Source organism: Brachybacterium hainanense (genome assembly GCF_042434575.1).
In the GTDB taxonomy this organism is placed as follows: Bacteria; Actinomycetota; Actinomycetes; order Actinomycetales; family Dermabacteraceae; genus Brachybacterium; species Brachybacterium hainanense.
This window is the reverse complement of record NZ_JBHLSV010000004.1, coordinates 56823-114493: the sequence shown is the minus strand read 5'-3', so window position 1 is coordinate 114493 and position 57671 is coordinate 56823. Positions and strand designations below refer to the sequence as shown.

General features: G+C 70.7%; 44 protein-coding genes and 1 CRISPR repeat array (1 of these 45 only partly in view). Of the genes, 28 read left to right on the top strand and 16 right to left on the bottom strand.

The window, feature by feature from the left end:
* The 10 genes from ACFFF6_RS04475 to cas2e form a co-directional block, all read left to right on the top strand.
* Nucleotides 1-816 carry the 3' portion of an amidohydrolase family protein gene (locus tag ACFFF6_RS04475; RefSeq protein WP_376978594.1) on the top strand. 168 nt of this gene lie to the left of the window's left edge, so 816 of the gene's 984 nt are visible here — the last part of the coding sequence; its start codon lies beyond the left edge, outside the window; it ends in the stop codon at nt 814-816.
* 111 nt (nt 817-927) lie between these two features.
* Nucleotides 928-1764: a GNAT family N-acetyltransferase gene (locus ACFFF6_RS04470; RefSeq protein WP_376978592.1), complete on the top strand. Its 837-nt coding sequence runs from the start codon at nt 928-930 to the stop codon at nt 1762-1764.
* Between the two features lie 768 nt (nt 1765-2532).
* Nucleotides 2533-10202: a CRISPR direct-repeat array (repeat unit 27 nt; unit sequence GTCCGCCCTGCGCAGCAGGGATGAGCC).
* Between the two features lie 477 nt (nt 10203-10679).
* On the top strand, nt 10680-13535 hold the full coding sequence (gene cas3 / locus ACFFF6_RS04465) for a CRISPR-associated helicase Cas3' (RefSeq protein ID WP_376978590.1): 2856 nt from the start codon (nt 10680-10682) through the stop codon (nt 13533-13535).
* Between the two features lie 94 nt (nt 13536-13629).
* On the top strand, nt 13630-15300 hold the full coding sequence (gene casA, locus ACFFF6_RS04460; protein ID WP_376978588.1) for a type I-E CRISPR-associated protein Cse1/CasA: 1671 nt from the start codon (nt 13630-13632) through the stop codon (nt 15298-15300).
* Nucleotides 15293-15979, top strand: a complete 687-nt coding sequence (gene casB / locus ACFFF6_RS04455; RefSeq protein WP_376978587.1) for a type I-E CRISPR-associated protein Cse2/CasB — start codon at nt 15293-15295, stop codon at nt 15977-15979. Before casA ends, casB begins: the two co-directional genes overlap by 8 nt.
* A gap of 35 nt (nt 15980-16014) precedes the next feature.
* Nucleotides 16015-17157 carry a type I-E CRISPR-associated protein Cas7/Cse4/CasC gene (gene cas7e / locus ACFFF6_RS04450; RefSeq protein ID WP_376978585.1) on the top strand — a complete coding sequence of 381 codons (1143 nt, stop codon included), beginning with the start codon at nt 16015-16017 and terminating at the stop codon, nt 17155-17157.
* Entirely contained in the window at nt 17154-17870 is a 717-nt protein-coding gene (gene cas5e / locus ACFFF6_RS04445) for a type I-E CRISPR-associated protein Cas5/CasD (RefSeq protein WP_376978582.1), read from the top strand. The genes cas7e and cas5e overlap by 4 nt, the downstream gene beginning before the upstream one ends.
* Nucleotides 17867-18562: a type I-E CRISPR-associated protein Cas6/Cse3/CasE gene (gene cas6e, locus ACFFF6_RS04440; protein WP_376978580.1), complete on the top strand. Its 696-nt coding sequence runs from the start codon at nt 17867-17869 to the stop codon at nt 18560-18562. Before cas5e ends, cas6e begins: the two co-directional genes overlap by 4 nt.
* 1 nt (nt 18563) lies before the next feature.
* Complete coding sequence (gene cas1e, locus ACFFF6_RS04435) at nt 18564-19499, top strand: type I-E CRISPR-associated endonuclease Cas1e (RefSeq protein ID WP_376978578.1); 936 nt, start codon at nt 18564-18566, stop codon at nt 19497-19499.
* Entirely contained in the window at nt 19496-19840 is a 345-nt protein-coding gene (gene cas2e, locus ACFFF6_RS04430) for a type I-E CRISPR-associated endoribonuclease Cas2e (RefSeq protein WP_376978576.1), read from the top strand. The genes cas1e and cas2e overlap by 4 nt, the downstream gene beginning before the upstream one ends.
* A 15-nt stretch (nt 19841-19855) precedes the next feature.
* Here cas2e and ACFFF6_RS04425 read toward each other — a convergent pair whose 3' ends face one another.
* Both ACFFF6_RS04425 and ACFFF6_RS04420 read right to left on the bottom strand, forming a co-directional pair.
* Nucleotides 19856-20506 carry a GntR family transcriptional regulator gene (locus tag ACFFF6_RS04425; protein ID WP_376978574.1) on the bottom strand — a complete coding sequence of 217 codons (651 nt, stop codon included), beginning with the start codon at nt 20504-20506 and terminating at the stop codon, nt 19856-19858.
* The gene (locus ACFFF6_RS04420; protein WP_376978570.1) at nt 20503-21825 is read right to left on the bottom strand and encodes an amidohydrolase; all 1323 of its coding nucleotides are present in this window, start codon (nt 21823-21825) and stop codon (nt 20503-20505) included. Before ACFFF6_RS04420 ends, ACFFF6_RS04425 begins: the two co-directional genes overlap by 4 nt.
* Before the next feature lie 130 nt (nt 21826-21955).
* On the opposite strand from ACFFF6_RS04420, the gene ACFFF6_RS04415 reads away from it, so the two are divergent.
* The 13 genes from ACFFF6_RS04415 (at nt 21956) to ACFFF6_RS04355 (ending at nt 35610) form a co-directional block, all read left to right on the top strand.
* On the top strand, nt 21956-22945 hold the full coding sequence (locus ACFFF6_RS04415) for a nucleoside hydrolase (RefSeq protein ID WP_376978568.1): 990 nt from the start codon (nt 21956-21958) through the stop codon (nt 22943-22945).
* A gap of 28 nt (nt 22946-22973) precedes the next feature.
* Nucleotides 22974-23654, top strand: a complete 681-nt coding sequence (locus ACFFF6_RS04410; protein ID WP_376978566.1) for a hypothetical protein — start codon at nt 22974-22976, stop codon at nt 23652-23654.
* Entirely contained in the window at nt 23651-24445 is a 795-nt protein-coding gene (locus ACFFF6_RS04405; protein ID WP_376978564.1) for an energy-coupling factor transporter transmembrane component T, read from the top strand. Before ACFFF6_RS04410 ends, ACFFF6_RS04405 begins: the two co-directional genes overlap by 4 nt.
* Complete coding sequence (locus ACFFF6_RS04400) at nt 24442-25314, top strand: energy-coupling factor ABC transporter ATP-binding protein (protein WP_376978562.1); 873 nt, start codon at nt 24442-24444, stop codon at nt 25312-25314. Before ACFFF6_RS04405 ends, ACFFF6_RS04400 begins: the two co-directional genes overlap by 4 nt.
* Nucleotides 25295-26089, top strand: coding sequence for an energy-coupling factor ABC transporter ATP-binding protein (locus ACFFF6_RS04395; RefSeq protein WP_376978560.1), 795 nt, complete (start codon nt 25295-25297; stop codon nt 26087-26089). The genes ACFFF6_RS04400 and ACFFF6_RS04395 overlap by 20 nt, the downstream gene beginning before the upstream one ends.
* A 59-nt stretch (nt 26090-26148) precedes the next feature.
* On the top strand, nt 26149-27393 hold the full coding sequence (locus ACFFF6_RS04390) for an MFS transporter (protein ID WP_376978558.1): 1245 nt from the start codon (nt 26149-26151) through the stop codon (nt 27391-27393).
* Between the two features lie 96 nt (nt 27394-27489).
* Complete coding sequence (locus ACFFF6_RS04385; protein ID WP_376978556.1) at nt 27490-28449, top strand: ribokinase; 960 nt, start codon at nt 27490-27492, stop codon at nt 28447-28449.
* Between the two features lie 150 nt (nt 28450-28599).
* Nucleotides 28600-29970: an ABC transporter substrate-binding protein gene (locus tag ACFFF6_RS04380; protein ID WP_376978554.1), complete on the top strand. Its 1371-nt coding sequence runs from the start codon at nt 28600-28602 to the stop codon at nt 29968-29970.
* Nucleotide 29971: 1 nt separating this feature from the next.
* Nucleotides 29972-30925 carry a carbohydrate ABC transporter permease gene (locus ACFFF6_RS04375; RefSeq protein ID WP_376978552.1) on the top strand — a complete coding sequence of 318 codons (954 nt, stop codon included), beginning with the start codon at nt 29972-29974 and terminating at the stop codon, nt 30923-30925.
* Entirely contained in the window at nt 30918-31841 is a 924-nt protein-coding gene (locus tag ACFFF6_RS04370; protein ID WP_376978550.1) for a carbohydrate ABC transporter permease, read from the top strand. Before ACFFF6_RS04375 ends, ACFFF6_RS04370 begins: the two co-directional genes overlap by 8 nt.
* Nucleotides 31838-32716, top strand: a complete 879-nt coding sequence (locus ACFFF6_RS04365; RefSeq protein ID WP_376978548.1) for a MurR/RpiR family transcriptional regulator — start codon at nt 31838-31840, stop codon at nt 32714-32716. Before ACFFF6_RS04370 ends, ACFFF6_RS04365 begins: the two co-directional genes overlap by 4 nt.
* A gap of 106 nt (nt 32717-32822) precedes the next feature.
* Complete coding sequence (locus ACFFF6_RS04360; protein ID WP_376978546.1) at nt 32823-35051, top strand: FAD-dependent oxidoreductase; 2229 nt, start codon at nt 32823-32825, stop codon at nt 35049-35051.
* 184 nt (nt 35052-35235) lie between these two features.
* Nucleotides 35236-35610 (top strand): VOC family protein, encoded by a 375-nt coding sequence (locus ACFFF6_RS04355; RefSeq protein ID WP_376978545.1) that lies wholly within the window; start codon nt 35236-35238, stop codon nt 35608-35610.
* A gap of 138 nt (nt 35611-35748) precedes the next feature.
* On the opposite strand, the gene ACFFF6_RS04350 is transcribed toward ACFFF6_RS04355, so the two are convergent.
* The 3 genes from ACFFF6_RS04350 to ACFFF6_RS04340 form a co-directional block, all read right to left on the bottom strand.
* Entirely contained in the window at nt 35749-35979 is a 231-nt protein-coding gene (locus tag ACFFF6_RS04350; RefSeq protein ID WP_376978543.1) for a PIN domain-containing protein, read from the bottom strand.
* A 60-nt stretch (nt 35980-36039) separates the two neighbouring features.
* Entirely contained in the window at nt 36040-37275 is a 1236-nt protein-coding gene (locus tag ACFFF6_RS04345) for an ATP-binding protein (RefSeq protein ID WP_376978541.1), read from the bottom strand.
* A gap of 76 nt (nt 37276-37351) precedes the next feature.
* A complete protein-coding gene (locus tag ACFFF6_RS04340; protein WP_376978539.1) occupies nt 37352-37690 on the bottom strand; it encodes an ArsR/SmtB family transcription factor in 339 nt (112 codons plus the stop codon).
* 62 nt (nt 37691-37752) lie between these two features.
* On the opposite strand from ACFFF6_RS04340, the gene ACFFF6_RS04335 reads away from it, so the two are divergent.
* Nucleotides 37753-38955, top strand: coding sequence for an MFS transporter (locus ACFFF6_RS04335; protein WP_376978537.1), 1203 nt, complete (start codon nt 37753-37755; stop codon nt 38953-38955).
* On the opposite strand, the gene ACFFF6_RS04330 is transcribed toward ACFFF6_RS04335, so the two are convergent.
* The 9 genes from ACFFF6_RS04330 to ACFFF6_RS04290 form a co-directional block, all read right to left on the bottom strand.
* Nucleotides 38948-39754, bottom strand: coding sequence for an N-formylglutamate amidohydrolase (locus ACFFF6_RS04330; RefSeq protein ID WP_376978535.1), 807 nt, complete (start codon nt 39752-39754; stop codon nt 38948-38950). The genes ACFFF6_RS04335 and ACFFF6_RS04330 overlap by 8 nt on opposite strands.
* Before the next feature lie 110 nt (nt 39755-39864).
* Entirely contained in the window at nt 39865-41499 is a 1635-nt protein-coding gene (locus tag ACFFF6_RS04325) for an alpha-L-arabinofuranosidase family protein (RefSeq protein WP_376978533.1), read from the bottom strand.
* Nucleotides 41500-41547: 48 nt separating this feature from the next.
* Nucleotides 41548-42402: a carbohydrate ABC transporter permease gene (locus ACFFF6_RS04320; protein WP_376978531.1), complete on the bottom strand. Its 855-nt coding sequence runs from the start codon at nt 42400-42402 to the stop codon at nt 41548-41550.
* A 3-nt stretch (nt 42403-42405) separates the two neighbouring features.
* Nucleotides 42406-43368, bottom strand: coding sequence for a carbohydrate ABC transporter permease (locus ACFFF6_RS04315; protein WP_376978529.1), 963 nt, complete (start codon nt 43366-43368; stop codon nt 42406-42408).
* Between the two features lie 41 nt (nt 43369-43409).
* Nucleotides 43410-44777 carry an extracellular solute-binding protein gene (locus ACFFF6_RS04310; protein WP_376978527.1) on the bottom strand — a complete coding sequence of 456 codons (1368 nt, stop codon included), beginning with the start codon at nt 44775-44777 and terminating at the stop codon, nt 43410-43412.
* Nucleotides 44774-46261 (bottom strand): sulfatase family protein, encoded by a 1488-nt coding sequence (locus ACFFF6_RS04305; RefSeq protein ID WP_376978525.1) that lies wholly within the window; start codon nt 46259-46261, stop codon nt 44774-44776. Before ACFFF6_RS04305 ends, ACFFF6_RS04310 begins: the two co-directional genes overlap by 4 nt.
* On the bottom strand, nt 46258-47415 hold the full coding sequence (locus ACFFF6_RS04300) for an ROK family transcriptional regulator (RefSeq protein WP_376978523.1): 1158 nt from the start codon (nt 47413-47415) through the stop codon (nt 46258-46260). Before ACFFF6_RS04300 ends, ACFFF6_RS04305 begins: the two co-directional genes overlap by 4 nt.
* Before the next feature lie 192 nt (nt 47416-47607).
* The gene (locus ACFFF6_RS04295) at nt 47608-48444 is read right to left on the bottom strand and encodes a PKD domain-containing protein (protein WP_376978521.1); all 837 of its coding nucleotides are present in this window, start codon (nt 48442-48444) and stop codon (nt 47608-47610) included.
* Between the two features lie 263 nt (nt 48445-48707).
* On the bottom strand, nt 48708-49382 hold the full coding sequence (locus ACFFF6_RS04290) for a DUF6318 family protein (protein ID WP_376978519.1): 675 nt from the start codon (nt 49380-49382) through the stop codon (nt 48708-48710).
* A gap of 163 nt (nt 49383-49545) precedes the next feature.
* On the opposite strand from ACFFF6_RS04290, the gene ACFFF6_RS04285 reads away from it, so the two are divergent.
* Nucleotides 49546-50385, top strand: a complete 840-nt coding sequence (locus tag ACFFF6_RS04285; RefSeq protein WP_376978517.1) for an NAD-dependent epimerase/dehydratase family protein — start codon at nt 49546-49548, stop codon at nt 50383-50385.
* A gap of 36 nt (nt 50386-50421) precedes the next feature.
* On the opposite strand, the gene ACFFF6_RS04280 is transcribed toward ACFFF6_RS04285, so the two are convergent.
* Together ACFFF6_RS04280 and ACFFF6_RS04275 are read right to left on the bottom strand one after the other, a co-directional pair.
* Nucleotides 50422-52638, bottom strand: a complete 2217-nt coding sequence (locus ACFFF6_RS04280; RefSeq protein WP_376978516.1) for a hypothetical protein — start codon at nt 52636-52638, stop codon at nt 50422-50424.
* 41 nt (nt 52639-52679) lie between these two features.
* Nucleotides 52680-54440, bottom strand: coding sequence for an HSP90 family protein (locus ACFFF6_RS04275; RefSeq protein WP_376978514.1), 1761 nt, complete (start codon nt 54438-54440; stop codon nt 52680-52682).
* Nucleotides 54441-54937: 497 nt separating this feature from the next.
* On the opposite strand from ACFFF6_RS04275, the gene ACFFF6_RS04270 reads away from it, so the two are divergent.
* The 3 genes from ACFFF6_RS04270 to ACFFF6_RS04260 all read left to right on the top strand — a co-directional run bounded on the left by ACFFF6_RS04270 (nt 54938) and on the right by ACFFF6_RS04260 (nt 57635).
* Nucleotides 54938-55537 carry a BRCT domain-containing protein gene (locus ACFFF6_RS04270; RefSeq protein ID WP_376978512.1) on the top strand — a complete coding sequence of 200 codons (600 nt, stop codon included), beginning with the start codon at nt 54938-54940 and terminating at the stop codon, nt 55535-55537.
* Between the two features lie 351 nt (nt 55538-55888).
* Nucleotides 55889-57133 (top strand): hypothetical protein, encoded by a 1245-nt coding sequence (locus tag ACFFF6_RS04265; protein ID WP_376978510.1) that lies wholly within the window; start codon nt 55889-55891, stop codon nt 57131-57133.
* A gap of 52 nt (nt 57134-57185) precedes the next feature.
* Nucleotides 57186-57635 (top strand): (deoxy)nucleoside triphosphate pyrophosphohydrolase, encoded by a 450-nt coding sequence (locus ACFFF6_RS04260; protein ID WP_376978787.1) that lies wholly within the window; start codon nt 57186-57188, stop codon nt 57633-57635.
* Nucleotides 57636-57671: the final 36 nt, after the last annotated feature.

Below are 57671 nucleotides of genomic sequence, written 5' to 3'. Positions count from 1 at the left end.
GCCGCGATGCGCCGCACCTTCCTTCCCCGCGAGTACCGGGCGGCGACCACGGGCTGGAACGTCATCGGAACGGTCCACTGCGAGGCCGAGCGCAGCCGGGACGAGCAGCTCGCCGAGGACGAGTTCCTCGCGCAGCTGCACGAGGCCGATCCCGGGTTCCCGCTCGCGATCGTCGGGCATGTCGACTTCCTGCAGGATGACCTCGCGGAGATCCTCGCGGGGCATGCCCGTCACCCGCTCGTCCGCGGGATCCGCTCCAAGCCGCGGATCGCCGCGCGCCGCGGGGAATCGGTCCGCGGCGAGACCGGCACCCTGCAGGACCGCACCTGGCAGGACGGCCTGCGCCGGCTGGCGGACCTCGACCTCTCCTGGGACCTGCGGGTCCCGTACTACCACCTCTCCGAGGCGGCAGAGGTGATCTCCCAGGTGGCGGGGCTGCGCGTGATCATCAACCACTGCGGCCTGCCGCTGGACCGGGATCCCGAGTCCCTCGCGGTGTGGCGGCGCGGGATGCGCGAGCTCGCGGACCTGCCCGGCACCTCCGTGAAGGTCTCGGAGCTGGGGCTGTTCCCCAACCGCTGGGATCCGGCCTCCAATGCACAGGTGGTCCGGGAGCTGCTGGGGATCTTCGGCTTCGAGCGGTCGATGTTCGCCTCCAACCTGCCGGTCGCGACGCTCACCGCCCCGAGCTTCGACGCGGTCATGGAGTCGATCCTGGCGGGTGCCGCGGGGGCATCGGCCGAGCAGCTCGCGCAGCTGTTCGCGGGGACGGCGGCGCGGGAGTACCGGCTGAGGGACGTCCTGGACGGGAGCTGAGACCGAGCCTGCGGGGCCGCGCGCAGAGGATTCCCGCGCCGGAGCGCCGCGCCGCCTCCGGCTCCTGCCGATGCCGCATCATGGATCCACGGACCACGGGAAGGGCGGGCCATGACCGAGGACACAGGAGCACGCCGCGACGCGCTGCTCGCCGCCTATGACGCGGACCTGCGCACGGAGGCGGAGATGGAGCGGGCGCTCGAGGTCGCGCGGATCGGGCCGCTGTGGCTGGGCGTGTTCCCCGGCGGGCGCGGCTTCATCTCCTACCGCGACCTCGAGGGGGCCGATGCACCCGCACTGGTCGCGGCGGCGACGGCGTTCCTCGCGGAGCGCCCGCAGGTGCACGAGGCCGAATGGAAGACCCGTTCCCACGACCGCGCGCCGGGGCTGCACGAGGCGCTGCTCGCCCACGGCTTCACGCCCGGCGAGCGCGAGTCCGTCATGCTCGGCGCAGCCGCCGCCCTCGCCGTCGACCTCCCTCTTCCGGACGGCGTGGTCCTGCGCCGCGCCACGACGGAGGAGGACGTCCGGCGCATGTGTGCGATGCAGGACGCGGTCTTCGGCTCCCCGGGGCACGTCGAGGAGCTGCTGGCGAGCCTCGCGGCGGACCCCGCGATCGAATGCTGGATCGCCGAGAAGGACGGCGAGGTGCTCAGCGCCGGCCGCCTGCACCCTGTCGCGGGCACCGCGGTCGCGGGGATCTGGGGCGGGGCGACGCTGCCCGCATGGCGCGGCCGCGGCATCTACCGGGCCCTCACCGCCGCCCGAGCCCGCTCCGCCCTGCGCGGCGGACGCACCCTCATCCACAGCGACTCCACCGAGCACTCCCGCCCGATCCTCGAGCGGTACGGGTTCACGAAGGTCACGGAGACGACGCCGTACACATGGCGACGTCCGACGAGCCGCGACGACGATCCGGCGAGCAGGGACGACGATCCGGCGCCGTGAGAGATGCGGCGGCCGACCGGCCGCAGACGCCGCCTCCGCAGCGTGCGAAGTCGGCGCCCTGGCGCACGACGAGCGCCTCGAGCGTCTCCAGGAGCGCGTCCGTGTCCGGTTGCCGCAGGGCAGCGCGCATGGCGATGAGGTCGTGCTCGCGCAGCATCTCCATCGCATCGGATCCCGATGCGGCGCCGAGTACCCGGCACTGGCGACCATGACGATCAGTCCGGAGGACTGCAGCGCCCCGAAGGCAGCCTTCACCGGCCGCGGGCAGAAGCTGGGCTTCGAGGGCCGGACAGCGGGCGCGACGAGGGCGAAGGCCAGGAAGGACGGCGACTGGGGAAGACCGTGAGCAGGCAGCTCATGGGCGGATCCGCAGCAGGTCGCGGTGGGGGGCGCGAACACATTGCGGCCCAGCGGCCTGCTGAGTTCCCGCACACCCGCGGGGCCTACTGCCCGGCGCGCCGCTACCGACAGCGATCCCCGCAGGAACGCGTCGCCAGCACCGGAGAGCGCGCTGCACATGGTGCAGGAGGTGGGACAGATCAGCGCGCCAGAGGAAGGCGTCCCGATGCTCGGCGCCACCGAGGCATCCGATCGCCCGAGCCCTCGGAGCTCGCAATGCAGTTCCCGCGAGAGAAGCGCCGAGACTCCGTGTTCACCGCCCTGGGGACACGGACGGACACGCAGAGACCACGCCCCGTGTCAGACACCTCCCGAACCAAGTTGTACCGAAACCGGCCCGGACAATACGATCGTCGCAGGCCAGGAAGGGTCCGCCCTGCGCAGCAGGGATGAGCCGAACTGGACGGTCTTCTGAGTGGTGGGGTAAGCGTCCGCCCTGCGCAGCAGGGATGAGCCCTCGACCCCGGCCTCATTGCGGACGCGGATGTAGTCCGCCCTGCGCAGCAGGGATGAGCCGGCCCTGCGCCGTGGTCTTCACCGTGAGCCACAGGTCCGCCCTGCGCAGCAGGGATGAGCCCCAGCGGAAGATCCCGCGCGAGGGCCGCACCCTGTCCGCCCTGCGCAGCAGGGATGAGCCCGGCTCCGAGTCGCCCTCCTGGGGCTCGTCTTCGTCCGCCCTGCGCAGCAGGGATGAGCCGCCGCGGAAGGAATGGGCGAGTGGGGAGCCGAGGTCCGCCCTGCGCAGCAGGGATGAGCCCTCGAGCGCACAGGCGACATCGCCACCGGCTCCGTCCGCCCTGCGCAGCAGGGATGAGCCGACGACCAGCATCGAAGCGACCCTGTTGGGCCGGTCCGCCCTGCGCAGCAGGGATGAGCCGTTCGATCCTGACGACGCGCGCGAGGACGCCGCGTCCGCCCTGCGCAGCAGGGATGAGCCGGACACCTCGCCGATGCCCGAGGGCGTCGGAGGGTCCGCCCTGCGCAGCAGGGATGAGCCGCGCTGGGTCACCCGCGAGGTGCTCCCGTCGATGTCCGCCCTGCGCAGCAGGGATGAGCCCCGGGAGGCCCAATGACCACTTTCGAGGACGCCGTCCGCCCTGCGCAGCAGGGATGAGCCCACGACCACACCGCACGGGACCGTCGTCGTCCGGTCCGCCCTGCGCAGCAGGGATGAGCCCTTCGTCAAGGACAGTGTCGCACCCGCGTTCCAGTCCGCCCTGCGCAGCAGGGATGAGCCGTTGTCGATCACGGTGGGGCACAGGTTCGCGCGGTCCGCCCTGCGCAGCAGGGATGAGCCCTTGTGCGACTGGATCTCCGGCTCGTTGTCGCCGTCCGCCCTGCGCAGCAGGGATGAGCCCAGCGTTCTGGAAGGGCTCCCTAGACCCGTCCGGTCCGCCCTGCGCAGCAGGGATGAGCCCATACTTCATCCATTCCGGCTTTGCTGCGGGGCGTCCGCCCTGCGCAGCAGGGATGAGCCGGGGTAGGACTACGATGATGGGCCGGTTGCTGAGTCCGCCCTGCGCAGCAGGGATGAGCCGGCCCCCGGGGAATACCGGGGGCCTTCACAGGGGGTCCGCCCTGCGCAGCAGGGATGAGCCGCTGATCTGGGCCGCCGAGCAGGACGGCGATCGGTCCGCCCTGCGCAGCAGGGATGAGCCGGTGAGGAGCTGCGTCAGGATCGGAAGGAGCAGGTCCGCCCTGCGCAGCAGGGATGAGCCTGGGACGCCCTCCCCGTCGATGACCAGGAGTGGGTCCGCCCTGCGCAGCAGGGATGAGCCCTCTTCGGGTGTGGCCATGGCTTCTGCTCCGTTGTCCGCCCTGCGCAGCAGGGATGAGCCGTGGGGAGCTCGGTCGGAGGAATGTTCGCGGTGGTCCGCCCTGCGCAGCAGGGATGAGCCCCACGGGCGGGCCCTCTCCCCGGGAACGCATCAGTCCGCCCTGCGCAGCAGGGATGAGCCGGTGGCGCCATGATCATCGCCATCTGCAACACCGTCCGCCCTGCGCAGCAGGGATGAGCCCTGCACCGGGCACTCCGCCGATGGCTCCTGCATGTCCGCCCTGCGCAGCAGGGATGAGCCGCCGTCGATCTTCGTGAACGCCCGGGCGCGCTGGTCCGCCCTGCGCAGCAGGGATGAGCCCAGCATCGCGATCGGGCTACAGCTGACCGTGCAGTCCGCCCTGCGCAGCAGGGATGAGCCCGTCTCCGCCCCCACCCGCCGGGAGCGCGTCCTGTCCGCCCTGCGCAGCAGGGATGAGCCCCGCGAGGGCCCGCCGGAGTAGAGCCCGTGGACGTCCGCCCTGCGCAGCAGGGATGAGCCCAGCAACCGGAGCAGGGTGCCCTCGACGCGCTCGTCCGCCCTGCGCAGCAGGGATGAGCCCGCCTCCATGACGATCGCGACCGGCGTGGTCGGGTCCGCCCTGCGCAGCAGGGATGAGCCCACGCCCTCCATGAGCTTCGCGCCCAGCCGGCCGTCCGCCCTGCGCAGCAGGGATGAGCCCAGGCCGACGCCGGACTGCTCGATCGGGTCGATGTCCGCCCTGCGCAGCAGGGATGAGCCCCAGGTCACGACCGCGCTGATCGCGGCCTGGATGTCCGCCCTGCGCAGCAGGGATGAGCCGAACGCGCCGGGCGGGTCGGGGACGGTGTACGTGTCCGCCCTGCGCAGCAGGGATGAGCCCCGTCCGGCGTGAGCGCATTCGTACCCACAGCCGTCCGCCCTGCGCAGCAGGGATGAGCCCCGTACCGCTGCCCGTCGGCACGCGTCTGACGGGTCCGCCCTGCGCAGCAGGGATGAGCCCCACCAGAACGGCCCCGGCCCCCACATCCCCGAGTCCGCCCTGCGCAGCAGGGATGAGCCCTGCATCGGCACCGCCTGGACCAACGGGACCCGGTCCGCCCTGCGCAGCAGGGATGAGCCGATCTCTGCGAGGGCGCCCTGTCCGAGGTCGGAGTCCGCCCTGCGCAGCAGGGATGAGCCGTGGTCGGGGGCGAGGGAGGCGTACTCGATCCGGTCCGCCCTGCGCAGCAGGGATGAGCCGCTGGTGGGCGGGCCCGAACTGCACGCGCGCCGAGTCCGCCCTGCGCAGCAGGGATGAGCCCCTATCTGGATCCCCCTCTACGAGAAACAGATAGTCCGCCCTGCGCAGCAGGGATGAGCCCGGAAGGAGCCGGTAGGTCAGGGTGTTGGTCTCGTCCGCCCTGCGCAGCAGGGATGAGCCGGTCTTCACGGCGGGCATCACGCTGCCGGTGAGGTCCGCCCTGCGCAGCAGGGATGAGCCCGTGAGACCGGCGTCGCTGCGCGGCGTGAACGTGTCCGCCCTGCGCAGCAGGGATGAGCCGCGCGGCCAGAAAGGCGCGTGGCGAGTCGAGGGGTCCGCCCTGCGCAGCAGGGATGAGCCGAACGTCGCGCGGCTCGTCGCCGTGCCCGCAATGTCCGCCCTGCGCAGCAGGGATGAGCCCTGGATGGTCAACCCGGCCGGTACGGACAAGGAGTCCGCCCTGCGCAGCAGGGATGAGCCCCTCGAGCCACCGCGCTCGAGCGACGAGACTGAGTCCGCCCTGCGCAGCAGGGATGAGCCCTGCGGGGAGCCGGAGTCGGCCAGCATGAGCTGGTCCGCCCTGCGCAGCAGGGATGAGCCCTACGGGAACACCCCGCAGGGTGCCGTCCTCAAGTCCGCCCTGCGCAGCAGGGATGAGCCGCTCGGCTGCCATCTCCGCGGCCTGGCTGGGGCTGCGCACCAGGGGTCCGCCCTGCGCAGCAGGGATGAGCCCGTCCCGGACGCAGCCCTGTGCCCGCTGCCGGGGTCCGCCCTGCGCAGCAGGGATGAGCCCCGTCGTACTCGTCGGTCAGCTGATCGATCAGTGTCCGCCCTGCGCAGCAGGGATGAGCCGACGTGGTCCTTCATCCACGTCCAGCCGGCCGAGTCCGCCCTGCGCAGCAGGGATGAGCCCGGCGGCGCTGACGAAGTCGCGGGATGCACCTGGTCCGCCCTGCGCAGCAGGGATGAGCCGGTGGATGGAAGAGGGCCGGGAACGGCAGGGGGGTCCGCCCTGCGCAGCAGGGATGAGCCGTTCTCTTCCCCGCAGGAGCTCGCGGACCGTCTGTCCGCCCTGCGCAGCAGGGATGAGCCGGACGACGCGTCGCTGGTCGACGGTGAGGAAGTGTCCGCCCTGCGCAGCAGGGATGAGCCGTTCCATCCCGCCCTCGGGAACACCATTACCGAGGTCCGCCCTGCGCAGCAGGGATGAGCCGATTTGTCATGGTCTCCGCGAATCCAACCGAAGGTCCGCCCTGCGCAGCAGGGATGAGCCGATTTGTCATGGTCTCCGCGAATCCAACCGAAGGTCCGCCCTGCGCAGCAGGGATGAGCCCAGGAACCTGCGACCAGCACATAAGAAGTGCAAGTCCGCCCTGCGCAGCAGGGATGAGCCCTCGGCGGTGGCCTTTTGTCCGACCTCGCCGCCGTCCGCCCTGCGCAGCAGGGATGAGCCGGCCTTTCCGTCGTCCTCGCGATCTTCGGAACCGTCCGCCCTGCGCAGCAGGGATGAGCCCCGTACGCCCGGAACGCACACGTCGAGGGCTGGGTCCGCCCTGCGCAGCAGGGATGAGCCGAGAATCGGCGCGTCGCCGGGGGCGTGGATCCAGTCCGCCCTGCGCAGCAGGGATGAGCCCGGACTCATCTCACATCCCCCATCCGATCGGCAGTCCGCCCTGCGCAGCAGGGATGAGCCGAGGGCGAGGGCCGGCCAGAGCTGGGGCGTGAGGTCCGCCCTGCGCAGCAGGGATGAGCCCACGACCGACACGGCCACAGCCGCAACAGCCACGTCCGCCCTGCGCAGCAGGGATGAGCCCCTCCTGAACCCCCTCGCCCCCGACGGCGTGGTGTCCGCCCTGCGCAGCAGGGATGAGCCGCGCCGCGCGGAGGGCCTCGCGGACGTACTCGAGTCCGCCCTGCGCAGCAGGGATGAGCCCCACATGCACGGGCCAGGCCGCCCGGATGTCCTGTCCGCCCTGCGCAGCAGGGATGAGCCGCCCGTCGACCCGGGCCAGTGGGAGAAGACGGCGTCCGCCCTGCGCAGCAGGGATGAGCCGGCACACTTCCCCAGCGCGCCCGCTGGCTCAAGGTCCGCCCTGCGCAGCAGGGATGAGCCCTCCCTCGATCTGGTGTCGGTGTGTGAAGTGGAGTCCGCCCTGCGCAGCAGGGATGAGCCCCTCTGGATGCACGACAACGCCGGCGAGGAGCTGTCCGCCCTGCGCAGCAGGGATGAGCCGATCATCGTGATCCCGACCGTCTTCGTGATCGTGTCCGCCCTGCGCAGCAGGGATGAGCCCGACCCGATCAGCCGGACGCTCCTCGAGTACGGGTCCGCCCTGCGCAGCAGGGATGAGCCGTCGCTGGTGGTGCCCTTCATCGGGTCACCGCGGTCCGCCCTGCGCAGCAGGGATGAGCCGGAGTCACCCATGATCATCGGAACGAAGCCCCTCGGTCCGCCCTGCGCAGCAGGGATGAGCCGCTCGACGGGGAGTTCTTCGACTGGTCCAGCAAGTCCGCCCTGCGCAGCAGGGATGAGCCGGCCCCGAAGATGACCAAGACCCGCAACCTGCCGTCCGCCCTGCGCAGCAGGGATGAGCCCCGCTCACGGCCGGTCGCGAGAGTCGCATCGATGTCCGCCCTGCGCAGCAGGGATGAGCCTGGCGATTCCATCGGGATCGAAATCAATCCGCGGTCCGCCCTGCGCAGCAGGGATGAGCCGTCCTTGGAGAGGTTCAGGGCCTCCTGGTCCTGGTCCGCCCTGCGCAGCAGGGATGAGCCGGCGCAGCTCGATCGAGCATGGGCGCTGGACAAGTCCGCCCTGCGCAGCAGGGATGAGCCGATCGGCCGCGCCACAATCAGCGCAGCTGAGCGGTCCGCCCTGCGCAGCAGGGATGAGCCCGCTCGCCGCGGCATGACCAAGGCGGGCACGACGTCCGCCCTGCGCAGCAGGGATGAGCCCACGATCTACGACATGACCGACCGCGATCTCCGAGTCCGCCCTGCGCAGCAGGGATGAGCCGATGCCGGGCACCTCGTGGACGCGGACGAGCATGTCCGCCCTGCGCAGCAGGGATGAGCCCGGCACCGTGCTCACGGAGATCAGCGGTGTCTTGTCCGCCCTGCGCAGCAGGGATGAGCCCCAGGACACGACGGGCTGCACGACGGTGTTCCGGTCCGCCCTGCGCAGCAGGGATGAGCCCTGGCGCTACCTGCGCAGGGGGCCCAGCTACCTGTCCGCCCTGCGCAGCAGGGATGAGCCGTAGCCGATCTGTGCGAGCTGGTCCCAGTCCCCGTCCGCCCTGCGCAGCAGGGATGAGCCGTCGAACTGCAGGACGCCGCCGCGGAGCTTCACGGTCCGCCCTGCGCAGCAGGGATGAGCCCGATAGCCTGCATGTCCAGTTTCCCTAACGGGGGTCCGCCCTGCGCAGCAGGGATGAGCCGAGGCCGCGAGAGTCACGGGGGAGCGGGAAGGGGTCCGCCCTGCGCAGCAGGGATGAGCCCAGCCGCTGACCGATCAGCATCGAGCCGCGAAGGTCCGCCCTGCGCAGCAGGGATGAGCCCCGGAACGGCGTCTCCGCGGGGTCGACGGACGGGTCCGCCCTGCGCAGCAGGGATGAGCCCGGCACGCAGGCGACACAGATCAGCAACCTGCAGTCCGCCCTGCGCAGCAGGGATGAGCCGGCCGTCGGGGCGAACGAACTGGTCCCTCCGGAGTCCGCCCTGCGCAGCAGGGATGAGCCCCGCTGCAGCGCGCGGACCGTCGCGGAGCCCAGGTCCGCCCTGCGCAGCAGGGATGAGCCGTTCTTCATCTGGGGGAGGACGTCGACCCAGGCGTCCGCCCTGCGCAGCAGGGATGAGCCGCGGTCAGGCCGCCGACCGTCTCCTCGATCGAAGTCCGTCCTGCGCAGCAGGGATGAGCCCATCGCCGTCTTCAGCGCGAGCATCTTCTCGGTGTCCGCCCTGCGCAGCAGGGATGAGCCCCAGTCCGAGTCGGAGAGGTACCCGTCGAGCTGGTCCGCCCTGCGCAGCAGGGATGAGCCCGCAGGCGGGGTCACCTTGCCCGCGGCATCGTGGCCCGCCCTGCGCAGCAGGGATGAGCCCCGACCAACTGTCACACCAACCACGAAGGAGGCGTCCGCCCTGCGCAGCAGGGATGAGCCCCCGACGGAAACGCCGAACGCCTCCTGAAGCTGGTCCGCCCTGCGCAGCAGGGATGAGCCAGACGTCATCGACCTGCGGGGTGCATGCCGCGCTCAGTCCGCCCTGCGCAGCAGGGATGAGCCCGATTTTGGGAGGCGAGCGCTCGAGGGGCCGACGTCCGCCCTGCGCAGCAGGGATGAGCCCACCCGACCCGAGGAGGCCTCCGTGACCGTCCGGTCCGCCCTGCGCAGCAGGGATGAGCCCGTGTCGGTGTTGAAGCCCATGCGCCGGTCGTAGTCCGCCCTGCGCAGCAGGGATGAGCCCCTGGACGACGTCGAGCGGTGCGAGGACATGGCGTCCGCCCTGCGCAGCAGGGATGAGCCCCGGCTCCAGGCCCGCGGGGTCGCCCCCTCAGCGTCCGCCCTGCGCAGCAGGGATGAGCCCCCGAAGGGCCGCGGGGCGTGGAGGCGGTGGAGGTCCGCCCTGCGCAGCAGGGATGAGCCCTCCACCAGCTCGCGCATCCTGCTCGCGCTGTTGTCCGCCCTGCGCAGCAGGGATAAGCCCGAGGACGCAGAGGGGGCCGGCTTGTTCTAGACGTCCGCCCTGTGCAGCAGGGATGAGCCCTCGTCCAGCTTGTCCATCTGCGCGTTCGCCTTGTCCGCCCTGCGCAGCAGGAATGAGCCGTTCGGCAGGAACGTCTCCACGAGCTGAGAGCCGTCCGCCCTGCGCTGCAGGGATGAGCCCAGGTCCCGCTCGCGGCTGCGGCCGCAGGGCATGTCCGCCCTGCGCAGCGGGGACCAGCCGTGCAGCTGCTCCACCTCGCCGCCCGAGCACAAGTCCGCTCTGCGCAACAGAGACGAGCCGCAGCTCGCAGGATCAGATTCCCTGCAGACCCCGTTCTTTCACGATTCGCCTGTCAGCTCCCTCACCGACGGCTATCGTGTCCATAGGCGACGGGGGGGTGTGGTGAGCCGAGGGGGATCGATGCGTCAGCACGTGGGTCATCGATGCGACGAGCCCCCTCGGCTCTGGGTCCGTCCCGGAGAGCCGAGGGAGCTGATGCCGGCAGTGTCGGCATGCGAAGGGCGGTCGGTATCCCCGCTTCGCGGGGCGGACGGTTCCTCTGGCCGTCAGCAACGGCTCACCTCCGCGAAGCGGAGCCGTACCAGCTTGGACCATGCATGGGCATCCTGGGGAGCAGGACCGAGCAGCACACCGGCTACAGCTACTCTTAACTTGCTCATTGCTAGAGGGACTCTGGGGGTTGTCTGTCGATCTGCTTGCACCAGACCCGATTCCCCCGCTAGGCTCCCCGCCACCTGCCCCTTAAGGAGATCTAGATGACAGCGCCGCCCATCTCCGTCGACGACCTGCGCCACTGTCTCTCTGACGCGGCGCGCTCCTTCTGGGCCAAGTCCGGCGACGACCGTGCGCGGGAGACAGGGGATGAGCCGTGGCTCGCTCTCCCGCAGCACATGCTCGACTCCTATGGCGTAGCGCGTCATCTCTGGGTGCACTGGGCACCCTTCTCGGTGCGATCTCGGATCTCGGCGGCGCTGGAGATGCCTGACGAAGACGCTGGGACGGTCGTCGCCTGGCTCGCCGGCGTTCACGACATCGGGAAGGCCGTCTTGTCGTTCCAGGGTCAGCTGCAACCACGACCCGGCTTCGAGAATTTCCTTCAGCGCCTACAGGATGCAGGGCTTCCCATCCAGATGCCATGGGTCGAACGCAACGGCCCCGCGGTTCAGCATGCTCTCGCCTCGAGGGTCCTGGTGCGTGACTGGCTGATCCGCGAAGGTCTCCCGTCTCGAACAGGCCGGATTGCAGACCGCCTCTCCGAGATCGTCGATGCCCATCATGGCGCGCCGTCGCGGGAGGGGCGCCGCACACGCGCCGATCTGGTCATTCAGACCTACGACGGCGCGTGGGCCGCCACGCACCAGGAGCTCCTGGACTTCGTCGCCGATCTGAGCGGGATCCGAGGCGTGCTCCCTCGGCTCCGGGAGCGACGTCGGAAGCCCCTGAACGCTTCGGGGCAGAGCCTCATCACCGGCCTCGTGATCATGGCGGATTGGATCGCCTCGAACGCCGATCACTTCCCGCTCACGATCGATGGCCTGGCCGGGGAGCGGGCCGAGGCCTGTATGGCGGACTTCGAGCTGACCCGCCCTTGGCGCGCGACACCGCCCGGCTCTCACGATGAGGCGCTCGACGAGCACTTGCGAGACAGATTCCGCTGGCCTGCCTCCCATAGGGCACGCCCTGTCCAGAGAGCTGCCGCACAGGCCGCCGCCGCGCTCCGAGGATCAGGGCTCCTCATCATCGAGGCACCGACCGGAGAGGGGAAGACCGAGGCGGCGCTGACCGCCGCCGAGATCCTCGGTGCATCCTGCGGGGCGGGCGGCATCATGGTCGCCGCACCCACGATGGCCACTGCCGATGGCCTGTTCCGGCGGGTGCTCGACTGGGCGCGACGAGCTGGAGGCGACGAGGCGACGTCGCTCTTCCTCGCCCATTCGAAGAACATGCTGAACCGGGATTACCGCGATCTCACGCCCCGGGAGGTCGGCATCGATGAGGACTCCACCACAGCGCAGCCCGATGGTGCGGTGATCGCCTCGCAGTGGCTCTCGGGAAGGAAGAAGGGCATTCTCGCGAATGTCACCGTGGGAACGGTGGATCAGGTGCTGATCATGGCGCTGCAGGCCAAGCACTCGATGCTGCGCCACCTCGGCCTGGCCGGCAAGGTGATCGTGATCGATGAGGTCCACGCCTACGACACCTATATGTCGGAGTACCTTGCCACCGCGCTCCGCTGGCTCTCCCGCTACCGGGTGCCCGTCGTCCTGCTCTCCGCCACGCTCCCAGTCGCCCAGAAGACGCTGCTGGTCGAGGCGTACCGCAGCGAGCTCTCCCATGAGCCGCTGGACGAGCTGTCCACGGAGTACCCGCTGATCACGTCGGTGAGCGCGCAGGGAGTACATGAGACCGTCGTCCCACAGCGGTCATCGGACCTCGAGGCGTCGCTCAGCACCATCGATGACGGGCTCACCGCGCTGGCGGATCGTCTGCAGCAGGAGACCACCGACGGCGGATGCGTGCTGATCATCTGCAACACCGTGCACCGCGCTCAGGACGTCTACCGGTACCTCGAAGACGTCTTTCCCGGCGATGTCGAGCTGCATCACGCAGCGTTCCTCGCCTCGGAGCGAGCCCGCAAGGAGACAACTCTGCGTGAGGTCCTCGGGCCCCAGGCGCGCCGCGGTGACGGCCGGCCGCATCGACGGTTCGTGGTGGCGACCCAGGTGGCGGAGCAGAGCCTCGACATCGACGTGGACCTCCTGGTCACCGACATCGCCCCGATGGACCTGCTGATCCAGCGGATCGGGCGCCTGCATCGCCATGAGCGTCCGGCCGATGATCGACCGAGGAACCTGCAGCACCCACAGGTGCTGATCCGAGGGATCATCTCCCCCGAGACCCCCGAGTTCGATGGAGGAGCCCTGGCGGTCTACGGGGAGGAGATGCTGCTCGCCACCCTCGCCGCCCTCCAGGACGGCCCTCTGGAACACGGCTTCACCCGGCCGGACGACATCGCCGCGCTCGTCCACCGCACGTACAGCGACGCTCCGCCGATCCCGGCCGACTGGAGCGATGCCTGGGACGCAGCCGTGCGAACGGCGCATGAAGAACGGGACAGTGCGCGCAAGCGTTCGGGAACCTATCGGATCCCGCCTCCCGCGGCTGCCGCGTCGCTCGACAGCCTCTTCGCGTACCAGCGCGAGTCCATCGATACCGCTGCCGGGGAGGAGAAGGGCTTCGCCCAGGTGCGCGACAGCGATCCGACGGTGGAGGTGATCCCGATCCTGGCGATGGACGGCGGGTGGTATCGGCCTCTCGTCGGCGGCGCAGGGACCGACCTGAACCCGGATCTGGAACCGCCGCGCCGGGTCGCGCTCGACCTGGCCGCCGCGACGGTGCGCCTCCCGTCCCGGTTCACGCGGTGCGACCCCCATCTCGAGGAGGTCCTGGATCAGCTGGAGCCCCTGACTCCGCGCGGCTGGCAGCAGTCCACCTGGCTGAAAGGTCAGCTCGCTCTGCCGCTCGATGCGCAGCACCGCATCACGGTGCGCGGTCGGATCCTCGCCTACGACGCGGCGCTGGGATTGCATGAGGTGGAGGGAGACGAGTGACCTCCTCCTTCCGAGCAGCGCTCACCCCCGAGCCGACTCCGTATGTCGGGCCCCATCCCTACCGTGCAGGACACGACGTCTCTGAAGGAGTCCCATGGACGACACCGCCTCGTTCTCTCTGATCACCGAACCCTGGATCCGCTGCCAGCTCGCCGATGGCAGCGAGCGGCTGCTCTCGCTGACGGAGGTCTTCGACGGGTCCGTCCGTATCCTCGGGCTGCGCGGGGACTCCCCGACCCAGGACTACGCCGTGCTCCGAATCCTCCTGGCGATCTTCTGGCGGGCGCATCGCCATGAGACCGCGGTGGCACCGGGAGAGACCTTCGAGTTCTTCGACTGGCGGGAGGACACCTGGCTCGATGCCGAGGAGCACGGCCCCGACGATGCGGCGCTCGAATACCTCGAGAAGCACGCTGATCGGTTCGACCTGCTGCACCCGGAACACCCCTTCATGCAGGTGAGGGAGCTGCACACGGCGAAGGGGGGCAGCCTCTCGGCTTCGCGCCTCGTCCCGGAGGCCGAGCAGAGCTACTTCTCGATGCGGGCAGGACAGGGCCTCGAATCCCTGTCCTTGCCCGAGGCGGCACGGTGGCTGATCCACGCACAGGCCTACGACTACTCGGGCATCAAATCCGGTGCGGTCGGAGACGACCGCGTCAAGAATAACAAGGGCTACCCGATCGGCATCGGCTGGACCGGCGCGACCGGCGGCACCACGATCCTCGGCAGAACTCTTCGCGAGACCTTCGTGCTGAACACGGCGCCGGAGGCGCTGGTCTCCCGGGAGGGCGACCAGCCGGTCTGGGAACGCGACCCCGATGGCCCGGCGCAGCGCGCTCGGGTCGAGCCGGCCGGCCCGGCGGACCTCGCCACCTGGCAGTCGCGACGCATCCGGCTCGACGTCACCGACGGCCGCGTCGTGTCCGTCCTCGTGTCCAACGGGGATCAGATCCCGCGGGCCTTCGCGAACGTACTGCATGATCCGATGACTCCGTACCGCTTCAGCAGCAACAAGTCCACGAAGACCGAGGACGTGTTCTATCCGAGGCCCTACGACACGGACCGGATGATGTGGCGCTCCCTCGAACCGCTCCTCGCTCTCGAGGGAGATGTCGACCTCAAGAAGAAGGAGAAGCCCGGCCTCCGCCCCGCGACGCTCGAGGCCCTCGGCAAGGCCAGGCGCGGCAAGCTGGCCGAGGCCCAGCAGCGAGTCTCGATCCGCCTCACCTCTGCGTCCTACGGGCCGCAGCAGTCATCGGCGTCGACCACGGTCGACACGAGGATCGAGATCCCTCTCCGGCTCCTCGACGAGGACTCGCCGCTCCTGCGTCGAGCCGTGCTCGACACCGCCCGGTCGACGATGGACGCGGGTATCGCCCTCGGCTCGTTCGGAGGACGCCTCCTGCTCGCCGCCGGTGGGGACTACACCTTCCAGGCGACGCAGACGGACGCCGTGCTCGCCGACCTCGAGCCGTACTTCCGCCGCTGGCTTCGCTCCTTGGACCCGGCCACGGACCTGGAACCCGCGCTGGCCTCCTGGCAGCGCACGGTCTGGGACATGATCCTCGACCGCGCGAAGGTCCTCCTGCGCGGCGCCGGCCCCAAGGCTCTGATCGGCCGGGAGATCACCCAGAACGATCGCACTCGAACGGAGACCGCCGGCACCGCCTACGCCCAGCTGCAGCGCGATCTGCGCAAGGCGCTCCGCCTCCTGCCCGCTCCGCCGTCCCGCACCGAATCCCCGAAGGAGACCGCCGATGTCTGATCACGAAATGCCGACGCCGTCCGAGGAGGGGAACGACGCCGAGCCGACGACCTCCTCGCTCGAGACGGCTGTCCGACGCTCCGCCTCCCGTCTGCAGGAGCAGTACCTGGGGCGTCGCGGAGACCGGCACCAGGCGGAGGCCCGAGGGCGGCTCGCCGAGCTCCGGCGTCACGCCGGGTTCACACCGATGCAGCGTCCCCTCGCGCTGCAGGCCGTCCTGGATTCCCTGGAACCGCAGTTCGTTCCCGAGGATCTGCAGTATCAGAGGAACAAGGACGAGCCGTCCCCGTCCGAGAAGGCGGCTTTCGACGCGATGACCCTGTTCGCTCTGCACATGCAGTCAGCACGCGCCCCGATGCACATCCCCGGCCGCAGCTTCGGCACCGCGATGGGCATGCTCCGCAGGGGATCGGCCAGCGATTCGCTGAAGCTTCGCTTCGACGCTCTGCTCGCCTCCCGCGATGAGCGCTCCCGCCTGACGCATGCCCGCTCGCTGATCACCCTCCTGCGCGGTGCCGGAATCGGGTTCGACTACGGCATCTTCGCCCGCGACCTCCGCACCCTGTCCGGTCCCCACCGCGCAGGTGTGCTGCTGCGCTGGGGCCGCGACGTCGCCTCGGCCCCTCGCCGCGAACGCGAGGGCGACCTCGACGGCGCACCCGCCGCCCACGCTTCCTGACATCCGAACTTCCGTCTTTGAAAGGACACACCGACATGACCTTCGTTCTCGACATCCACGCCCTCCACACGCTCCCGCCCAGCAACATCAATCGTGATGACACCGGAGCCCCGAAGAGCGCCGTCTTCGGCGGGGTTCCCCGCCACCGGGTCTCCTCCCAGTCCTGGAAGCGAGCGATCCGGAACGATTTCGAGACCAGCCTCGGCCGTGAGCATGTGGGATACCGCACCAAGCGGGTGGCTGATCTCGTGGCCGATCGGATCGTGGCGCTCACCGGGGAGACGTGGGATCGCGAGCGTGCCGATGCCGCCGCGGAGAGCATCTTCACCGCCGCCGGGATCAAGGTCACCAAGCCGACGCCCCCTAAGACCGAGGACCAGGACGAGAAGGCTCGTGGTGCCGAAACCGGATACCTGCTGTTCCTCAGCCCCCGTCAGCTCGAGAACGCGGCCCGTCTCCTCGTGGAGAAGGACGGCCAGAAGCTGACCAAGAAGGAGGCCAAGGAGGTCCTCGACGACAGCCACAGCGTGGACATCGCCATGTTCGGTCGCATGGTCGCCGACGCCTCCGACTTCAACGTCGATGCATCGGTGCAGGTCGCTCACGCGATCGGCATCCACGAGTCCGAGCCGGAGTTCGACTACTACACCGCTGTCGACGACATCGTGGAGGACAACGAGGAGACCGGTGCCGGAATGATCGGCACCACCCAGATGATCTCGTCGACGCTGTACCGCTTCGCGACGATCGATCTCGAATCCCTCACCGAGAACCTCGGCGACGCGGCCGTGGCGCAAGACGCGGCCGCCGCCTTCGTGTCCTCGTTCATCAGCTCGCTCCCGACCGGCAAGCAGAACAGCTTCGCGCACAACACGCTGCCGGAGCTCGTCTACGTGACGTTGCGCGACACCCGTTCCATCTCCCTCGTCAACGCCTTCGAGAACCCGGTCCGTGCCCAGGACGGCGAGAGCCGTCGCGAGAAGGGCGCACAGGCTCTTGCCGAGGAAGCCGCGACCCTGCAGAAGGAATACGGTTTCGAGCCGCTCGAGAGCTTCGTGCTCGGCCTCGGCGACATGACCTCGGCGTTCGAGGGCCTCGCGGCACGCGTGACCCTGCCCGAGCTCGGAGACAAGCTCCGCGAGGCGCTCGCCGCCCATTCCGGGAAGCCGTCCGCGTGACCGCCTCGACGCTGCTCCTCACACTGAAAGGGCCCATGCAGACGTGGGGCGACGCCAGTCGCTTCCGCGAACGGGGCACCGGTCCCTACCCGACGAAATCCGGGGTCGTCGGCATGCTCGCCGCCGCCGACGGTCGCCGCCGCACCGATCCCATCGAGGACCTGGCGGCGCTCACCTTCGCGGTGCGCGTCGACCAGCCCGGCTCTCTGATGAAGGACTTCCAGACCGCACAGCAGTGGCAGACGGGCGGCGACAACTACCTCGTCAGTCGCTACTACCTCGCCGACGCCGTGTTCATGGCCGCGGTCGAGTCCGAGGACCGCGGACTGCTCGAAGGGCTCGCGGAAGCCATGCGGAGACCCCGGTTCCCGCTGTTCCTCGGACGCCGCTCCTGCCCGACGAACCCGGACCTGGTCCACGGCATCGTCGAGGGCACCGCCGTCGACGCGCTCCGAGAGGCTCCCTGGAAGGCGTCCGCAGCGCATCGCCGTCAACGCTCCACGGAGGTCGTCCTGCCGATCTTCCGCGACGCCACCGCCGAGGAGGAACGCCGCGGCGAAGGATTCCCCCGCCAGGACGTGCCGCTCAGCTTCGCGCAGGAGAACCGGAAGTACGGCTGGCGGACCGTCGTCCAGGACCCGGAAGGGGCGCCGATGGCGAACCCGGACGGACGGAGAGCCGATCCGTTCTTCGAGGAGGTGATCTCCGCGTGACCGCGACGTTCACGAGGATCCTGCTGAACCCGCAGAAGCGGGGAGGCCGCACGCTGCTGTCCAATCCGCAGGCGATGCACGCTGCCGTGCGAGCGTGCTTCCCGCCCGATCTCGACGAAAGCCTGGGGCGCATCCTGTGGCGGGTGGATTCGAGCGAGCACGAGCATGTGCTGTACATCGTCGGGCCGGAGGAGCCGGATCGCGAGGTGATCGTCGACCAGGCCGGCTGGGCCTCCCGCCCCGGGGACACCGCGGACTACTCCCCCCTCCTCGACGGTCTGCGCACCGGCCATGAGAGGGCGTTCCGGCTCACCGCGAATCCGGTGCAGGCCCTGCGGCCCGACGGCTCGAAGCGAGGAAAGGTCGTCCCGCACGTGACCCCGGCACAGCAGGTGCGCTGGCTCGTCGAGAAGGCACCGCGCCACGGCTTCGAGATCCGTGATCGCATCACGGAGGGCGCGGACTCACCCGCCGAACCTGACGTGCTGGTGGACCGCAGGACGAACCTCTCCTTCACCCGACGCGACCCGCACTCGGACACCCGTGGGAAGGTCGCGCTGCGCACCGCTCGATTCGAGGGCACGCTCCGCATCACCGACGTCGACGCGTTCCGCGAGACCCTCACCCGAGGGATCGGACGGGGCCGCGCCTACGGATGCGGGCTCATCACCCTCGCACGGCTTCCGCGCTGACATGGCCGGGGTGAAGGGCGCACCGCCGCCGGAACGTGTCGAGCTCAGCCGCGTCTCCGACAGGATCTCCTTCCTGTATGCGGAGCACTGCACCGTGCACCGCGCCGCCAACGCCCTGACGTTGACGGATCAACGGGGGGTGGTGCACGTTCCCGCGGCGTCCCTGGGCGTGCTGCTCCTCGGCCCGGGGACCCGCATCACCCACGGAGCCATGTCCGTGATCGGTGACTGCGGGGTCTCCGTCGCCTGGGTCGGGGAGAACGGCGTGAGGTACTACGCCCATGGGCGTCCTCTCGCGAAGTCATCGCGCATGGCTGAGGCGCAGGCGCGGATCGTCAGCAACCAGCGATCCCGCCTGCGCTGCGCCAGGGCGATGTACGAGATGCGCTTCCCCGGCGAGGACTTCACGACCCTGTCGATGAACCAGCTCAGAGGGAGGGAAGGCGCCCGGATGCGCCGGGTCTACGCCGTGGAGTCGACCCGCACCGGGGTGCCCTGGTCGCGACGCTCCTACGACGCCGCCGACTTCGATTCCGGCGATCCCATCAACAGATCGCTGACCGCAGCCAACGCAGCTCTGTACGGCATCACGCATGCTGTGATCTGCAGCCTCGGCGGAGTGCCGTCCCTCGGTGTCGTCCACAACGGCACCGACCGCGCGTTCGTCTACGACATCGCGGATCTCTACAAGGCAGCCATCAGCATCCCGGCCGCCTTCGACGCCGTCGCGACAGGAGATCCCGAGCCCTCGGTCGCCGTGCGGCGCCTCGTCCGCGATCGCGTCGTCTCCGAAAAGCTCATCCCCCGCATGGTGGGGGATCTCCACACGCTCCTCGGGATCGACGACGATCTGGAACCCGATTTCGGCGATCTCCTGCTGTGGAGCGAGCTCGAGGCCGTTCCGGCCGGGGTGAACTGGGACAGCGACGTCATATGATCACCCTGGTCCTCACCGCATGTCCGCCGGGGCTCCGCGGTGACCTGACGAAATGGCTCATGGAGGTCAGCCCCGGAGTCTTCGTCGGACGCCCCTCCGCCCGGATCCGCGACGAGCTCTGGCTCCGCGTCCTCGAGCAGTGCCGGGACGGAAAAGCGCTTCTCGTGTACTCGATGAACAACGAGCAGGGGCTCGAGTACCGCGTGCACAACCACGACTGGCATCCCGTCGACGTCGACGGCGTGACCCTCATGCTCAGACCCGCGGCCCAGACGGAACCGACTCGCAGCACCGGGTGGAGCAATGCGCGAGCGATGAGGAGAGCGCGTCGACCCCGGTAATGGGCCGGCACCCGATCATCTCCTGGGGAACAGGGCGAGGACGCCCTCGATGGTGCCGCGCCCGTGCTCGCGAAGCGCCTCCTCCGCCGCGGCCGCATCGGCGCGACGCATCGCCGTGAGGATCTCCTCGTGCTCGGAGTGGAGCTGCCCGAGGACGCTGGGGTGGCGCAGCAGCTGCCCGCTGGAGACGAGGGCTCGGCCGCGGGCGAGATCGGCGCCCTGGCGCAGGAGCGGGTTGTCGTGGTGGGAGATCAGCAGCTCGTGGAAGTCGAGGTCGAACTCCTGGGGGTCGGCGTGCGCGGCGATCCGACCGCCCTGACGCGCGACGAGCGCCTCGAGCGTCTCCAGGAGCGCGTCCGTGTCCGGCTGCCGCAATGCAGCGCGCATGGCGATGACGTCGTACTCGCACAGCATCTCCATCGCCTGCGCGAACAGCACCGGATCCCGATGCGGCACCGAGTACCCGGCGTTGACGACCACATCGATGAGCCCGGAGGACTGCAGTGCGCCGAGGGCGGCCTTCACAGGCGTCGGGGAGAGCCCGAGCTTCTCCGCGAGCGGGCGCACGACCAGCCGGCTGCCAGGTGGGAGCTCGCCGTCGAGGATCCAGCTGCGGATCCGGCGATAGGCGAAGGCCGCGGAGCTCGTGGCCTGCTCCTGGGTCATGCCCCGGCCCCCTTCTGCGGCTTCGGGACCGCGTCGGCGTCCTGCGGCTGCTCCGGCCCGCTGCGGATGATCCGCTCCATCCAGGCGAGGGCCACCGGGAGGCAGGACTCGTCCAGGTCGAAGAGCGAATGGTGGTGCGGCGCCGGACTCGACGCGCCGACGACAGCATAGGTGGACTGCCCGCCGCGAGCCTGGACCGCCTCCGCCCAGAGGCTGAGGTCGTCGCTCGCCGGCATGGGGACGCTGCGGTAACGGGTGCCCTCCGTCCGGACCTGCCGCGCCGCGGCGAGGCACCGGTCCACCAGCTCGTCGTCGCACACGAGGGTGGTCGCCTGCCCGGTGACCTCCACCTCGGCCTCGACTTCCCAGGCGAGAGCGGCGCCCTCGACGACGCGCCGCGCCCGCTCCATCAGCTGATCGCATGCCTCGGCGCTGTCGCTGCGCACCTCGGCGCTCAGCTCGGCCCGGTCGGGGACGATGTTGCTCTGACGCCCCGCGTGCAGCGTGCCCACGTTCACGGTGGTCGCCCCGCGCGCGTCGCGCCGGATCGCGAGGATCCCGAGGGTCGCCTGCGCGGCGGCGGCGAGCGCGTTGCGCCCCTCCTGGGGCGCTCCGGCGGCATGGGCGGCAACGCCTCGGAAGGTCACCTCGAACTTCTGCGTGGCCTGCAGGCCATGGGATCCGGCGGCCAGGTCTCCGGCGGGGAGTCCTTCGCCGAGATGGAGGCCGATGAGCTGGTCGACATCGTCCGCGAGGCCGGCAGCGATCATCGGGCGGGCCCCGCGGACGACCTCCTCCGCCGGCTGGAAGAGGATGCGCACCGTCCCGGGGAAGTCCCGGTCGGCGGCGAGCGCAGCGGCCAGCCCGAGGCCGAGGGCGGCGTGACCGTCGTGGCCGCAGGCGTGCATGGTCGGCCAGATCGAGGCGAAGCCCTCGCGGGCGGGCAGGTGCGCGTCGTCGTCGCTCTCCTCGAGGGGAAGGCCGTCGATGTCCGCGCGGAAGGCGGTCACGGGACCGGGGCGGTCGCCGCGGATGTCGAGGACGACGGCGGTCCCCTCGCGGGCGACGCGGCGGGCGAGCTCCGGCTGGATCCCGGCGTCGATCGCGCGCTGAGCGGCAGCGTCGAGCTCCTCGGTCGAGGGGTACCGCGCTGCGGCGCCGGGATCGAGGACCGCGGGGCCGGTCCGCAGCTGCACGCCGGGGAGGTCCGCGAGGGCGGAGAGCTCGCGGCGGATCGTGGCCGCCGTCCACACCTCGGTGAAAGCGAGCTCGGCGTGCGCGTGGAAGGTGCGGCGCAAGGACACGAGGTCTGTGGTCATGCGGGCTCCTCGGGTGCTACGGTGTCGACCCGACAGATTGGATCCAATCCATCTCGTCGCCAACTCTAGACCGGCCGCCCCGGCCTGTCCACGACCCGGCAACGCCGCCGCACCCCCAGGAGCCGCCCCCATGACCGACCCCGCGTCCTCCCCCGTCCCGGTCGTCATCGACACCGATCCCGGGATCGACGACCTGCTCGCCATCTGGGCGGCCTGGGGCTGCCCCGAGCTCGAGGTCCGGGCCCTGACCGCCGTCCACGGCAACATCCCCCTCGAGCTCACCTGGCGCAACCTCCAGCGCCTCACCCGGCAGATGGTCGGCGACGCCGGGACCGCCCCGCTGCTGGGCCGCGGGGCCGCCCGCCCCTGGGGCGAGGCGCGCGGCATGCACGTGCCGGAGATCCACGGCAGGGACGGGCTCGGCGGGATCTCCGAGCGCCTGCCGCCCGAACAGGCCTCCGCATCGGCCCCGGCCCGCGCCCTCGACGTGCATGCCCGGATCCTCGAGGCCGCGGACGAGCCGGTCGCGCTCATCGCCCTGGGACCGCTGACGAACATCGCGACCCTCCTCGCCGCACGCCCCGACCTGCGCGAACGGATCGCACGGATCATCATCATGGGCGGCGGCGACGGGGTGGGGAACACGAGCCCCGCCGCCGAGTTCAACATCGCCGCCGATCCCGAAGCCGCCGAGCGCGTCTTCACCGACGAGGTGCCCGTGACGATGGTCGGCCTCGACGTCACCCACGCCGTCCGCTTCGAGAGGCCATGGCTGGCCGGCCTCGCCGCCGCCGGCCCCTGCGGACAGCTCGCGGCCGCCGCCTGCGAGCCCTACATCGGCCGGCGCGAGCAGCGCGGCATCCGCTGGATGGCACTCCACGATGCGGTCGCGGTCGCGGCGGCCGCCCGCCCCGAGCTGCTCGAGACCCGCCCCGTGACCGTCGAGGTCGACCACGAGCACGGGCCCGGCCGCGGCGCGACCTTCCTGTCCCCCGCCCCATCGCCTGCCCCCGGGCAGGACCCCGCCCCGGTCCCCGGCCGAGCACCGGTCGCCCATGCCCATGACGCGCACGACCAGGCGCTCGTCGACTGGGTCGCCGCCTCGATCGCCCGGATCTGACCGCCCCTCGCCCACCCCGGAGAACCCCATGGATGTCACCGCAGACACCCCGCCCAGGCGCGGCCCCCTCGCCCGGCTCCTCGCCGGCTACGGCCGCCTGACCCTGTTCCTCATCCCGATCGGCATCGCCACGAACTTCATCGGCGGCCAGATCGCCTCGCTGCTCAAGCTGCCGATGCACCTCGACAGCATCGGCACGATCCTCGTCGGAGCCCTGTGCGGGGGCCTGCCGGGTGCGCTCGTCGGCCTGCTCTCGAACCTGATCAACGCCATCACCGCTCCACCGCTGCTGCCCTACGCCCTGGTCAGCATCCTGCTGGGGCTCGCCGCCGGGCTGTTCTCCCGGATCGGTGCGCTGCGCACCGCCGGGAAGGCGGCGCTCACGGTGATCCCCTTCGGCCTCATCGGCGGCGGAGTCGGCAGCCTCATCACCATCGTCGTCTTCGGCGGACTCGGCTCGAGCGGCGTCTCGATCATCATCGGCGCCCTGCACGCGCTGGGCCTGGACCTGAAGCTCGCCGTGTTCGTCTCGACCCTGCCCACGGACTTCCTGGACAAGGCGCTGACCGTCGCCGTGGTCGTGCTGATCCTGCGGCGCATCCCCACGCGCATCCTCGTCAAGGTCCCGCTGGGGCCCCTCTACCTGCACCGTCCCCGGCGGCGCGCGACCCTCACCGTCCCCCACGACGACCTGGCACTGGAGCTATGAGCACCATCGACCCCGCCCTCCTCGCCCGCTACGACCGCCCGCTGACCACCGGCAACCCGGTCCGCGACCTCAACCCGATCACCATCGGCCTGATCCTCGCCTCGATCGCCCTCGCCGGCGTCGCTCTGCCCGGCCTCCTCCCGCCGGCCGCGGCCTGCGTCCTGTACGTCCTCGTCGCCGCGGCGGCGGGCGCCGGCCGCCGCTTCCTCTCCCTGTACGCGAAGCTCTTCGCCGTCGTCGGAGGGATGCTGTTCGCCCTGCGCGCCGTCTTCCTGGACTCCGGGGCGCAGCTGCTCGTGCTCGGCCCCTTCGTGATCTCGAGCGGCGGGGTGCTCCAGGCCGCGCGCTTCAGCCTCGTGGTGATGGCCCTGTGCGGCGCCGTCACCCTGTTCTTCCACCTCACCCCGATGAAGAACCTCATGCTCGCCCTCGAGGCCCGCGGGCTCTCCCCGCGGATCACCTACATCGTGCTCGCCTCCTTCCAGTCGATCATCGACCTGGGGCGCAGCTCCCGCACGGTGATGGACGCCCAGCGCTCCCGCGGTGTCGAGACGGAGGGCTCGTTGCGTGTGCGTGTGAAGGCGTTCGTGCCGGTCCTCGCCCCCGTGTTCCTCGCCGCGATGAACCAGACCGAGGAGCGGGCCGTCGCACTCGACGCCCGCGCGTTCACCTCCCTGCGCACCCACACCCACCTCGCCCGCCTGCGACCCGTGCCCGTCCTCGAGATAGTGCTCGCCGCGGTCTGCGCGCTGCTCGCCCTCGCGGTGCTCGTCGGAAGGATCCTGCTATGAGCCTCGCCCGTCTCCGCGACGTGAGCTTCACCTACGCCTATGCTCCGCGGCCCGCGCTGCGGTCCGTCGACCTCGACCTCGAGCCCGGGCTCCTCCACGGCCTCGTCGGCCCCAACGGAAGCGGGAAGACGACGCTGTGCAGCGTGATCCGCGGGATGATCCCGCACTTCCATCCCGGGGACCTCGCCGGAGGGGTCGAGGTGCTCGGCCGCCCGGCCGCGCACTGGGATCCCGCGGAGCTCGCACGCCGGATCGGCTTCGTCTTCCAGAACCCGTTCAGCCAGATCAGCGGCATCAAGGACACGGTCTTCGAGGAGATCGCCCTGGGCCTCGAGAACCTGGCCGTCCCCCGGGAGCAGATCATCGAGCGGGTGTGCGAGGTGATCGAGCTCGTGGGCATCGGGCACCTGGCCGGGAAGAACCCCAGCGACCTCTCCGGAGGGCAGCGTCAGCTCGTCGCCTTCGCCGCGATCATCGCCATGGACGCCGAGTTCATCGTCATGGATGAGCCCACCAGCCAGCTCGACCCCGAGACCTCCCGCCGGGTCTTCGAGATCATCCGGGCGCTCAAGGACCGGGGAACCTCGATCCTGCTGGTCGAGCACGACATCGACCTGCTGGTCGAGGTCGCCGACCGCCTGGTCCTCATGCACCGCGGGACCGTGCTCGCCCACGGCGACGTCCGGGAGGTCATCGCCTCCGACGCCTTCGACATCGCGCAGATACGACGCCCGGATGTCACCGACCTCGCCCTCACCCTGGCCGCGCGGGGCCGTCCGCTGCCGCGCATCCCCCTGACCCGCGACGAGGCCGCCGCCCTGATCGCCCCGCTCCTGAGGGAGGACCCCCATGCCGATCCAGCTGAATGAGGCCCGCTACGCCTACCCTGACGGGACCGTCGCCGTGGACGGCGTCGACCTGCGGATCGAGGCCGGCGAGCGCGTCGCGATCATCGGCCAGAACGGCGCCGGCAAGACCACGACGGTGAAGATGATGAACGGCCTGCTCAGGCCCAGCAGCGGCCAGGTCGAGATCGACGGCCGCGACACCGCGCAGCACACCACCGCGCAGATCGCCCGCGACGTCGGCTACGTGTTCCAGAACCCCGACGACCAGATCTTCGGCAGCGACGTGCAGGGCGAGCTCGAGTACCTGCCCCGGTCGCTGCGCTGGCCCGAGCAGCGGCGCATCGAGCGGGTGACGCGCGCCGCGGCGATGACCGGGATCGGCGCCTTCCTCGACCTGAACCCCGGGGACCTGCCCTTCGCGATCAAGAAGTTCGTCGCGATCGGGGCGGTGCTCGTGGGCGAGTGCCGCTATCTCATCCTGGACGAGCCCACCGCCGGGCTCGACGGCCGCGGGCTCGCGCTGCTGCGCCTCCTGATCGACCAGCTCGAGGCCGAGGGCGTCGCCGTCATCACGATCACCCACGACATGCGCTTCGTGCGGGACTGCTTCACCCGGGTCGTGGCGATGGCGCACCGGCAGATCATCGCCGATGGCACGGTCGCCGAGGTCTTCGGGGATGATGGCGTCATGCGCGATGCGAAGCTGGAACGACCCGAGATCGGCGAGCTCGCCCGTCGGCTGGGGCTCGCGGACGCCTCCGCGGGGGTGGCGGAGCTGGCCGACCTCCTCGTATGAGCAGGCCCTCTCGACAGGGGGCGGGAGCGTCGGCGGCGGGCCCTCTCGCCTCCCCCGGCATGGCGGCGCTGCTGGCCATGTCGACGCTGGGCTTCGCGGGCTACGCGCTGCTGCTCCCGCTGGCGCCGCTGTGGGCGGTGCACGGCGGAGCCGACGAGTCCGGGGCGGGCCTGGTCAACGCCGTGCTCATGGGAGCGACGGTCGTCGGCCAGCTGGGCGTGCACCCGGCGATCCGCCGCCTGGGCTGGGCGCCCGTGCTGTGCGCGGGCGTGCTCGCCCTGGGGCTGCCCGCTCTGCTGCTGCCGCTGTCCGATGCTCTGCCGGCGGTGCTCGCCGTCTCCGCGCTGCGCGGGATCGGCTTCGCGGTCCTCACCGTCGGCGGGTCGAGCGCCGTCGCAGAGCTGGTCCCTCCCTCCGTCCGCGGCCGGGCCGTGGGTCTGTACGGGCTGTCGATCGCCCTGCCGCAGATGGTGCTCGTGCCGCTCGGGCCCACGCTCACCGCGGTCCTGCCGATCGGGGTCGTGGCCCTGCTGGGCGCCCTGCCCGTGCTCGCCGTGCCGCCCGCCCTGCGCCTGGGTCGGCTGATCACCGCAGGCACCGCTGCCGAACCCGCCGCCGAGTTCTCCGCCCATCCCACCGCCGAGTCCGACGGGCCGCTCCGGGCCTCACCGGGCCCGGCAGCGCCCGACTCCCGGACCGTCGGCTCCCTGCCTGCCCCCTCCCGTCGCCGGGCCCTGCTCCTGCTCGCCCTGCCGTCCCTGTCGCTGCTGGCGATCACCGCCCCCGGCGGGGCGCTGCTGAGCTTCACCCCGCAGCTGGCCCCGGACCTGCGCACCGGCGCGATCGCCCTGTTCGCCTTCACCGCGACCACCACGCTCTCCCGCTGGCTGCTGGGACATGCGGCGGACCGTGTGGGGCCTTTCGGCCTCATCGCGCCGCTGCTCCTGGTGGGCGCGGCAGGTCTCGGTCTCGCCGCCCTCGGTGCGGCCGGGGCGTCTCCGGCCGGCGACTCCGGCGCGCTGATCGCCGGGATGGCCCTCGCGGGCATCGCCTACGGCGGCGTGCAGAACGTGACGCTCGTGGCCGCCTTCGCCCTCGTGCCGCGGCAGCGGGATCTCGCGAGCACCGTGTGGAACATCGGCTTCGACGTGGGCACAGGGATCGGCTCCCTCGCGGTGGGCGCGATCGCGGCGGCCGCCTCGTTCCCCGAGGGGCTCGGCTGGGCGGCCGCCCTCGCTCTCCTCGGCGCGGCCGCGAACCTGCTGCGCTCCCTCGTCCTCCCCCGCCTCAGGTCCTCCCCCTGATCCCGGCACCCCGATCCTGACCACCCCGTCCCCCGGCCGACCCGACACGTCGGCCCCGATCCACCGCACTGCAGCCGCACACCTCAGGAGACCTCCATGGCCCGTCCTTGCTCCTCCGTCCCCGCCATCCTCGTCGTCGGCTCGATCAACGTCGACCTGCTCGTCCGCGTCGATCGCCATCCCTGCCCCGGCGAGACGGTCCCGGGGGAAGGGGGGGAGCTGTTGCCCGGCGGGAAGGGCGCGAACCAGGCGGTGGCCGCGGCCCGGCTCGGCGGGCGGGTCGCGATGCTGGGGGCCGTGGGGTCCGATGCCGCGGCGGCCACGGCCCTGTCCGCCCTGCGCGACAGCGGCGCCGCGACCGAGCAGGTCCTCGCCCTGCCCGGCCCCACGGGCCAGGCGATCGTGACCGTCGCGGCGGACGGCGAGAACGCGATCATCGTGATCCCCGGCGCGAACGCGCGGGTCGACGGCGACCGGGTGCGCTCCTGCGCGTCCCTCATCGCCTCCGCCGGCATCGTCGTCTCGCAGGGGGAGATCCCCGCCTCCGGGATCGAGGCCCTCGCCCCGCTGGTGCGAGGGCGGTTCCTGCTCAACCCCGCCCCGGTCATCCCGCTGCCCGCGGAGGTGCTGCGTGCCGCCGACCCCCTGGTCGTCAATGAGCACGAGGCCGGCCTCGTCCTGGCCGGGCTCGGGGTGCCGGCGGCGGACATCCCCGCCGCGCCGCAGGGCATGCTGCGCGCGCTGCGGGGTCAGGGCATCCGGGCGGCGGTGCTGACGCTGGGGGCGCAGGGGGCGCTCGTGTCCGATGGGACCGGCACCTGGCACGTCCCCGCCGCGCGCGTGGAGGCCGTCGACACGACCGGTGCGGGCGACGCGTTCATCGGCGCCCTCGCCGTCGAGCTGTCCCGGGGGAAGGACCTCGTGGAGGCCGCGCGGCTGGCCTGCCGGGTCGGCGCGGCGGCGGCCACCTCCGCGGGCGCCCAGCCCAGCTACCCGCGCGCGGGCGACCCGCTGCCGGAGCTCGCCGGGGAGGTCACGGCTCTGCCGGAGGCATGACGCACCGGGGGCGTTCGCCGGATCCCCGGCAGGGCGTCAACCCCTCGGACTGCACAATATTTTCAGTACGCCTTGACCTTCCGCCTTCGTGGTGTAATTCTTGTGCACGTCCGCTTCCTCTCCCCGCGCGATGATGCGTCGGAGGTCTCCATGGCACGTCCCCTGCCCGCCGTCCCCTCGCCGCCCGGTGCGGACCGCGCCGCGGCGCACGCTCCGCGGTCCCCCCTCCCGTCCCTGAGCCGGCGCCGCTTCGGCGGCATGATCGGCGCCGCAGCAGCCGCGACCCTCGCAGGCTGCGGATCCACCTCGACGGCCGTCGACATGGACACCCTGCAGGTCTGGGGCGGCGTGCCGCCGGAGAACGGGCCGCAGCAGCTCATCGACCGCTACCTCGAGAAGCATCCCGACCGCTCGGTGCGCTACACCCGCTTCGTCAACGACGACCGCGGGAACCTCAAGGTCAACACGGCGCTGCAGGGCGGCGTGGACATCGACGTCTTCTTCACCTACGACTCCGCGAACCTCGCCCTGCGCGCGGGCTCGGGGATGGCCGCGGACCTCTCCGATCTGGTCCGCTCGACACCTGCGCTCGCGCCGTTCCTCGACACCGACGAGCCGAAGGCGCTCGTCGACGGGGATCGGATCACGGCGCTCGCGACCACGAAGGAGCCGAACCTCGTGCTGCTGCGCGAGGACCTGCGCGAGGAGGCGGGGATCGCCCTGCCGCAGGCGTGGGACCTCGCGGAGTACCTCGAGACGGTCCGAGCCCTCGCCCGGCCGGACCGCTACGGCACGTACATGCTCCCCGACCTTCCCCGCATCGAGCTGGGCCCGAACTTCTGGTACGCGACGGACGGCGGATCGAACTTCGAGCATCCCGCCTTCCTGCATCATCTCGCCCTGTCCGCAGAGATGATCCGCGAGGGGTCGATCTTCCCGTGGACGCAGGTGATGGCCCGTCACATCGAGGCGTACCAGCAGAACTACTTCATCGCCGGGGACTTCGCGATCTGGGGCACCGCTCCCTTCAGCCTGCGCTTCCTGCAGGACCCCGAGGAGTACCCGCACGAGTTCCTCACCTCCTGCGCACCGATGCCGACGATCGACGGCGCGGACTGGAACAGCGGCGTGTTCGGCAACTACATCCAGGTCAGCGCCCGCAGCCCCAAGCAGGAGCTGGCCCGGGAGTTCGTCGCGTTCTGGCTGACCGAGGGCGCGCTGGACATGGCGCTCGGCGGGAAGATCCCGGCCCTGGACGTGGTCGAGCCCGACGTCCTGCTCGAGGCGCTGCTGGGCGAGCAGCGGGAGGAGTTCTTCGATGTGGAGTCATTCCGCCGCACCCTGTTCGCGACGGACCCGAGGCTGTTCGTGGACACCGACCTGACCGCGGTCGCCGAGATCACCCAGACCTACGAGCAGCAGCGCGACGTGTGCTGGCTGCTCGAGCGCACCCCGGAGGCGGCGGTCGCGACGATCCACGCCGATGCCGATGCGCTCATCGACCGCTTCCGGGAGGACTGAGATGACCACCTCCGCAGCCCCATCGACCGCGGCCGCATCCGGCCCGGCCCCCGCGTCTCCCCGCCGCCGCTCCCCCGCCGAACCGAAGGCCCTGGTGGGCTGGCTGTTCATCGCCCCCAACCTGCTGGGCGTCGCCCTGTTCACCTTCGTGCCGCTCGTCTCGGTGGTCCTGCTGTCCTTCACCGAGTGGAACCTGGTCTCGGGCTTCGAGGGCATCGAGCTCGTGGGCGTCGACAACTTCGTGTTCGTCCTGCAGGACCCGACGTTCTGGCGCAGCCTGCTGATCACCGTGGTCTACGCGGGAGCGGCGGTGCCGCTGACCCTCGCGGCGGGTCTGCTGCTGGCGATGGCGCTGAACCGGGATCTGCCGGCCCGCGGGCTGCTGCGTGCCTGCTTCTTCATCCCGTACATCGTCAACGTCGTCGCGATCGGCATGACGTGGATGATGCTCCTGGACCCCTCGGCGGGGCTCCTGAACCAGTTCCTGGGCTCTCTGGGCCTCGAGCATCTGCCCGGCTGGTTCGCGTCCTCGCGCTGGGCGCTGCCCGCGCTGATCCTCGTGACCGTGTGGGCGCAGGCCGGGTATGCATGCCTGATCTACCTCTCCGCCCTGCAGGACGCGCCCGTGCAGCTGTACGAGGCGGCGCGCATCGACGGCGCCGGACGCACGCGCATGTTCCGCGCGATCACCTGGCCCGCGCTCCTGCCGGCCTCCCTGTTCCTGCTGGTCACCCTGTTCGTGGGGATCTCGCAGAGCTTCGGCATGATCGCGCTCATCACGAACGGCGGACCGGGGTCCTCGACGACCACCCTGTCGTTCTACATGTACCAGACGAGCTTCCAGTTCTACCGCTTCGGATACGCCTCCGCCGTGGGGCTCGTGACGTTCCTGGGAATCTTCGCGCTCATGCTGCTCATGTGGCGCCTGCAGCGAGGGAGGGCCCTCCATGACTGACGCGACCCGCACGGCCGGGGCCCGGGGCCCGGCATCGGCCGCATCCGTCGATCCGCGCACGAGCGTCGCGGCCCGCCGGGCGCAGCGCCGCCGCCGCGAGCTCCTGCGACGCTGGGGCTGGGGCGTGCCGCTGTGGCTGCTCGCCCTGCTGTTCCTCCTGCCCTTCGCGTGGATGATCTCGACCTCGCTGAAGCCGGACGTCGACGCCTTCACGGTGCCGATGCGGTGGATCCCGCGCGATGTGCGCTGGGAGAACTACCTCGAGGTGCTGTTCGGGGAGGGATCGATCCTCCCGGCCTTCGGGAACTCGGTCCTCGTGGCCCTGCTGCGCGTGGCCGGCGAGCTGACCACGGCGACTCTGGCCGGCTACGCCTTCGCGCGCCTGCGCTTCCGCGGACGCGGGCCCGTGTTCATCGCCTACCTCGCGACCTCGCTGATCCCCGCGCAGCTGCTGCTCGTGCCGCGGTTCGTGTACTTCCAGAAGCTGGGGCTGTACGACTCGTTGTGGGCGCTGATCCTGCCGGGAATGTTCACGGTGCTGGGCACCTTCCTCATGCGGCAGTTCTTCATCGCGCAGCCCGGGGAGTTCGCGGAGGCGGCGCGCATCGACGGCGCGAACGAATGGCAGATCTTCCGCCGCATCTACCTGCCCACGGCGATGCCGATGATCAGCGCGCTCGCGATCCTCACCTTCGTGTGGTCCTGGAACGACTTCGAGACGCCGCTGGTGTTCCTGTCCACCCCGGAGTCGTTCACGCTGCCTCTGGCGCTGACCAGCTTCACCGACGAGACGGGAGCGATGGCGCCGGGCGTGTCCATGGCCGCCGCGGTCATCTCGATCCTCCCTATCCTCGTGGTGTTCCTCATCTTCCAGCGCCGCTTCGTGCAGGCCATGACCGAGAGCGCCCTCAAATGAGCACTGACACCCCCTCCCCTGCGAGGCCGGCCCTGACCGCGCTGCGCGAGGAGCTGCCCTCCCTGAACCCGACCATGCGCCGGGTCGCCGAGGCGATCCTCGCCGATCCCGACGCCGCGGGCTCCCTGAGCATCACGACGCTCGGAGCCCGCGCCGATGCTCCTCCCGCGACGGTGTCGCGCCTCGCGGGGCGCCTCGGGTACGCCGGGTTCCCGCAGCTGCGCTCCGCGATCGCGGTCGAGAACGGCCGCAACGCCCAGGACGGCTGGGCCCGCGACATCGGCAGCGCGATCACCCCGCGGGACTCCGCGGCCGATGTCCTCGACATCCTCGCGGGCACCGCGGCGCGGGCGCTGCGGGAGGCGGTCTCCGGCATCGACATCGGTGCCGCGCAGGAGGCGGCGGCGGTGATCGCGGGCGCCGAGCGGGTCCTGCTGTACGGCGAATGGGGCGACTCGGTGGCTCTGCGGGAGCTGCACCTGCGGTTGCAGCGCATCGGCGTGGCGGCCTGGTTCCTGGAGGGCGGGCCGGTCACAGTCCGCACCCTGTCGGCGACGCTGACCTCGCGCGACGCGGTCGTCGTGCTGAACCGCTCAGGGGCCGACGGCATCGCCGCACGCCTGCTGGCCGATGCCTCCTCCGCGGGCGCCGCGACCGTCGCCGTGCACGGCGCGCCCGGATCCGCCGTCGACGAGGCGGCGGGGATCAGCGTGTTCACCGGCATCCGCGACGGCGAGGTGTGGACCCAGCACTACTCGGGCCGGGCGAGCGACACCCTCGTGACCAGTCTGCTGTGGGTGCTCGTCGCACAGCTGCGCTCGGTCGACGGGACCCGCCGCTACGTCGACGACGGCGCCCTCGAGGACCCCCGCTGAGGGGACCGGGCCCCATCCCCACGCAGAGGGGCCCAGGGCGCCTCGGCGCCCGCTGACCTGCGGTGCCATCGGGCCCGCGCACACCCTCCGGAAAGGACGATCCATCGTGATCGAGGAGACCATCGAGACCGACATCGCCGTGCTGGGCGGGGGCCTGGCGGGCATCTGCGCCGCCCTCGGCGCGGCCCGCCGCGGCCGCCGCGTGGTGCTCGCGCAGAACCGTCCCGTGCTGGGCGGGAACTCCTCGAGCGAGGTGCGGGTGTGGGTGTGCGGGGCGACAGCGCACGGGATCCACCTGTTCGCCCGGGAGACCGGCATCATGGGCGAGCTGTACGTGGAGAACCAGTTCCGCAATCCGGAGGGGAACCCCTACTACTGGGACCTCCTGCTCGAGGAGACGGTCCGCGCGGAGCCGAACATCACCCTGCTGCTGAACACGGACGTCACCGAGGTGACGGCGGACGGTCCGCCCGAGCGGCGCACGATCCGGTCGGTGACCGGCTGGATGAGCGGCTCCGAGCGGCGCATCACGATCGTGGCGCCGACCTTCGTGGACTGCACGGGCGACGGGCTCGTGGGGCATCTCGCCGGGGCGGAGCACATGAGCGGGCGCGAGGCGCGGGAGCAGTTCGGGGAGTCATGGGCTCCCGAGGCCCCCGACGGCAACATGCTCGGCAGCACGATCCTGTTCTCCTCCCGGGACACGGGGGTCCCCTCGAAGTTCGTGCCGCCCCCCTTCGCGGTCGACGTGGTCGCCGCGGGGATCCCGGAGCACCGCGTGATCCGGCAGGACATGCGCGGCTGCGCGTTCTGGTGGATCGAATGGGGCGGCGAGCTGGACGTCGTCCACGACGACGCGCGGATCCGCCAGGAGCTGCAGGCCGTCTGCTACGGGCTGTGGGACCACATCAAGAACTCGGGGCGGTTCGATGCGGACACGCTGACCCTCGAATGGGTGGGGGCCGTGCCCGGCAAGCGCGAATATCGCCGGTTCGTGGGCGAGCACGTCCTGACCCAGCATGATGTGCTGGGCCAGACCGAGTTCGAGGACCGGATCGGCTTCGGCGGCTGGTCGATCGACCTGCACCCTTCCGGCGGGGTGTACGCGACCGAGCCCGGCTCACGGCACTGGCATCCGGAGGGGAACTACCATCTCCCGCTGCGCTCGCTGTTCTCGCGGAACGTCACGAACCTGTGGATGGCCGGGCGCGACATCAGCGCGAGCCATGTCGCCTTCGGCTCGACACGGGTGATGGCGACCTGCGCCGTGCTCGGGGAGGCGGCGGGGATCGGTGCGGCCCTCGCCCAGGAGCTGGGCTCGAGCCCGTCCGCGCTCGCCGGGGAGCATGTCGCGCAGCTGCGTCGGGCGATGGTCCGGGCCGATGCCTCCGTGCTGGGGGTCGAGAACGACGATCCGGCCGATCTCGCGCTGCAGGCGCAGGTCATCGCATCCTCGGCGAAGACCCGTCTCGCCAGCGAGCGAAGCGCCGGCACCCGGGTGCTCGCCGATGACCTGGGGCTCGTCCTGCCGGTGGATCCGGCGCTGGACGGCGTCGAGATCCTCGTCGACGCAGCGCACCCGACCGAGCTGCACGCTGCGCTCCATGCGACCTCGAAGCCGCAGAACTATCTGCCCGATGCCGAGGTCCAGCAGGTCCGCGTCCCCGTCGCCGAGGGGCGCTCCTGGGTGCGCCTGCCGCTGGCCTGGGAACCGGGATCCGCGCGCAACGCCTTTCTCACCCTGCACGCGAACCCGGACCTCGCCGTCCATGAGGGCGAGCACGTCGAGCCGGGGACGGTGACGATGATCCACCGGGAGATGCCGGAGGACGAGCAGTGGACCGAGCAGTGGCGGCACTGGAAGGAGACCCTGCACGGTCGCGGGATCTGCTTCCGCGCCATCGCGCCCACGCGGGCCTTCCGCCCCGAGCAGGTCCGCGGCGGTTACGCCCGGCCCTACGGCGGGCCGAACATGTGGGTCTCCGGCCCCGCGGCCGAGGACCCGCAGCCCTGGCTCGAGCTGGTCTGGGAGGCTCCGCAGCAGGTACGGGAGGTCGACGTGATCTTCGACGACGACGTCAACGAGGACCTCATCAACCTGCACCATCACCGCACGGAGGCGGAGATCATGCCGACCCTGGTGCGCAGCGCCCGGCTCGAGGGGCGGATCGGCGGCAGCTGGCGCACCCTGGCCTCTCTCGAGGAGAACCGTCGTCGCCGCTGGAGCGTGGATCTCGGCGAGGAGCAGGAGCTCGAGGCCCTGCGCCTGGTCGCGCTCGACACCCACGGCGCCCCCGGGGCCCGCGTCGTCGCGGTGCGGACGTACGCGGGGTGAGCCCGGGAGGCACGCCTGCCGCACCACCCCTCGCCGCGTCCTGCGGGCCTGCAGTAGGATTCCCCCGATGATGACCAGTCAGGCCCCTGCAGGCCGCTCCCGGAACGGCGATCTGGTCGTTCCCTGATCCGCGCTCCTCCGCGTGCGAGTCGACCCCGATCACCCGCACGACACAAGGAGACCCATGACAGCGCATTTCAACCACACGATCATCGCCTCGACCGATCCCGGTCGGATGGCCGCCTTCTATCGCGACCTGCTCGAGGCCGAGGAGGCCCCGTCCTGGGGCCCGTTCACGAACCTGCAGATCGGCGGCGGCGTCCTGCTGCAGTTCGCCACCCCGCCGATGGAGTTCCCGCCGCAGCACTACGCGTATCTCCTGGACGACGCGCACTTCGACCGGGCGCTCGCCCTGATCCGCGAGCGCGGCCTCGAGCACTGGGCGGACCCGCAGCGGTCCCAGCCCGGGGAGATCAACGCCGAGCACGGCAGCCGCGGCGTGTACCTGCTGGACCCGTCGGGGCACTACCTCGAGCTGATCACGCGACCGTATCTGTGAGCGGCGGGCGGGGTCGGGCATCGAGCCGCCCGGCCCCGCCGTCCACGACATCAGGACGGCCGCTCACCGCACCTGCGCCGCGGATCACCGCGTCGCAGGCCGAGCCTCATCACGGCTGTACAGCGCGGAGCTCGACCCTCAGCCGCCGTCGGCCCCGCTCTCGACGTTCGACGGAGCCCCTCCGGTCCGGGCGACAACCCGCACGTCGAGACCGTCGATGCCCTCGAAGTCCGCGGGGTTCACCGTGAAGACGGGCAGTCCGCGGGACATGGCGATGGCGGCGTTGAGCGCATCGTCGGCGCAGGCGGCGGGCTTGCGTCCGGTGGAGCGGAGCGAGGCGGCGATTCCTCCGAATGCGCGAGCGGCCACCGCGTCGAGGGGAAGGGGATCGAAGTCCGCCTCTGCCTGCTCGGCAAGAAGACGCACGGGTCAGGCGACCGCGGGCCAGTCGGTGGCCAGGTACGCCTCGACGGCGCGGTGCCGGAACGTGTACGGGCTGCCGCGGCGGATGATCCCCCGCTGGGTGTCGAGGCGCTGGGTGGTGGGGCCCGCCTTCGCCGCTGCGGACAGGCCTGCCGCCTCGGCGATCCGCGTGAGCCTCCGTTCCTGCGGCGCCAGGCTCGCCATGGCCTCGACGAACTCTCGCTCCCGCGCAGGCAGGCGCTCGAGGATCCGCACGACGTGGGATTCCGCCTCCCCCTCCGCAGATCGCCATCCCTCGGCGACGTCCTCCCGGGTGATCAGGTCTCCGGTCCCGGCGTACCAGGCCCGCTCCCCCGCCAGCTGGAAGAGGAAGGGCTCGCCGCAGCATCGTTCGATGATCGCGTCGCGGGCCTGGGGTGTCATCCGCACCCGCCCGGGAAGGCCCGCAGGGCCTGAGACCGGCCAGCCGGGGAGGACGAAGGGCTGCAGGGCTGCCGCGAGGTCGTCATCGGCGATCGCCGCCAGCGTCGTCGTCTGGAAGCGCCGCGCGAAGGTCGCCCCCTTGCGGGCCCCGGCCATGTCGGCGAACTCCGGCAGCCCCGTCAGATACACCGCGATGGGCAGGGTGCGCAGCAGACGCCCCCCACCGGGCACCTCGACCTCCTCCTCGTGAGCAAGGCTGTCTCCGAGCGCGATGAGCAGCTGGGACAGCGCATCCCCCCGGGTGACGTTCTGCATCTCGTCGATGTGGATCATCACGAGGACGTCGCCGCGACGGGCGGCCTCCCGCCCGATCTCGAGGATGAGATCGGACAGCGCACTGTAGGGTTCGGGGCCGTCCTTCGCACGCATCGACAGCGAGAGCCCTGCGGCCGCGACCGTCTCGACACGCTCCAGCAGCGATCCGATCCGCTGTTCCCGAGAGGCTGGGAGTCCTGCCTGCCGGGCCAGCTCGAGCAGCGCCGCCGCAACCGGCTTGAGCGGGTCCGCCCCCAGCGGGATCCGCAGCTGCGGGGTGATCCAGTCACCCAGGGCCGCTGCTTCCGAGGCGAGCCGGCGCACCAGCGAGGACTTCCCGAGCCCGGCTTCGCCGAGGATGGTGCGCCCTCGTTCGGGAAGGCCTGCGAGACGCCGCGGTCGGACGACGCTGCGCCAGTCGTCCAGATGTGTGAGGCGTCCGGCCCAGACCTCGGGGACGCTGTCGGAGCCAGGGCTGAAGGGAGAGTTCAAGGGAGTGCGCATGATGATAAATTTATCAGACACCCGTTTCCTTGGTAAATTTACCAGCCCGCAGCCTCGCGCCATCCGAGCCCGCCGCTCAGCGCACCGCTTTGACGCCCACCTCGCTCGCGCCGGAGGCATCGGCCGCGAGCACGCTGTCGAGCAGACCGGGGAAGCGGGTCTCGAGGTCCTCGCGGCGCAGTCGGACGTAGCAGCGCGTCCCCTCCTCCCGGGTGCGGGTGACGCCGGCCGAGCGCAGCACCTGGAGGTGGCGGCTCAGGGTGGAGGGGGCGACGGGCGCGTCGAGCTCCCCCCATTGCCGTTCGGCGTCATCGGCCAGGAGCCGCACGATCCCGAGGCGCACCGGGTTCGACAGCGCGGACAGCACCGTGGTCAGGGGCACGGCGGCGAGGTCGGGGTGGGGCTGGCTGGACATGGTACGAGTATCCCATCTAGCCTCTTGTTCGTACTTCGTCGAATAACGAACATTGGAGATCCGTGCCCCACCGCCCCCTCTGGCTGCTCGGCCTGTTCCTCGCCGCCCTCTCCCTCGGGACCGACGAGTTCGTCATCGCCGGCCTGCTGCCGGAGATCTCCCGCGACCTCTCCGTGAGCATCGGCGCCGCCGGGCAGCTCGTGACCGCCTTCGCCCTCGCCTTCGCCCTCGGCGCCCCGGTCCTCGGCATCCTGTGCGATCCGCTGCCGCGGCGCACGGTGCTCATCGCGGCGCTCGCGCTCTTCGCCCTCGTGAACGTCACCGCCGCCTTCGCGCCGGGGATCACGACGCTCCTGCTGCTGCGCATCGCGGCTGGCCTCACCGCCGCGGCCATCTCTGCGACCGCCTTCGCCGCCGCCGCGCAAGCCGCCCCCGAGGGCCGCCAGGGCGCTTTCCTGGCCATCGTCACCGCCGGGCTCACCGTCGCCCTGTTCACCGGGGTGCCGCTGGGCGCCTGGTTCGGCGGGCTCTTCGGCTGGCGCGCGACGTTCCTGCTCATCGCCGCCGTCGCCCTGCTCGCGCTGCTCACGATCGCTGCCCGGCTCCCCCACCTGCCGGGGCAGGACGGCGGCTCCCTCGCCGCGCGCCTCGCGCCGCTGCGCAGCATGCCCGTGCTGCGCCTCGTGCTCGCCGTGACGCTCGCGGGCAGCGGCGGCCTCATGCTCTACAGCTATCTCGCGCCGCTCCTCGCGCATGCCCGGGGCGGCACCTCGATGCTGCCGATGATCCTGCTGCTGATCGGCCTGATCGGCGTACCCTCCGCGCTGCTGGGCGGACGGCTCGCCGACCGCCTGGGCGGCCGGGCCTCCCGGATGAGCGTCCTGGCCGGCCACGCCCTCGCCCTCGCGCTGCTCACGATCATCATCGGCACCCGGGCGCCGCTGCCGGTGTTCCTGCTGGGCCTCGCCCTGTGGTCGGTCTTCGCCTGGGCGCTCAACCCCCCGCTGCAGGCCAGCACGATCGAGGCGGCGCCCGGGTCCCCGATGACCGCCGTCGCCCTGAACATCTCCGGGCTGTACCTCGGCACGGCCGTGGCGGGCGCCGCCGGCGGAGTCGTCGTCGAGACGCTGGGCGCGGCGTGGATCCCGCCGATCGCCGCGGCGCTGCTCGCGCTCGCGCTGCTCAGCGCATCGTTCGGGACCCGGCGGGCTCACGCTCCCGGGCGGGCCGATGCTCCAGGGCCCGAGGCGTGCACGGTCAGCTGACGCAGAAGTGGTCCTCCACCTTCCGCACCAGATCACTCAGAGCGGCCCCGAGCCGTGCGACCTCGGCCTCGCGCATCTGCCCCGATCGCTCGTCCATGTACTGGTCGCGGCGGATCTCGAGCATGACCGACTGCACCCGCGCGTCGCGCCCGTAGTGCGGCAGCGGCACGTAGGAGCCGTGGAAGGTCTGGTTGTCGCCCTGCTCGAACCCGGCGAACGCCGCGGCCACCATGTCCCGCAGCGCCGGGGTCATGTGCGGGGCCTCGTAGCCGATGCACAGCGGCGGCCTGGGCTCCTCGGTGTACAGCTCATGCGGCTCCGGATAGGTGTGGTACGAGTGCACATCGATGATGACCGCTGTCCCGTGACGGGCGAGCGCCTGCTCGACCAGCTGCGTCATCCGCGCGGAGTGCGCGTCGAAGAAGGCCATGAGCCCTGCGCGCTCCCCGGTCGCGACCTCGCGGATCACCTGCCGCTGCGAGCCATGCGTGTACAGCACGCCCATGCCGACGGCGTTCTTCTCCTCCTCGGGCCCGGGGAAGCGCTCGACGTCGACGACCAGCCGGGACAGCAGATCGATCATGACGCTGGCCTGCGTGGACGTCGCAGCGATCCGGGCCAGCCGGTCGACGCCGTGGTCCGTCATGATGCGGATCTCCTCGGCGAGCTCCGTCTCGCCGAGGCGAAACTGTCCGCGCACCGCTGCGGGCACGGCGATGCCGCCATGGGGCGCGTGGAGGATCACCGGCGAGGAGCCGGTGCGATCACGGACCTCGGTCCAGTCCTCGACCTCGATCATGGGGCGTCCTTCCGCGGCGAGGGCGGGCGCGGGCCTCGCGCGCCCGGCCCCTGTCGCTCACACGCTAGGGGGCGGCTCCGACACGCGGAGCTCTCCCGGCGGCCCGTCGATCAGCGCACCTCCCATGACAGCACCGTGATGGCATGGGCCGGGACCGTGACCGCTCCCCCGGTCACCTGCACGGTGCTCTCGCGGATGCCCAGCACGTCCGGCTGCGCGAGGCTGTTCGCGGCGAACAGATCCGGGGCGTCCGCCCCCAGCGTGTGCGCCGTGACCGTCCCGTCCAGGGGCAGGCCGTCCACGTCGAGGAGCACCTCGAGGTCCGCATCGGCGGAGCGGTTGATGATCGCGGCGAAGCGTCGGGTGCCGTCCCCGGAGGCGGAGGCGCTCACATCCAGCAGCCCCACGGCCGCGCTCGTCTCCCGGCAGTGCGCCTCGCCGCCCCAGCCCTGCTCGTGCCGGACGGGCCGGGTGACGGCGGGGCCGCAGACCCGCACGGGCAGGGGCACGGTGCCGAAGTGGTTCAGGTACAGGTCCCACACGTGGTAGGTCGCCGAGCGCACGAGACCGCCCTCGCGCACGGCCAGCAGGCCGTTGGCGTTGACGAGGTTGACGGTGTTCGCCATCGTCACCGGGACGTCGTTCCCGGCGGTCCGATGGATCGCGTGGAAGACGCCGGAGTAGAACAGCGCATCGGCCAGGGTGCGCGGCGAGTAGCGGCTGACCCGCCAGCCGTTCTCCCCGGCGACGCCGGGCGCATCGGCGGCCCCGGAGGTGTCGCGCGGGGAGATCCCGCCCTCGGCCCCGGGCTGCGGCTCCTCCCAGGTCCGCGGCTCGTAATGGCGCATGTTCCATTCGTCGAAGGCGATCTCCAGCGGGTGCTCGATCCCGTGCCGGGCGGCGGCCGCGGCGATCTTCGCGGAGAAGCCCTGGAGGACCTGCTCGAACCAGAGGGCCTGGGAGACGATCGCGTCGAACTCCTCGCGGGAGGGATCCACGAGGTGGAATCCGGCCCCGTAGGCGTGGACGGAGAACCAGTCGACGATCTCGCCGAGCTCGCGCACCACGACGTCGGTCCAGCGGTCCTCGTCCAGTCCGACGGCGACGAAGCGGATCGTGCCGTCGACGGCACGCATGAACCGCGCGTGCTCGCGCGCGTCGGCCGCGTACTGCTCGGGGCTGCGGTGGCCCATCTGCCAGGGGCCGTACACCTCGTTGCCCAGGCCCCAGATCGGCACGGGACGGGCGGGGTCGATGCCGTCGGCGGCGCGGCGGCGGGTCATCTCCGTGTCGCCGGCGTAGTTGGTGTACTCGACCCAGCGCACGGCGTCGTCGACGCTGCGGCAGCTGTGGGCGAGGTAGGGCGTGGCGCCGGTGGCCTCGCACCAGGCGAGGAACTCGGGGGTGCCGAAGCGGTTGGTCTCCTCCGAGCCCCAGGCGAGCTCGAGGCGCCGGGGCCGCTGCTCGCGGGGGCCGGTGCCGTCCTGCCACCAGGAGGCGGAGGTGAAGTTGCCGCCGGGCCAGCGCACGACCGGCATGCCGAGCTCGCGGCAGGCGTCGATCACGTCCTGCCGGCAGCCGTCGAGCGGACCGTCGGCGACGACGGAGAGCGGGGAGCCCTCGTCGAGCACGCCGCCCTCGATGTTGCCGAAGAAGGCGGATTCGAGGAAGTGGCCGTAGATCTTCCGGTCGAGGGGGCGCAGCCCGGGGGCGTCGGTGATCTCGATGCGGGCGGGGATGGTCATGATGTCCTCTCGGAGGGGCGGGTCGGGTGCGGATGGGGATGGGGCTGGTCAGCCCTTGATGCCGCTCGTGGAGACGCCCTCGATGATCCAGCGCTGGGCGAGCACGTACAGGGCGAGCACGGGGACGCTGGCGATGATCGCTCCGGCCATCATCACGTCGTAGCGGGTGCCGTTCTCCGCCTGCAGCAGCCGCAGCCCGGAGGGCAGGGTCTGCATCTCGCTGCTGAACAGGACGAAGACTGGCCACAGGTAGTCGTTCCAGCTACCCAGGAAGGCGAGGACGACGAGGGTGGCCACGGCCGGGCGGGCCAGCGGCAGCATGACGCGCGTGAAGGTGCTCCACTGCGTGCAGCCGTCGACGACGGCGGCCTCCTCGAGCTCCCGCGGGATCGCCGCGAAGAACTGCCGCAGGAAGAACACGCCGAAGGCGCCGGCCGCGCCGGGGATGATCAGCGCGGCGTAGCTGTTGAGCCAGCCCAGGGAGTTCACGATGAGGAAGTGCGGGATCAGCATGACCACGGCGGGCACGAACATGGTGGCCAGCACGACGGCCATGATGAGCGTGCGTCCCCGGAAGGGCATGCGGGCGAGGGCGTATGCGGCGAGGACGGCCAGCACGACGGTCAGGGCGCTGTGCGCGACGGCGACCAGGAGGCTGTTGCCGACCCAGCGCAGGACCGGGGTGGAGCCGTCGCCCAGGATGTGGCGGAACGCGCCGAGCGTGGGCCGCTGGGGCAGGAGGTGGAACTCGGCGGAGATCGACTCGGCCGGGGTCTTGAAGGCGGTGCCTGCCATGTACACCAGCGGCAGGGCGAAGATGCAGGTCAAGCCGATGAGCACGGCCCAGAGGGCGAGCCTGCGCGGGCGCAGGGACCTGCGGCGGGACGGGAGCTGTCGCGTCATGGGTCATGCCTTCCCGACGAGGCGGAAGATCTGGTTCACCAGCAGGCTCGCGAGGATCAGGCACAGGGCGAGGATCATGCTCATGGCGCTCGCCATGCCGATGTCGTAGGACTGCATGCCGGTCACGGCGATGTAGCCGATCGCGGTGCGGGTGCCTCCGCCGGGCTGCTCCTGCGTGATCAGCGCGGACTGGCCGTACATGTTGGCGGAGGCGATGATCGTGATGAGGACGACGAACTGCAGGACGCGGCGCATGTGGGGGATGGTCACGACCCAGAGGCGGCGCCAGGCGCCGGCGCCGTCGATGCGCGCGGCCTCGTGGAGCTCGACGGGGACGTCCTGCAGGGCGGCCAGGTAGATCACGGCGTTGAAGCCGGCCGTCCACCACACGGTCACGCCCACGAGGGAGACCCAGCCCGCGGGCAGGGAGGTGGTCCAGGCGACGTGGTCGGGCAGCCCGAGGACCCCGAGCAGATGGTTCACGGGGCCCACGCGCGCATCCAGCAGGAAGTGCCACAGGACGCCGACGACGGCGACGCCCAGCACATAGGGCGCGAAGTACACGGCGCGGAAGAAGGTGCGGCCCCGGAAGCGGAGGTTCAGCAGGAGGGCGAGCGCGAAGGGCACCGTGACCAGCAGCGGCACGGATGCCGCCGTGAAGATCGCGGTCACGCGCATGCCGCTCCAGAACTCCTCGGACAGCACGCCGCGCCCCGACAGGAGCGTCGCGTAGTTCTCGAGCCCGACGAAGCCGCCGCGCTCGAAGCCGAGGATCCACTGCCGCAGGCTCGAGAAGGCCAGCACGAGGATGGGCGTCAGCACGAACACGGCGAACAGGACCAGGAACGGAGCGACGAACAGGTACGGGGTGACGGGGTGGCCGCGGCGGATCCTCCGGGGGGCCGCGCGCTGCGGCGACGGCGCCCGGGGTCGGGGCGGGCTCAGGGGCGGAGCTGCGCTGCTCATCGGCCCTCTCCTCTCGGTGCTCCGCCTCGCGGCGGCGCGGGTCAGAACGAGTACAGCTCGCGGTTGCGGTCGAGCATCTCCTGCGCGGTCCTCGCGGCGGCGGCGAGCGCGGCCGCCGGCTCCTCCTCGCCGAGCACGGCCCGGCTCACGGCCCTCTGGTAGCTGTCCGCGGCGATCTCCCGGGAGCCGGGGACCTGCTGCAGGAACAGGAAGCTGTTCAGGGACGTCTGCTCGGCGAGCGGGGCCTGGCGGCTCCCGGTGAAGGCGGCGTCCTCGCGGGCCGAGGCGCGAGCGGGGATGTTCCCGGAGCCGGCCCAGGTCGCCGAGTTCTCGCTCATCCAGGAGATGAACATGCGGGCGGCCTGGCCGCGGTCCTCCTCGGCATCGGCCTGCTTGGTGAGCGTGAAGTGGTGGGAGTTCGCGAACACGCCGGGCGCATCGCCGATCTGCGGGAAGGGACTCAGCCCGTAGTCGAGCCCCTCCGCGGTGTCCTCGAGGTCGTTGATCATCCACAGCAGCTCGTGGATGATCGCGGAGGAGCCGTTCTTGAAGGCGGTGGACAGCTCGGTCGCATCGGCGGGGCTCGTGCCGGAGGCGACGATGTCCCGCATCCAGGTCAGCGCCTTCACGCCGGGCTCCTCGCCGAAGGTGACCGTGCTGAGGTCCTCGGAGTAGAGGCTCCCGCCGAACTGGCCGAGCAGGCTGACGAAGATCTGCCAGGTGCCGGGCGAGACCCAGTACGGGTTCGCGACCCCGGCCGCCTGGAGCGCCGCGACGGCGGCGTCGAACTCCTGGCCGGTGGCGGGTCCGGTCTCGAGCCCGGCGGAGCCCAGCAGCTCGGTGCTCCAGTACTGGGCGAGGGTGAACATGTCCAGGGGGATGCCGTAGCGGTGGTCCTGGAAGACGCCGCCCTTCCAGACCACGGGGGTGTAGTCGTCCTCGGTGAGGCCCAGGGACTCGGTGAGGTCGTCCAGCGGAAGGATCGTGCCGCGGGCCGCGAAGCTCGCGAGCTGGTCGAGGTGCATCGCGACCACGTCGGGGCCGCTGCCGGCGTCGGTCGCGGTGACGACCTTGGAGTACAGGTCGGGCCATTCGAGGGAGGACTGCTTGACGGTGATCGCCGGGTTGGCCTCGGTGAACTCGGCGACGAGCTGCTTCATGTAGGGGCCGTCGCCGCCGGTGAAGCCGTTCCAGAAGGTGATGGTGACCTCGGGGCCGTCGTAGGTGCCGGAGAAGGCCTTCTTCGGACCGGCGGGCTGGTCCGGGGAGCCTCCGATCGAGGTCCCGCCGGAGCAGGCGGCGGCCGTGAGCGCCGTGGTGGCGGCTCCGGCTCCGGCGAGCAGGGCGCGCCGGCCGATGCCGGCCCCACGGGGCGGGGAGGTGGGGGTCCGATGCTGCGGGACGGTCATGATGCGGTCCTTTCGAAGGATCCGAGCGAGGTGTCGTAGTCCACGCCGCCCACCGGGTACATCGAGGTCATCCAGTGATAGAAGTTGTCCCCGCGGTCGCGGAGGCGGCGGTACAGCAGGGCCAGGTGCGCGTCGCGCTCCCGGCGGCATTCGGGGAAGCCGTAGCGGTTGGTGAGCTCGTGGGGGTCCGCGCGGAGGTCGTAGAACTCGTTGACGGATTCGGGGTTGACGATGAGCTTGTACCGGTCGGTGACGAGCATCCGCTGCGGGTAGGGGAAGTGGTGGCCGTGGAACTCGGCGACGTAGTCGCTGCGCCACTGCGGATGCTCGCCGCGCAGGATCGGCAGGAGGCTGGTGCCGTCCGGGGTGCGCTCGGGCGGGGTTCCGGCGAGCTCGTCGATCGTGGCGGTGAGGTCGATGAGGTCCGCGAACTCGGCGCGGTGCTGGGCGGGGCCGCCGCCCGGGGGCCGGACCACGCCGGGGACGCGGTAGATGTCCTCGTACATGGCCGGGCCCTTGTCGTGCAGGCGGTGGGATCCGGTGAACTCGCCGTGGTCGGCACTGAAGAACACGGCCGCGTCGTCGTAGACGCCCAGCTCGCGGGCGACCTCGACGATCCGCCCGATCTCGTGGTCGATCATCGTCACGTACCCCCAGTAGGCGGCGATCAGCTTCCGGCTGGTCTCCTCGCCGAGGGTGTCGAAGGTCCAGTGGGCGGAGTAGTTGGCCTGCACGGGGGGTTTGCCGAGGAACGTCTCGGCGATGGAGGCGGGCAGCTCCACCTCGTCCGGGTCGTACATGTCGAAGTACTCGGCGGGCAGGTTGTAGGGCAGGTGCGGCCCGAAGAAGTGGGTGGCGAGGAAGAACGGCGTGCCGTCGCGGTAGTACGTCTGCGCGTACTCGCGCAGCTGAGCGATCGCGAGGTCGCCGAGGAACCGCTCGAAGGTCGCCTCGACGCCCTGCTCGAGGCGGGCGGCGAGGAGGTTGCCGCGGCCGCCGTTGGGGAAGGTGCCCCGGATCTCGTCCCGCAGCCGGTACGGGGGCAGGCCCTGCGCGGCGAGCCATTCCTGGTAGGCGGGCAGGTCCACGGGGTTGTGCCAGCCGTGCATGTGGAGGGCGTCGAAGCCGCAGTCCTGCGCGGTGCGGTGCAGGCCCACGTGCCATTTCCCGGCGAGGCCCACCCGGTAGCCGCGTGCGCGCAGGTCCGCGCTGACGGTGCGGTGGCCGGGCTCGAGGTCCTCCTTGTAGCCGACGTTGCGCTCGTAGTTGGCGAGCAGCTGGTGGCGGAAGGGCGACTGCCCGGTGAGGAGGCTCGCGCGGGCGGGGGTGCAGATCGCGGTGGGCGTGTAGAAGCGGTCGAAGACGGTGCCCTGGGCGGCGAGGGAGTCCAGCCATGGCGTCCGGACGACCTCGTTGCCGTAGCAGGGGAGGGTGTCGACGCGGTGCTGGTCGGTGAGGAAGAAGAAGATGTTGGGGCTGGTCATGAGGAGATCCGTCCCGTCAGGTCGCGGGTGGTGCGGGCGGCGGGGATGCCGAGGGAGATGCCGGGGTCCCGCAGGATCAGGGCGATCGCGCCGAGCGCGCCGTCGACCTGCCTGATCCGGCCGGTGCGCAGGGTGATCCGGTGGGCGCGGGCGGGCATGAGGTTGCGGGCGAAGGTCGTCTCGAGGGGGCCCATGAGGTGCGGTCCGAGGTCGGTCAGGTCGCCGCCCAGGACGACGCCCTCGACGTCGAGGGCGGTGCACACGTTGGCGAGGACGGCGCCGATGCGCTGGCCGGCCGCGGCGACCACGTCCCGGCGGCGGGCGTCGCCGGCGTCGAGGGCCTCGCGCAGGTCGGCGAGGTCGTGATGGGCGGTGGCGGCGAGGATCCGCTCCCGCGAGACGTAGGCCTCGAGGCAGCCGCGCTTGCCGCAGCGGCAGGCGGGGCCGGCGGGGTCCAGGGTCATGTGGCCGAACTCCCCGGCGGTGCCGTGGGCGCCGTCGAAGATCGCGCCGCGGGCGATGAGGGCGCCACCCACGCCGTCCATGAGGCGCAGGTAGGCGAAGCTCTCGAGGTCGCGACCCGCTCCCCAGACGGACTCGGCGAGCCCGGCGAGGCGGGCGTTGTTGTCCGCGCGGACCTCGCGGGCGATGTGCGTGGAGAAGGTGTCCGTGAGGGAGGCGGCGATCTCGTCGCGGCCGGGGATGCGCCCGGGAACGCCCAGGCCGACGGCGATGACGGTGCGGTCGCGGAGAGCTTCGAGCCTGCCGATGAGGGCGAGGGCGCTGCGGACACGTCGGGGCCAGGGGGTGTCGTGCTCGTAGCTGGCCGAGGCCGTGCCCTCGATGCCGTGGGCCTCGTTCTTCGCGGTGATGGTGACGCGCCGATGCCCGAACTCGACGCCGAGGATCACGGCGCCGGTGACGCTGAGTGCGAGGCGCTCGGGTGTGCGGCCCACGCCGCGTCGGACGGGGACGGCTCCGGCGCCCTCGACCCTGCCCTCCCCCATCAGCCGCGTCGCGGCCGCGGAGACCGTGGCGCGCGACAGCCCCGTCCGCCGCACCAGCTCGGCGCGCGTGGACGGGCCCTGCAGGCGCAGCGCCCGCAGGATCTCGTGCTCGGCCCCGCGCAGGGGCTTCGTCGTCCCGTTCGTCATCCCGCCAGCATGGGCGCCGGGCCGGATCCCGGCAACGACATGCGCGGACTTCTGTCGAGCGATCGACGAAATGCGTCGGAACGGCCGGCCCGGGCGTCCCGCACCGCACCGATCCCCCATGGCCGCGGTCGCCCGCGGGCCCCTCCGAGGCCGCGACGAGCACGGCGCCGCGGCGTCGAGCTGCAGGTGCTGTCAGAGGGTCCGATGCTCGGCGTCGGGGTCCTGCGGCCCTTCGGTGTCGGCGGTGCGCTCGGGGATCCACGGGTCCTCGTCCTCGTCGACGGGGACGTCCGGGTTCACGAGGCGCGACTCGAGGGATTTCGAGTAGATGGGCTTCGGCTCGGACTCGACCGTGATCGTGCCGTCGATGTCCTGCCACTCCCCGCCTGCGACGGAATACTGGCCCGCGAACTCCGTGGTCAGCGTGACGTCGTACCAGCCCTCATGGTCGTAGGTCGCCGTCACCTGCGTCGACGGGTACGGCTTCCCGGGCTTCGTCGTGGTCACCGTGTTCCCGTCCCCCAGGTCCCACCGGTACTCGACCGGAACCGCCCGGATCCGGACCGGGACGCCGAGCACCGTCGATTCCAGGGTCTGCTCCCCCTCCTCCGCATACAGGACGTTGTCCATGTGCACGGGCAGCCAGCCCCGCTCCGGTCCGGCATGGGCGACCGGTGCCGCGACAGGCAGCTCGGCGAAGTCCGCTCGCGTGACCGTGATGATCACCGGCTGGCCACCCGGCGTCACCGCGCCGCCCGGCACCTGCAGGAGCGCGGAGTTGCACCGCGGATCCAGCTCCGAAGATGCCCCCTTCACCCGGTCGTGCCGGGTGCCGACCTGTGCCGTCGGAAGCTGCGCGTACTCCTCGACCCTCCCGTTGGCAGCGATGCTCGTCGTCGAGATCCCGCAGGTCAACATGACTCCCGCACATCCCCCAGCCCTGCCGTCGCTTCCCCCGCCATAATCCACGCACGACAGGTCCTTGCCGAGCGTCTTCCAGTCGTAGGAGAAGCGAGACGGGTTGCCCATAGAAGAGACCTTGCCAGAATTTTTCATAGATCCTCCAGCGGGCACTGGATTTTCATACGCATCAGATCCGAGACGCCCCACGACCCCACACGTTCCAGACGCCTGATCACAGTCATCCTCCAGACTGTCGCCCAGTCCAAGCGCCGAACCTTCGGTCGGCCCCAACGGTAGAGACTCTGCATACCCAACGCCGGACACATTGGCCACGAGAAGCAGCAGCAGGAGGAGGGTGACGATATTGATGGACCTACGCTGGATCAGCATCATCCATCACTGCCGCTCCGCTTATAGGAAAGCTCATCAACCTTCCATCCGTCCGCATGCCAACTCATCGCGCCGGCCGAACCGTAGACCAACCCGTCAAGCCCTTTGTCTGCTGCATCCTCCGCAGAAACAAACTCAAACTCGTAATAGACCATATACTCTACACCCGACTCTTCTACCGATCGCAGATCGAGTTCCTTCACCTCCACACTCGACCACAGATCGCCAGTTGCCAGATTATCTGCCACCTGGTCTTCGAATCTGATACAGGCCTCGCAAGTATCTGTGCGCAACGTAGCCAAGGTGCTCACATCTCCTGTCTGCCCAGCAACTGCCGCATTCGCCCAGTAGAACGCGAACGCCTGCTGGGCCCCCTCGTCCGAGTGCTCCTTCATCTTCGGGTAGTCGGCCGGATCCGGGAGTGCGACGGACGGCGTCGAGGGCTCCTCGCTCTCGGTCGGGGTCTCGGCTTCTGCGTCGCCCCCGCCGTCGGAAGCGGGCGATGTCTCCGCGGCGTGAGTCGTCGGGGTTGCTGGGCCGTCGGGGTCATCCTTCGGACTGCAGGCGGCACCGCTCAAGGCAAGAGCGGCGACCGCTGCAGCGATGACCGCACGGCGCCTGAACCGGGCCGAGGAAGCTCCGGCTGGGGCGGGGCGAGCGAGGGAGGGAATCACCGAGGTGCTCCTGGGGGTGAGGGGCCGTGGGGAACGGGATGTCTCGTGAACCTAGCCCACGGAGCCCGTGCTCGTCATGAGATCGCCCCTGATGTGGATAACTCTGCCCGCCACCCCTCGGCCTGCTCATGACGCCTCCTGCGCGAGGGTGCACCATAGGCGCATGAGAATCGCAGTGACAGGTGGCTCCGGCAAGCTGGGACGGACGGTGGTCCGCGACCTCCGCGGCCACGGGCACCAGGTCGTGAACCTGGATCAGGCGGGCGAGCGCGGCCCGGGGTTCGTGCGGATCGATCTGCGCGACGCCGGGCAGGTGCTCGATGCGCTGACCGGCATCGACGAGCAGGCGCCGGGCGGCTTCGACGCGGTCGTGCACCTCAGCGCGATCCCCGCCCCCGGGCTCGCGACGAACTCGGCGACCTTCCAGAACAACATGCTCAGCACCTACAACGTGCTCACGGCCGCGCTGAAGGCGGGGATCCGCAACATCGTGACCGCCTCGAGTGAGACGGTGCTGGGCCTCCCCTTCGACACCCCGCCGCCGTACATCCCCGTGGACGAGGAGTACGAGGCCCGGCCCGAATCCCACTACTCGCTCTCCAAGCACCTCGAGGAGCAGCTGGCGATCCAGCTATGCCGCTGGAACCCGGACCTGAAGATCATCGCGCTGCGCTTCTCCAACGTCATGGACGAGCAGGACTACGCCCGCTTCCCCGACTTCGACGCCGATGCCTCCCTGCGCAGGTGGAACCTGTGGGGCTACGTCGACGCCCGCGACGGCGCCCAGGCGGTCCGCCGCTCCCTCGAGCACGAGGCCACCGGCTTCGACCGCTTCATCGTCGCCGCCGCGGACACCGTCATGTCCCGCGACAACCGCGAGCTGGTCGCCGAGGTCTTCCCCGACGTCCCTGTCCGCGGCGACATCGCCGGGAACGGGACGCTGCTGTCGATCGACAAGGCGCGGCGGATGCTGGGGTACGCCCCGGAGCACAGCTGGCGGTAGGAGCCTCCCGCACAGCGAGGATCATCGCCCCCGCTCTCACCCCGCGGGGAAGAACCTCTCCCGCAGCAGTCGCGACTGCACCTCGTCGCCGTTGCGCCGGTCGAGGGCGGCCGCGAGAGCGAGAGCGTCCTCGCGCAGCCGCGGGCCGCGCTCGTCCTGCGGCGCATTCGCGAGCAGGCCCCGGGCCGCCCCGGCGAAGGTGTCGAGATGGGACGGGTCCCCCGGGGTCACGTCGGCGAGCGCCGCGTCGACCGCCCAGTCCAGCGCGTCCGGGACCCGGGCGGCGAGCTCGAGGACCACGGACCGCGGCAGGTCGCCGAACTCGTCGAGATCCCGGTCGACCTGCTCGAGCTGCGCGAGGACATCGGCCGCGTCCTGGTCCACGGGCCGGCCCTCCCGCAGCGCGGCCCAGGTGGACCAGGCGTGCGCGGCCCGCAGCTGGGCGGGGTCGTGCGAGCTCTGCAGCACATCCGCCACGAGCCCCGGGACGGCCCCGGGATCCAGCGGCGCGAGGATCCGCGCCAGGTCGAGGTGCACGTCGAAGGGGTCGACGCCCTCCGATTCGTCGCCGAGCAGGACCTGGACCTCCTCGAGCAGGGGACCGATCCCGTCGACCTCTCCCAGATGGGCCGCCCGGGCGAGCTGCGCCACCGCGATCGGCGTCGCCGGCTGTCCCGTCACGGCACGCAGAGCTGCCTCCGCGGTGATGATCGCGCCGATGCGGTCCAGCGGGATCGACGGCTGGTCCAGCGCGATGAGGACCACCGGGAGGAAGAGCCTCGCGGCGGCTTTCTCGAGTGCCGGGTCGACTCCGTCGGGTGACTGCGCCTGGGCGTGCTGCGCCTCCGCGTAGCACAGGACAAGCGCCGCGTGGTCCCCCGAGGCGTGGGCGCGCATCGCACACATGAGCTGGGCGATGAACTCCGCCACCGGCATCCTCAGCTCGCGGCTGCGGGTGATCGTGCTGGCCACGAGAGCCTCGACCTCCTCGTCGGAGTCGGCCTGCAGGACCGACATCGCCTGCCCGTACAGCTCCAGGTAGCGGTCCTTGAGGGCGAAGGGCACCTCGTCGATCGTCACCGGCGAGGTGCGCCGCGGGATCCAGCCGGCGCGCAGGATCCGCTCGGCCCGCTCCTCGGGGTCGGCGTCGACCCCGGGCGTCGCGGGCCCGGCCCAGGGCAGGTCGGCGAACCAGAAGCCCTGGACCTCCCGCATGTGGATGTCGGTCGCCCCGCGCGCGTCGTGCGCCGCGGCGGCCTCCTCCGCCAGGGCACGCAGCAGCATCGCCTCCTCCCCGGTCGGATCCTCGAGCCCGCGGCTGCGCGCGAGGGCGGCGTGGAGCCGCCACTCGACGGCATCGAGCGGGCTGTTCTCCAGCCCCACGTCGGCGGCGACCCGGGCGTCCTCGGGCCGATGCTCGAGCACGACCAGCAGGTCCTCGATCACGGCGATCCGGGCGAGCTGGTCGATGCCGAACTGGGCCACCAGCTCGTCGCCGATCCGGGCCGTGAGGTCCTTCCGTCCGGCGCGCGCCCACAGGGAGCCCAGCAGGGCACGCAGCAGCACGAGCTGGGTGAGGTCCTCCCGGCCCTCGTCGATCGGGCCCGGCGGGACGCCCATCGCCGTGAACCGGCGCATGAGCGTCTCCGCGGCGAGGGCCGGCTCGAAGGCCTCGAGGATCGCGACCTCGCGGGTGACGGTGTTGGCGTCGAACGGCGGCCAGTCCGGGCTGCCGATGCCCTGCCACCGGTCCAGCAGCGCGTAGGCGCGGTCCTGCTCGCCGAACTCGGCGGCGAGGCTCGCGCGCGCCAGCGTCACGTGCGAGAGGTCGAAGCCGTGGGCGATGGTCTGCTGCTCCACGAGGTCGACGATCCGTTCGAGCTGCGCGCGCGGCAGGGACGGATCCTCTCCCACCGTGACGACCAGGTCCGCCACCGCACCGAGGAACCTCGTCACGTTGCCGGGGTGGATGTGGTCGCCGTAGCGGCCGACGATCTGCATGAGACGCGCGTACGCGTCCAGGGCCTCCCGCGGCATGCCGCCCAGGCTGTAGACGGAGTACTGGCCGAATCGCCCGCTCGCCGCGAGGTGCGGCACGCCCTCCGCCTCGCACGCGGCGATCTGCTCCTCCCAGGCGCGGACCTGGTCGAGGTCGTCCGGCATGTCCCAGATCTCGCTGCTGCGGTCGATGAGCGCCCGCACGCGCTGCGCCTTCTCGCCGGTGAGGCCGGGGACCTCGTCGTATCGGATCATTCTCGTCTCCTACTGTCGATGGCTCGGGGGTCGATGTCGGGTCAGGATGCCGCGAGCAGCAGCGATTCCAGGGCGCCCGCCAGGAGCGCCTGCTCCTCGGCGCGCAGACGGATGCCGGCCTGCAGCAGGCTCAGCAGGTGCAGGGCGCGGATCGCCTCGTCGCGCGTGGCGGGAGCGAGGGTTCCTCCGAGGGCGCGCACCGCCTCGGCGCGCAGGTTCAGCACGAGGGTCGGCCGAGGGTCCTCCGGCACCTCCTGCGTGCCGGGAGCCCCGCCGCCGAGCAGGTCGGCCCACGGGTCGTCCTCGACGTCCTCGAACACGAAGCCCGCGGCGCGCCCGGGCACGTGCAGCACGAGCTGGGAGGCGGGACGGAAGGCGCGCACGTCGACCGCCACGCCGTGCGCATCCAGCACGCCCCGGCCCGCCGTCGCGATCCGCTCGGCGAGCGCGGCGTCCTCGCCGCGCGGCCGGGGCAGGTCTCCCAGCAGGCGCGGCAACTCGAACTCGCGGGCGGTCAGCCGCGTCTGCGCCCGGTCGTACGCGCGCAGCATCGCGGCACCGTTCGTGTAGGCGCCGTTGACCAGCAGCTCGCCCTGCGCCTGCACGAGCGGGGCATAGGTGCTGAAGTCCCGGTCCTGCGTGGTGAAGGTGATCCGCGCGGGCATCTCGACGAGGAGCATCGGACCGGCGCTGGTCTCCCAGGTCAGGTGGCGGGCGACGAACTGCAGCATCTCCGGGTGCGCGACGGCGAGGGCGAGCAGGCCCTGCCCGTGCACGTCCACGAAGCGGCCGAAGACCTCGGGGTCTCCGGCGGCGAGCCGTTCGATGCCGGCGCGCACCTGATGGCCGATCTCCTCGCGCGCCGTGGCGAGCGACCCGGACTCGTGCAGCGACTCGCGCGAGGCCGTGAGGCTGAGCGATCCCGCCTCGACCGCGACCCGGGCGAAGGTGACCCATTCCGGGACGAGCTGGGTGTTGTCCGCGGCGACGAACATGCCGTGGGAGTGCACCCGGTCCCCGGCGCGACCCCGCCCGGGCGTCGCCTCCCCGGTCACGAACGCGGTGCCCCGGATGCCCAGCATCGGCACGTCCAGCGGGATGCTCGCCAGCGGCGCGAAGCCGAAGGTGTCCTCGCACCACGCGGCCGCGGCCTCCTCGGGAAGGGTCCACGGCGCCGCGTCCCCGCTCACCCGGACCGGGGGCCGCGGGTCGCCGACCACGGCGAAGGTGATCGGGACGGTGAGGAGGCTCGCGAACTCGCGGGCCAGGCGGAGAACACGGTCCGCGCCCACCCACTCGGCCTCGTCCGGCCGCGCGTGCACCCGCACCACCGTGCCCGGTTCCTCGAGCGGATGCGGCGCGGGTGCGACGGTGAAGGTGCCGTCGCCGTAGCCGATCCAGCGCATCGTCGAGGCCTGCGGGTCGCGGGCGCTGCGGGAGATCACCTCGATCTGGTCCGCGACGAGGAAGCAGGACAGCAGGCCGATCCCGAACTGCCCCAGGTACTCGCGACGGGCCGCCGCGAGCTCCTCGCGCTTGCTGGAGGTGCCGATAGTCGACAGCAGACTCCGCGCATCGGCCTCGGTGAGGCCGATGCCGTAGTCACGGACGGTGACAGACCCCGCGGCCGGATCGACGACCAGCTCGATGGGCGGCACCTCCTCGCCCCGCGCGACGACGGCGTCCCGTCCGTTCTGGATCAGCTCGCGGACGTACACGCGAGGGCTCGAGTACAGGTTGTGCGACAGGATCTCGACGATCCCGCGCAGGTCGACCTGGAAGTTCTCAGGGGTTGCTGGCATGGGGGAAGGGTATGCCGGGGGTAGGGGCGGGTGTGGTGAATCGCGCTGAGGTGCATGCGGAGCTCGCGCTCCCGATCGTCACCACCTCGAGACCTGAAACGGCCCTCGTCCGTCCCCACGCATGGGCACAATCGGGACGTCACCAGGGGGACGTCCAAGGAGGACCGCAATATGGCCGGGTACGCCGTCATCGATCTCGAGACCACGGGGCTCTCGCCCGCGAAGCATCATCGGATCCCGGAGATCGGAGTCGTGGAGTCTCGGAGACCGGGGAGATCGAGCGTGAGCTGGGCGATGCGCATGCGACCGCCCTGCTGCTGGGCTACTACCTGTCCCTCCTCGACGGCAGTCGCATCCTGCCCTGGCAGGACGAGTACGACATGAGCGCGCAGCTGCTATTGCCCACGCACGCTGCCGGCCGGTCACCGCGTCTGCTGACCAGGAAATCGGCGCGTTCCGTGCCGGCGGACAGCTGGCTGGACAGGTTCCTCTCCCGCATGCCGCGTACTGTCGATGCTCGCGTGGACTCCTACCTCAAGACCCTCGAACGGGCGTTGCTGGACGGAGTGCTCGCCGAGCACGAAAAGAATGAGCTGGTGGACGTCGCGGCCGCGCTGGGACTGTCCCGCGGGGCGGTCCTGGAACTGCATGCCGGCGATCTCGAGGCGATGGCGGAGGTCGCGCTGGACGACGGGATCGTCACCGATCAAGAACGCGCGAACCTGGACGAGATGGCCGCGGTCCTGGGCCTGCGACGGATCGACTTGGAGCGTGCGCTCGCGAACGTGACCGCGCGGAGGGCCGATGCTGCGCCGGCAGGGGATGACGGGCATACCGCAGACCTGCGTCTGGGCACCGCCGGGGCCGCTCTGCAGCCCGGGGATCGGATCGTCTTCACCGGGGTGATAGCCCGGGAGCGCACCGCCTGGGAGGGACTCGCCTGCAGCCTCGGCTACGTCCCCGGTGGAGTCACCAAGACGACGAAGCTCGTCGTCGCCTCCGGCCCGAACTCGCAGTCCGGCAAGGCCGCGAAGGCCCGCTCCTGCGGGATCCCGATCATCACCGAGCAGGCGTTCGCGCGGATGGTGGGGCCGTGACCGCGGCGGCCGCGGCCGGTGCTTGCGGCATTGCTCCTACGATGGGCTCACCAGCTGGGGCCGAGGGAGAGGACCATATGACCGCGAAGCCACCGATCCAGGTCGTCGGAGCGATCACCGTCCGTGACGTACCCGCGCCCGCTGCTAGATCTAGCGCAGCCAATTTCAAAAAGACGACCTGTCGAAACGGAGTTTCTTTGAAACTATATCCAGATTGACATTGCGCAACGCAATTATTCACGAGAATGATCCAACGTTTAACGATGCCGATGTCGCGACAGTTTCTGTGCAAATCGTATCCGGCCCGGTAAGCCCAGAGTGGAGCGCCGGTACTCTATGAAAGGAATTGACATGAACTGGCTAGACGAATACTCGGAGCACCCCCTATGGCAAGCCGTCGACGACGCCCGCGGACCGTCGGGTCGCCCGCCGGACACCCTAGGCGGCGATTACCCCGACCTCACCAAAGCCCTCATCGAAAGCCTCAAGGAATATCAAGACTACCCTCACCCGGCAATCACCCCTCGACTACTTGATGACACACTATCTGCAGTTAACGCCGTCCTGACGCCAGGGCCGATACATCGAAGGACCACGCCTTCAGGCAATAAGGCTCCTGCCGACACCTCTGACCCCGTGGAGCAACTGGCAAGTACGGTACGGCAGTGGGCAATCGCGAAGCGACGGGACGCGCACAGATCTCCTCGCGAAGCATTCCGACTAGAAAAAATAGCGTCAAGGTCGCTCGAACGCGTCGATAAATTTGTTTCACAACAGGAGTCGCGCCTCGATTCGCGAGATCTAAAATCTCTCGAAATTCTCGAAGATGCCAGAGCTCGAGCGAATCAAATCACCCTCGAATCACAAGCGTTGGCCGAGCGCGAAATCAGCAAGGCGGCCGCACGACTCGCCAAAATTGAAGACCTGGCCAATACTGCAGCTGTAACCATCGAGCAGCAGAAGACCCGACTGGACGAAGCGTTAAATTCCCATCAGGAGTCGTTCAATAGAAGCCAAGAGCTTCGCAATAATTCATGGACTGCAACCCTAGAGCGGAGTGAATCTGAAATTCGAGAACACATCGCCCGAATGGGGGAAAACGAAAAGCGGTCGCTCATGGTCCTTTCCGCGATTGGAGTCAACTCAACGGCCACCGATTATGGCAATCATGCGAATCAACAAGCCAAGATTGCCAACAGCTGGAGATTCGGCGCGCTGCTGGCCTACTGTCTCGCAGCTTGCCTCTTTGTTGTTCCCACCGTGGCGCTTTACCTGAAGCCGGAATCGGGAATCGATTGGTGGCAGTTAGTGATTCAGCGGATCGGAGCACCGGGTGGAGTTGCCGCAGTCGGATACTTCCTCTCCAGGGAATCCGGTCAGCATCGAGCACAGGAGAGGCTGTCTCGCCAGATCCAACTAACCCTAACTGCAATTGAACCGTTTATTGCAACTCTGCCTGGCAAGCAAAAAGAGCAAATTCGAGTCGAAACGGCTCGAAAAATTTTCGCGCTCTCCGATAAAATCATCTTCAAGGGGGCGTCAAAGCGCTCGCCATCACTACACCCGCATTCGCAAGCGGCGGAGAATGTAACGTGACATATTCTTGGCCTCTATTTGTCGACACCCTTAATTCTTATTGGTGGATTCCATGACCCCGGCTAGAGATGCGAATCGTAAGCTACTGCGGTCCCCTATCCACGTCGTTGGGGCGATCATCGTCCGTGAGGGCCTCATCTTCGCCGCCCGCCGCGCCGCCGAGCGCAGCGCCGGCGGCCTGTGGGAGTTCCCCGGCGGGAAGGTCGAGCCGGGCGAGGTGCCGCAGGAGGCGCTGCGCCGTGAGCTGCGCGAAGAGCTGGGGATCGACGTGCGCGTGGGCGAGCTCGCCGCCCGGTACACGACCCCTGTCGGCACCGAACTGATCGACCTTGCCTGTTACTGGGCGGAGCTCACATCCGATACCCCCGTGACCAGCACGGATCACGACCGCATTGGCTGGTTCGAGGTAGAGGAGCTGGCGGGCCTGGAATGGTCCCCGGCGGATGTGGCGATCATCGGTGAGACGTTCACAGGCGTCGCCGTGAAGGGCAACGACGCCTGAGCGGGACCCCGGACTGTACGAGCTGCCGGTGACCAC

Excerpts from the sequence above, each read along its gene's own strand:
- ACFFF6_RS04355 (WP_376978545.1), top strand. The coding sequence starts at position 35,236 with ATGACAGCGCATTTCAACCACACGATCATCGCCTCGACCGATCCCGGT.
- ACFFF6_RS04320 (WP_376978531.1), bottom strand. The coding sequence starts at position 42,402 with ATGACGCGACAGCTCCCGTCCCGCCGCAGGTCCCTGCGCCCGCGCAGG.
- ACFFF6_RS04305 (WP_376978525.1), bottom strand. The coding sequence starts at position 46,261 with ATGACCAGCCCCAACATCTTCTTCTTCCTCACCGACCAGCACCGCGTC.
- ACFFF6_RS04380 (WP_376978554.1), top strand. The coding sequence starts at position 28,600 with ATGGCACGTCCCCTGCCCGCCGTCCCCTCGCCGCCCGGTGCGGACCGC.
- ACFFF6_RS04375 (WP_376978552.1), top strand. The coding sequence starts at position 29,972 with ATGACCACCTCCGCAGCCCCATCGACCGCGGCCGCATCCGGCCCGGCC.
- ACFFF6_RS04270 (WP_376978512.1), top strand. The coding sequence starts at position 54,938 with ATGCCGCGTACTGTCGATGCTCGCGTGGACTCCTACCTCAAGACCCTC.
- ACFFF6_RS04370 (WP_376978550.1), top strand. The coding sequence starts at position 30,918 with ATGACTGACGCGACCCGCACGGCCGGGGCCCGGGGCCCGGCATCGGCC.
- cas7e (WP_376978585.1), top strand. The coding sequence starts at position 16,015 with ATGACCTTCGTTCTCGACATCCACGCCCTCCACACGCTCCCGCCCAGC.
- ACFFF6_RS04315 (WP_376978529.1), bottom strand. The coding sequence starts at position 43,368 with ATGAGCAGCGCAGCTCCGCCCCTGAGCCCGCCCCGACCCCGGGCGCCG.
- ACFFF6_RS04410 (WP_376978566.1), top strand. The coding sequence starts at position 22,974 with ATGGATGTCACCGCAGACACCCCGCCCAGGCGCGGCCCCCTCGCCCGG.
- casB (WP_376978587.1), top strand. The coding sequence starts at position 15,293 with ATGTCTGATCACGAAATGCCGACGCCGTCCGAGGAGGGGAACGACGCC.
- ACFFF6_RS04390 (WP_376978558.1), top strand. The coding sequence starts at position 26,149 with ATGGCGGCGCTGCTGGCCATGTCGACGCTGGGCTTCGCGGGCTACGCG.
- ACFFF6_RS04385 (WP_376978556.1), top strand. The coding sequence starts at position 27,490 with ATGGCCCGTCCTTGCTCCTCCGTCCCCGCCATCCTCGTCGTCGGCTCG.
- ACFFF6_RS04400 (WP_376978562.1), top strand. The coding sequence starts at position 24,442 with ATGAGCCTCGCCCGTCTCCGCGACGTGAGCTTCACCTACGCCTATGCT.
- ACFFF6_RS04405 (WP_376978564.1), top strand. The coding sequence starts at position 23,651 with ATGAGCACCATCGACCCCGCCCTCCTCGCCCGCTACGACCGCCCGCTG.
- ACFFF6_RS04395 (WP_376978560.1), top strand. The coding sequence starts at position 25,295 with ATGCCGATCCAGCTGAATGAGGCCCGCTACGCCTACCCTGACGGGACC.
- ACFFF6_RS04470 (WP_376978592.1), top strand. The coding sequence starts at position 928 with ATGACCGAGGACACAGGAGCACGCCGCGACGCGCTGCTCGCCGCCTAT.
- cas3 (WP_376978590.1), top strand. The coding sequence starts at position 10,680 with ATGACAGCGCCGCCCATCTCCGTCGACGACCTGCGCCACTGTCTCTCT.
- ACFFF6_RS04285 (WP_376978517.1), top strand. The coding sequence starts at position 49,546 with ATGAGAATCGCAGTGACAGGTGGCTCCGGCAAGCTGGGACGGACGGTG.
- ACFFF6_RS04265 (WP_376978510.1), top strand. The coding sequence starts at position 55,889 with ATGAACTGGCTAGACGAATACTCGGAGCACCCCCTATGGCAAGCCGTC.
- cas2e (WP_376978576.1), top strand. The coding sequence starts at position 19,496 with ATGATCACCCTGGTCCTCACCGCATGTCCGCCGGGGCTCCGCGGTGAC.
- ACFFF6_RS04260 (WP_376978787.1), top strand. The coding sequence starts at position 57,186 with ATGACCCCGGCTAGAGATGCGAATCGTAAGCTACTGCGGTCCCCTATC.
- ACFFF6_RS04340 (WP_376978539.1), bottom strand. The coding sequence starts at position 37,690 with ATGTCCAGCCAGCCCCACCCCGACCTCGCCGCCGTGCCCCTGACCACG.
- ACFFF6_RS04365 (WP_376978548.1), top strand. The coding sequence starts at position 31,838 with ATGAGCACTGACACCCCCTCCCCTGCGAGGCCGGCCCTGACCGCGCTG.
- ACFFF6_RS04415 (WP_376978568.1), top strand. The coding sequence starts at position 21,956 with ATGACCGACCCCGCGTCCTCCCCCGTCCCGGTCGTCATCGACACCGAT.
- ACFFF6_RS04345 (WP_376978541.1), bottom strand. The coding sequence starts at position 37,275 with ATGCGCACTCCCTTGAACTCTCCCTTCAGCCCTGGCTCCGACAGCGTC.
- ACFFF6_RS04275 (WP_376978514.1), bottom strand. The coding sequence starts at position 54,440 with ATGCCAGCAACCCCTGAGAACTTCCAGGTCGACCTGCGCGGGATCGTC.
- ACFFF6_RS04420 (WP_376978570.1), bottom strand. The coding sequence starts at position 21,825 with ATGACCACAGACCTCGTGTCCTTGCGCCGCACCTTCCACGCGCACGCC.
- casA (WP_376978588.1), top strand. The coding sequence starts at position 13,630 with ATGGACGACACCGCCTCGTTCTCTCTGATCACCGAACCCTGGATCCGC.
- ACFFF6_RS04310 (WP_376978527.1), bottom strand. The coding sequence starts at position 44,777 with ATGACCGTCCCGCAGCATCGGACCCCCACCTCCCCGCCCCGTGGGGCC.
- ACFFF6_RS04280 (WP_376978516.1), bottom strand. The coding sequence starts at position 52,638 with ATGATCCGATACGACGAGGTCCCCGGCCTCACCGGCGAGAAGGCGCAG.
- ACFFF6_RS04330 (WP_376978535.1), bottom strand. The coding sequence starts at position 39,754 with ATGATCGAGGTCGAGGACTGGACCGAGGTCCGTGATCGCACCGGCTCC.
- ACFFF6_RS04425 (WP_376978574.1), bottom strand. The coding sequence starts at position 20,506 with ATGACCCAGGAGCAGGCCACGAGCTCCGCGGCCTTCGCCTATCGCCGG.
- ACFFF6_RS04300 (WP_376978523.1), bottom strand. The coding sequence starts at position 47,415 with ATGACGAACGGGACGACGAAGCCCCTGCGCGGGGCCGAGCACGAGATC.
- ACFFF6_RS04325 (WP_376978533.1), bottom strand. The coding sequence starts at position 41,499 with ATGACCATCCCCGCCCGCATCGAGATCACCGACGCCCCCGGGCTGCGC.
- ACFFF6_RS04295 (WP_376978521.1), bottom strand. The coding sequence starts at position 48,444 with ATGGGCAACCCGTCTCGCTTCTCCTACGACTGGAAGACGCTCGGCAAG.
- cas1e (WP_376978578.1), top strand. The coding sequence starts at position 18,564 with ATGGCCGGGGTGAAGGGCGCACCGCCGCCGGAACGTGTCGAGCTCAGC.